The 46,493-nt window shown below is 49.7% G+C and carries 47 protein-coding genes, 1 tRNA gene and 2 pseudogenes (1 of these 50 cut by a window edge); 26 read left to right on the top strand and 24 right to left on the bottom strand.

Annotation, left to right across the window (positions count from 1 at the left end; translation table 11 throughout):
• A protein-coding gene (locus H6F88_RS23920) for a CBS domain-containing protein (protein WP_190645236.1) crosses the window boundary here: on the bottom strand, nt 1-1,877 show its 5' portion. The gene continues 901 nt to the left of window position 1, outside the view; only the first 1,877 of its 2,778 coding nucleotides appear in the window; the start codon lies at nt 1,875-1,877; its stop codon lies off the left edge, out of view.
• Nucleotides 1,878-2,092: 215 nt separating this feature from the next.
• On the opposite strand from H6F88_RS23920, the gene psbZ reads away from it, so the two are divergent.
• The 5 genes from psbZ to H6F88_RS23945 all read left to right on the top strand — a co-directional run bounded on the left by psbZ (nt 2,093) and on the right by H6F88_RS23945 (nt 5,101).
• Nucleotides 2,093-2,281: a photosystem II reaction center protein PsbZ gene (psbZ, locus tag H6F88_RS23925; RefSeq protein ID WP_190645237.1), complete on the top strand. Its 189-nt coding sequence runs from the start codon at nt 2,093-2,095 to the stop codon at nt 2,279-2,281.
• Nucleotides 2,282-2,320: 39 nt separating this feature from the next.
• On the top strand, nt 2,321-2,905 hold the full coding sequence (gene ribH / locus H6F88_RS23930) for a 6,7-dimethyl-8-ribityllumazine synthase (RefSeq protein ID WP_190645238.1): 585 nt from the start codon (nt 2,321-2,323) through the stop codon (nt 2,903-2,905).
• Nucleotides 2,906-3,065: 160 nt separating this feature from the next.
• Nucleotides 3,066-3,137: transfer RNA gene (locus tag H6F88_RS23935), tRNA-Gly, on the top strand.
• Nucleotides 3,138-3,427: 290 nt separating this feature from the next.
• Nucleotides 3,428-3,835 (top strand): hypothetical protein, encoded by a 408-nt coding sequence (locus H6F88_RS23940; protein ID WP_190645239.1) that lies wholly within the window; start codon nt 3,428-3,430, stop codon nt 3,833-3,835.
• 3 nt (nt 3,836-3,838) lie between these two features.
• Nucleotides 3,839-5,101, top strand: a complete 1,263-nt coding sequence (locus H6F88_RS23945; RefSeq protein ID WP_190645240.1) for a glutamate-5-semialdehyde dehydrogenase — start codon at nt 3,839-3,841, stop codon at nt 5,099-5,101.
• 57 nt (nt 5,102-5,158) lie between these two features.
• On the opposite strand, the gene H6F88_RS23950 is transcribed toward H6F88_RS23945, so the two are convergent.
• Both H6F88_RS23950 and H6F88_RS23955 read right to left on the bottom strand, forming a co-directional pair.
• Nucleotides 5,159-5,434 (bottom strand): hypothetical protein, encoded by a 276-nt coding sequence (locus tag H6F88_RS23950; RefSeq protein ID WP_190645241.1) that lies wholly within the window; start codon nt 5,432-5,434, stop codon nt 5,159-5,161.
• A gap of 504 nt (nt 5,435-5,938) precedes the next feature.
• Nucleotides 5,939-7,168 (bottom strand): methionine gamma-lyase family protein, encoded by a 1,230-nt coding sequence (locus H6F88_RS23955; RefSeq protein ID WP_190645242.1) that lies wholly within the window; start codon nt 7,166-7,168, stop codon nt 5,939-5,941.
• A 220-nt stretch (nt 7,169-7,388) separates the two neighbouring features.
• Here H6F88_RS23955 and H6F88_RS23960 point away from each other — a divergent pair, with 220 nt between their 5' ends.
• Nucleotides 7,389-8,204, top strand: coding sequence for an acyl-CoA desaturase (locus tag H6F88_RS23960; protein WP_190645243.1), 816 nt, complete (start codon nt 7,389-7,391; stop codon nt 8,202-8,204).
• A 72-nt stretch (nt 8,205-8,276) separates the two neighbouring features.
• On the opposite strand, the gene wecB is transcribed toward H6F88_RS23960, so the two are convergent.
• From wecB to H6F88_RS23975, 3 genes are read right to left on the bottom strand one after another with little or no spacing between them, the layout of a single operon-like run.
• The gene (gene wecB, locus H6F88_RS23965) at nt 8,277-9,425 is read right to left on the bottom strand and encodes a UDP-N-acetylglucosamine 2-epimerase (non-hydrolyzing) (RefSeq protein WP_190645244.1); all 1,149 of its coding nucleotides are present in this window, start codon (nt 9,423-9,425) and stop codon (nt 8,277-8,279) included.
• Between the two features lie 29 nt (nt 9,426-9,454).
• Complete coding sequence (gene purU / locus H6F88_RS23970) at nt 9,455-10,309, bottom strand: formyltetrahydrofolate deformylase (RefSeq protein WP_190645245.1); 855 nt, start codon at nt 10,307-10,309, stop codon at nt 9,455-9,457.
• Nucleotides 10,310-10,351: 42 nt separating this feature from the next.
• Entirely contained in the window at nt 10,352-12,127 is a 1,776-nt protein-coding gene (locus tag H6F88_RS23975; protein ID WP_190645246.1) for a DUF3352 domain-containing protein, read from the bottom strand.
• A 344-nt stretch (nt 12,128-12,471) separates the two neighbouring features.
• Between H6F88_RS23975 and H6F88_RS23980 the strand changes: the two genes are divergently transcribed.
• The 3 genes from H6F88_RS23980 to H6F88_RS23990 are packed head-to-tail and all read left to right on the top strand — an operon-like array spanning nt 12,472 to nt 15,697.
• Complete coding sequence (locus H6F88_RS23980; protein ID WP_190645247.1) at nt 12,472-13,161, top strand: glycosyltransferase family 2 protein; 690 nt, start codon at nt 12,472-12,474, stop codon at nt 13,159-13,161.
• A gap of 18 nt (nt 13,162-13,179) precedes the next feature.
• On the top strand, nt 13,180-14,595 hold the full coding sequence (locus H6F88_RS23985) for a hypothetical protein (protein ID WP_190645248.1): 1,416 nt from the start codon (nt 13,180-13,182) through the stop codon (nt 14,593-14,595).
• 19 nt (nt 14,596-14,614) lie between these two features.
• Nucleotides 14,615-15,697: a pentapeptide repeat-containing protein gene (locus H6F88_RS23990; RefSeq protein ID WP_190645249.1), complete on the top strand. Its 1,083-nt coding sequence runs from the start codon at nt 14,615-14,617 to the stop codon at nt 15,695-15,697.
• Nucleotides 15,698-15,719: 22 nt separating this feature from the next.
• On the opposite strand, the gene H6F88_RS23995 is transcribed toward H6F88_RS23990, so the two are convergent.
• From H6F88_RS23995 to cobJ, 5 genes are all read right to left on the bottom strand, one after another.
• Complete coding sequence (locus H6F88_RS23995) at nt 15,720-16,802, bottom strand: DUF3616 domain-containing protein (RefSeq protein WP_190645250.1); 1,083 nt, start codon at nt 16,800-16,802, stop codon at nt 15,720-15,722.
• Between the two features lie 101 nt (nt 16,803-16,903).
• Nucleotides 16,904-17,470 (bottom strand): hypothetical protein, encoded by a 567-nt coding sequence (locus H6F88_RS24000; RefSeq protein ID WP_190645251.1) that lies wholly within the window; start codon nt 17,468-17,470, stop codon nt 16,904-16,906.
• A gap of 135 nt (nt 17,471-17,605) precedes the next feature.
• Nucleotides 17,606-18,175: a DUF6658 family protein gene (locus tag H6F88_RS24005; protein WP_190645252.1), complete on the bottom strand. Its 570-nt coding sequence runs from the start codon at nt 18,173-18,175 to the stop codon at nt 17,606-17,608.
• Between the two features lie 743 nt (nt 18,176-18,918).
• The gene (locus H6F88_RS24010; RefSeq protein ID WP_190645253.1) at nt 18,919-19,284 is read right to left on the bottom strand and encodes a YtxH domain-containing protein; all 366 of its coding nucleotides are present in this window, start codon (nt 19,282-19,284) and stop codon (nt 18,919-18,921) included.
• Nucleotides 19,285-19,424: 140 nt separating this feature from the next.
• The gene (cobJ, locus tag H6F88_RS24015) at nt 19,425-21,314 is read right to left on the bottom strand and encodes a precorrin-3B C(17)-methyltransferase (RefSeq protein WP_190645288.1); all 1,890 of its coding nucleotides are present in this window, start codon (nt 21,312-21,314) and stop codon (nt 19,425-19,427) included.
• 44 nt (nt 21,315-21,358) lie between these two features.
• Between cobJ and H6F88_RS34625 the strand changes: the two are divergent.
• The 3 genes and pseudogenes from H6F88_RS34625 to arsS form a co-directional block, all read left to right on the top strand.
• Nucleotides 21,359-21,448, top strand: a pseudogene (locus tag H6F88_RS34625) (MinD/ParA family protein); the annotation flags it as partial.
• Between the two features lie 107 nt (nt 21,449-21,555).
• A complete protein-coding gene (locus tag H6F88_RS24025) occupies nt 21,556-21,888 on the top strand; it encodes an arsenosugar biosynthesis-associated peroxidase-like protein (RefSeq protein ID WP_190645254.1) in 333 nt (110 codons plus the stop codon).
• Nucleotides 21,889-21,954: 66 nt separating this feature from the next.
• Entirely contained in the window at nt 21,955-23,103 is a 1,149-nt protein-coding gene (gene arsS / locus H6F88_RS24030) for an arsenosugar biosynthesis radical SAM (seleno)protein ArsS (protein WP_242050687.1), read from the top strand.
• 59 nt (nt 23,104-23,162) lie between these two features.
• Here arsS and H6F88_RS24035 read toward each other — a convergent pair whose 3' ends face one another.
• From H6F88_RS24035 to H6F88_RS24045, 3 genes are all read right to left on the bottom strand, one after another.
• The gene (locus tag H6F88_RS24035) at nt 23,163-23,744 is read right to left on the bottom strand and encodes a DUF2808 domain-containing protein (protein WP_190645255.1); all 582 of its coding nucleotides are present in this window, start codon (nt 23,742-23,744) and stop codon (nt 23,163-23,165) included.
• Between the two features lie 313 nt (nt 23,745-24,057).
• Nucleotides 24,058-24,177 (bottom strand): photosystem II protein Y, encoded by a 120-nt coding sequence (locus H6F88_RS24040; protein WP_190645290.1) that lies wholly within the window; start codon nt 24,175-24,177, stop codon nt 24,058-24,060.
• Nucleotides 24,178-24,251: 74 nt separating this feature from the next.
• Complete coding sequence (locus H6F88_RS24045) at nt 24,252-24,809, bottom strand: gamma carbonic anhydrase family protein (RefSeq protein WP_190645256.1); 558 nt, start codon at nt 24,807-24,809, stop codon at nt 24,252-24,254.
• A 124-nt stretch (nt 24,810-24,933) separates the two neighbouring features.
• Here H6F88_RS24045 and H6F88_RS24050 point away from each other — a divergent pair, with 124 nt between their 5' ends.
• The 4 genes from H6F88_RS24050 to H6F88_RS24065 all read left to right on the top strand — a co-directional run bounded on the left by H6F88_RS24050 (nt 24,934) and on the right by H6F88_RS24065 (nt 30,843).
• Nucleotides 24,934-25,443: a TIGR02652 family protein gene (locus H6F88_RS24050; RefSeq protein ID WP_190645257.1), complete on the top strand. Its 510-nt coding sequence runs from the start codon at nt 24,934-24,936 to the stop codon at nt 25,441-25,443.
• The gene (locus H6F88_RS24055; RefSeq protein ID WP_190645258.1) at nt 25,444-25,884 is read left to right on the top strand and encodes a VOC family protein; all 441 of its coding nucleotides are present in this window, start codon (nt 25,444-25,446) and stop codon (nt 25,882-25,884) included.
• A 155-nt stretch (nt 25,885-26,039) separates the two neighbouring features.
• The gene (locus tag H6F88_RS24060) at nt 26,040-27,242 is read left to right on the top strand and encodes a toll/interleukin-1 receptor domain-containing protein (protein ID WP_190645259.1); all 1,203 of its coding nucleotides are present in this window, start codon (nt 26,040-26,042) and stop codon (nt 27,240-27,242) included.
• 367 nt (nt 27,243-27,609) lie between these two features.
• Nucleotides 27,610-30,843: a tetratricopeptide repeat protein gene (locus tag H6F88_RS24065; RefSeq protein ID WP_190645260.1), complete on the top strand. Its 3,234-nt coding sequence runs from the start codon at nt 27,610-27,612 to the stop codon at nt 30,841-30,843.
• 29 nt (nt 30,844-30,872) lie between these two features.
• Here the strand turns inward: H6F88_RS24065 and H6F88_RS24070 are convergent, their stop codons facing one another.
• Together H6F88_RS24070 and H6F88_RS24075 are read right to left on the bottom strand one after the other, a co-directional pair.
• Nucleotides 30,873-31,217, bottom strand: coding sequence for a hypothetical protein (locus tag H6F88_RS24070; protein ID WP_190645261.1), 345 nt, complete (start codon nt 31,215-31,217; stop codon nt 30,873-30,875).
• A gap of 84 nt (nt 31,218-31,301) precedes the next feature.
• On the bottom strand, nt 31,302-31,559 hold the full coding sequence (locus H6F88_RS24075; RefSeq protein ID WP_190645262.1) for a hypothetical protein: 258 nt from the start codon (nt 31,557-31,559) through the stop codon (nt 31,302-31,304).
• Nucleotides 31,560-32,040: 481 nt separating this feature from the next.
• Here H6F88_RS24075 and H6F88_RS24080 point away from each other — a divergent pair, with 481 nt between their 5' ends.
• Entirely contained in the window at nt 32,041-32,196 is a 156-nt protein-coding gene (locus H6F88_RS24080) for a hypothetical protein (protein ID WP_190645263.1), read from the top strand.
• Nucleotides 32,197-32,255: 59 nt separating this feature from the next.
• Here the strand turns inward: H6F88_RS24080 and H6F88_RS24085 are convergent, their stop codons facing one another.
• From H6F88_RS24085 to H6F88_RS24095, 3 genes are all read right to left on the bottom strand, one after another.
• Nucleotides 32,256-33,032, bottom strand: coding sequence for a DUF1350 family protein (locus H6F88_RS24085; protein ID WP_190645264.1), 777 nt, complete (start codon nt 33,030-33,032; stop codon nt 32,256-32,258).
• A gap of 84 nt (nt 33,033-33,116) precedes the next feature.
• Nucleotides 33,117-34,061: an ATP-binding cassette domain-containing protein gene (locus tag H6F88_RS24090; RefSeq protein ID WP_190645265.1), complete on the bottom strand. Its 945-nt coding sequence runs from the start codon at nt 34,059-34,061 to the stop codon at nt 33,117-33,119.
• A 5-nt stretch (nt 34,062-34,066) separates the two neighbouring features.
• On the bottom strand, nt 34,067-34,840 hold the full coding sequence (locus H6F88_RS24095; protein WP_190645266.1) for an ABC transporter permease: 774 nt from the start codon (nt 34,838-34,840) through the stop codon (nt 34,067-34,069).
• A gap of 313 nt (nt 34,841-35,153) precedes the next feature.
• Here H6F88_RS24095 and H6F88_RS24100 point away from each other — a divergent pair, with 313 nt between their 5' ends.
• Nucleotides 35,154-35,633: a DUF29 domain-containing protein gene (locus tag H6F88_RS24100; protein WP_190645267.1), complete on the top strand. Its 480-nt coding sequence runs from the start codon at nt 35,154-35,156 to the stop codon at nt 35,631-35,633.
• Nucleotides 35,634-35,660: 27 nt separating this feature from the next.
• Here the strand turns inward: H6F88_RS24100 and aroA are convergent, their stop codons facing one another.
• Nucleotides 35,661-37,004, bottom strand: coding sequence for a 3-phosphoshikimate 1-carboxyvinyltransferase (gene aroA / locus H6F88_RS24105; protein WP_190645268.1), 1,344 nt, complete (start codon nt 37,002-37,004; stop codon nt 35,661-35,663).
• A 58-nt stretch (nt 37,005-37,062) separates the two neighbouring features.
• Here aroA and H6F88_RS24110 point away from each other — a divergent pair, with 58 nt between their 5' ends.
• The 4 genes from H6F88_RS24110 (at nt 37,063) to H6F88_RS24125 (ending at nt 39,517) form a co-directional block, all read left to right on the top strand.
• Nucleotides 37,063-37,572: a hypothetical protein gene (locus tag H6F88_RS24110; RefSeq protein WP_190645269.1), complete on the top strand. Its 510-nt coding sequence runs from the start codon at nt 37,063-37,065 to the stop codon at nt 37,570-37,572.
• A gap of 215 nt (nt 37,573-37,787) precedes the next feature.
• Entirely contained in the window at nt 37,788-38,063 is a 276-nt protein-coding gene (locus H6F88_RS24115) for a hypothetical protein (protein ID WP_190645270.1), read from the top strand.
• Nucleotides 38,064-38,229: 166 nt separating this feature from the next.
• A complete protein-coding gene (locus tag H6F88_RS24120; protein WP_190645271.1) occupies nt 38,230-39,210 on the top strand; it encodes an FTR1 family protein in 981 nt (326 codons plus the stop codon).
• Between the two features lie 64 nt (nt 39,211-39,274).
• Nucleotides 39,275-39,517 (top strand): hypothetical protein, encoded by a 243-nt coding sequence (locus tag H6F88_RS24125; protein ID WP_206756464.1) that lies wholly within the window; start codon nt 39,275-39,277, stop codon nt 39,515-39,517.
• Nucleotides 39,518-39,892: 375 nt separating this feature from the next.
• On the opposite strand, the gene H6F88_RS24130 is transcribed toward H6F88_RS24125, so the two are convergent.
• Nucleotides 39,893-40,102: a chlorophyll a/b-binding protein gene (locus H6F88_RS24130; protein ID WP_190645273.1), complete on the bottom strand. Its 210-nt coding sequence runs from the start codon at nt 40,100-40,102 to the stop codon at nt 39,893-39,895.
• 299 nt (nt 40,103-40,401) lie between these two features.
• On the bottom strand, nt 40,402-41,211 hold the full coding sequence (locus tag H6F88_RS24135; RefSeq protein WP_199333768.1) for a pentapeptide repeat-containing protein: 810 nt from the start codon (nt 41,209-41,211) through the stop codon (nt 40,402-40,404).
• Between the two features lie 141 nt (nt 41,212-41,352).
• On the opposite strand from H6F88_RS24135, the gene fghA reads away from it, so the two are divergent.
• The 4 genes from fghA to H6F88_RS24155 all read left to right on the top strand — a co-directional run bounded on the left by fghA (nt 41,353) and on the right by H6F88_RS24155 (nt 44,027).
• Entirely contained in the window at nt 41,353-42,207 is an 855-nt protein-coding gene (fghA, locus tag H6F88_RS24140) for an S-formylglutathione hydrolase (RefSeq protein WP_190645274.1), read from the top strand.
• Between the two features lie 35 nt (nt 42,208-42,242).
• A complete protein-coding gene (gene grxC / locus H6F88_RS24145; protein ID WP_190645275.1) occupies nt 42,243-42,551 on the top strand; it encodes a glutaredoxin 3 in 309 nt (102 codons plus the stop codon).
• Nucleotides 42,552-43,043, top strand: coding sequence for a tRNA adenosine(34) deaminase TadA (gene tadA, locus H6F88_RS24150; RefSeq protein ID WP_190645276.1), 492 nt, complete (start codon nt 42,552-42,554; stop codon nt 43,041-43,043).
• Between the two features lie 81 nt (nt 43,044-43,124).
• Nucleotides 43,125-44,027, top strand: a complete 903-nt coding sequence (locus tag H6F88_RS24155) for a lysophospholipid acyltransferase family protein (RefSeq protein WP_347277737.1) — start codon at nt 43,125-43,127, stop codon at nt 44,025-44,027.
• 102 nt (nt 44,028-44,129) lie between these two features.
• Here the strand turns inward: H6F88_RS24155 and H6F88_RS24160 are convergent, their stop codons facing one another.
• Both H6F88_RS24160 and H6F88_RS24165 read right to left on the bottom strand, forming a co-directional pair.
• Nucleotides 44,130-46,247: a S8 family serine peptidase gene (locus tag H6F88_RS24160; RefSeq protein ID WP_190645277.1), complete on the bottom strand. Its 2,118-nt coding sequence runs from the start codon at nt 46,245-46,247 to the stop codon at nt 44,130-44,132.
• Between the two features lie 150 nt (nt 46,248-46,397).
• A pseudogene (locus H6F88_RS24165) lies at nt 46,398-46,493 on the bottom strand (IS5/IS1182 family transposase); the annotation flags it as partial.

Raw genomic sequence — 46,493 nt, forward strand, 5'->3', positions numbered from 1 at the left:
ATCGTGAAGTCTCGACGGTAGAGATCCTGGCGAATCGAACTGGCTTCGACCTCTGGATTTGCTGCCGGATAGGGGTAAAATTCCGTTCGAGCGGTAGCGATATCAATCCACAGAGAGTCAAGCTGGGAATCATCGTGCCACAGCAGCGCCGCTGTCTGAAACCGACCGTGAATTTGCAGTCGCGCTTCAGGGTACGTCTGCCGCAAATCCCGAGCCAACTCCACACCAGCCGCTTCATCTGCTGTCCGATGAAAACCATCGACGACCAGATCAATGTCTTGAATCAGCAGCCCCTTCTCAGGTGCCAACAACAGATCACGCACTGCACCGCCCACTAGATAAAGCTGCCACCCCCGCTGTTCCGCCAATCTGGCTGTTGCTGCTAACACTTCCCAGAGGGATGGAGTGAGGCGATCGCGCAGCCAACCTTTTACCACCTCCGGTAGCGGACAAGACCTGACCAAACGACGACCTCGTGCAGGGAACTCGGAGAGATCGCCCTTCCCCCTTTGCCCAATCCCCAACTCCCAATCCCCAACCCCTTGCTCCCCATCCTGCTGCAACTGCCGCAACACATCCGTGCGTGTCACAATGCCCACAAGCTGCTGGTGATCTAGAACGGGTAGCCGCCCTACGTCATAAGTCACCATGAGGGACTGAATTTCTGATAGAGGCGTGTCGGGGTCGATCGTTTTCAGGTTGGTCGCCATGTAGCCTTTCACGGGAGCATGACTAAAGCCGTGATGCAGGGCAAGGTCAATGTCACGACGAGAAATGACTCCAGCTAACTGGTCTTGCTCATCCACCACTGACAGCCCAGAATGCCCGTATCGCAGCAAAATTCGCTGAGCTTCAGCGATCGTCGTTTCCGGGCGAATCGTGCGAACGGGCGATGACATCAGTTCTCTGGCAGTGGGCGGATGGGGAATTTCTGCCTTGATCTGCTCTATTAGTTGTGCGAGAACCACTTCAGGCCCAGAAGTTCTCAAGGTTGCAGCCGCTGCTCTGGAATGTCCACCCCCACCCAAGGGCTCGAGCAGCTTGCCTAACTTGATCCCCTCAAGTTGAGACGCTGCTGAAGGGCTGCCGTGTAATCGAGCAATAATATTCAGTCGCTTCTCACCATCGGTAATGGGAAAGCAAACTGCCAGCAGCAAAATGTTAGTTTCAGTCAGGTCTACCAGGTGGGACGCCAGTTGAGACAAACCCTGTACATATCCTTCCTGAGGCAATAGCAGTGAGGCGATCGCAATTCCTCGAATTGTTTCAACCTGAATCTGGTCCAGAGCAATGGTGAGCAAATCTTGAAGCTGGGGGGATAGACCTGGCTCAACATATTCGGCGATCGCTCTCAGATTTGCCCCCTGACCCATCAGCCAGGTCAGCGCTGCCGCATCTCGCACGGTCGTATGGTCAAAGGTCAGCGATCCCGTATCGACATGAATTCCCAGCGCCATCACCGTTGCTTCTGCTGATGTCAGGCTGATTTGAGCTGCCTGAAGCTGCTCGGCGATTAGAGTTGCGGTTGCGCCAACTGCTTCGACGTAACGCTTCTTTGTAGCAATGTCCCCTACTGCATCTTGGTGATGGTCATAAACTGTAATGTCTACGTCTGGTAGGTCAAGCCATTCAGCCGCCTTGCCCAGGCGATCGCGCCATTGCGTATCCACTACAGTCAACGTTCGAACCTGGTCTTCCCGCACCGCTCGCCGCTCAATTAAGGCATATTCATCTCGGTGCAGTGCTAAAAACTCTCGCACTGTGGGATGAGCGCCTCCAGTCAGCACCACCCTGGCTCCCGCCAGCAAACGAGATAAACCGATCGCTGCCCCTAATGTGTCGAAGTCTGCGGTCGTGTGGCAGAGAATGAGATCCATAGAGGGGCTTGGGGCTAGGAATTGGGCATTAGGGGCGTTAGGAAGTAGAGACTCTGACCTTTCGCTACTCCCTTTCACTCCAATCTTGCCAGAGAACTGTTTCGGGGTGTCAATTTCTGATAGCTTACTACTCAGGGCTAGTTCAGCGCTGGGGGTGGGTTCACCTGAAATGCACATAGCCTCGCTTTTATTGGGAAAAAAGTTGGGAGAAAACGATGTCAATTTTATTTCAGATTGCACTAACAGCCCTAGTACTAATGTCTTTTGCAATGATTATTGGGGTTCCAGTTGCCTATGCATCCCCTCGCAACTGGGAGCAGTCTAAGCGGCTGATCTTGCTAGGTTCAATTGTCTGGGTAGTGCTGGTATTTTTGGTGGGTGGACTCAACTATCTAGTGGTTTAAGCTGGAGAAGAGTCGATTTATTCCCGTTAGCGAGAAAACATGGCAGTTTTTGAGGGTAGTTTTACCCAAGCAGAGTCTTGGCGATTTGCGATCGTCATTGGTCGCTTTAACGACTTGATCACTGGCAAATTGTTGTCGGGTTGTCAGGATTGTCTAAAGCGGCATGGCATTGACCCTGATCCGCAGGGGACGCAGGTTGATTACATTTGGGTTCCAGGTAGTTTTGAGGTGCCGTTGGTGGCACGTCAGCTTGCTTTAACTCACCGTTATGATGCTGTAATCTGCCTGGGAGCTGTGATTCGTGGGCAGACTCCTCATTTTGACTATGTTGCGGCAGAAGTGTCTAAAGGAATTGCGGCGGCTGGTTTCCAGACGGGGGTTCCGGTGATTTTTGGCATATTGACTGCTGACACGATGCAGCAAGCGCTAGAGCGCGCTGGAATCAAGAGCAACAAGGGCTGGGACTATGCCATGAATGCGATCGAGATGGCGAGTCTCATGCATCAGGTAAAAACCGTAAACCCTGACCTTTATAGCAATGGGCTTTCGGGTAGCGCCAATCCTCAAACTCTACCTGCTTCGCTGAAGAGTGCGATCGCCCCTGAAACAGCAGAGCAAGGGTAATAGGAATGGGCTAGGAGTTGGGGGCTAGGGCAAGAAAAGCATTTTTGTTTATCCTTTCTCATCTCTTCTAATTGCCTCAACCCCTAGCCCCCTAGCTTCTACTCCCTAAGTTGCTTGACAAACTGCTTGGATTCTGGGACTATACATAAAGTCTAATTTTGCGGGTATAGCTCAGTGGTAGAGCGTCACCTTGCCAAGGTGAATGTCGCGCGTTCGAATCGCGTTACCCGCTTCAAAGAACTTTCGAGTCTGTAAGCTGCTTCCAAACTTAGTTTGTGAAGAAGGACTTACTCGTATCGAAAGATTGTGCCTACTGCAAAGTCAGATGGGTTTTGAGCTAAATTCAGGAGTGTTAGAATCGAACTGACTGAACCCAATCAGCAGTTATTATCTCTGATGAGGTCAACTTCAAGTGCCCGACAGGTTTCTGTCCCAGCTGTCAAGGATAGGTAATTAGCTACTCCTGGCAATCGATCGCTTTAGTATTCCTAATTCTAAAAACACCTCGCGCCGCCGCTGCTTGTGCAATCTCAGAAGAATCACAAGATTGACCTGAACTCTGACTATCCTTGCCCCTGCCGCCGCCGTGGTCGGCTTACCCCGATCACCCTAACTGAGGCGTTTGGCTGCAATCGCTGTCAGCAAATATTTGTAGTACAGGAAGGTGGCTACGTAATTGAGCAGCTTTCCACCAATTACCCCTATAAACGAGCTTGGCGTTGGTCTGGACACCAGTGGAGCATGGCACACTCCAGTTTGGGCAGAGGCTATCTATCGCTGACTCTGGCGATTATTTTTGGATTGGTTTTCCTTCTGCTGATCACCACCTTGCAGTCACCCCTCAGTACAAGCATCACGTTTCGAGTCATTGCAGCCCTTTTTCTCTCTGTGCTGCTTGTATTTATGCTTTGGATAGCTTGCAGGCGTTAGTTGATGGTAGTGAATTCCTTGAATTCTTCATCTGACGTAGTGACGACCGCTCTTTCCGCTTACCAGTCTTCTCTGGTCTTAGCGACGAAGAGGGGAGCAGACCGTAGCCGTGCCCTTCAGGGAATGGCAAAGGCTTTTAATGAGCGGCAGGACGACATTCTAGAGGCAAACACGCTAGACCTAGAAGCCAGCCGGGAAATGGCTGTGCCAGAACTCATTTTGGATTGGTTAAAGCTGACTCCAGAGCGGCTTCAGACGGCAGTACAGATTTTGCAGCGGTTGGGAGAGCTATCTGACCCAATCCAGCAGGTGCTAAACACACCTTTTCAGGTCGATCAGTGCCAAACTTACTGTCAGCTTATGCCTTTGGGAGTGATTGCACTGATCTATGAGGCTTTTCCAGAATTGGCGGCGATCGCAGCGGGTTTGTGTATTCGCACGGGAAACAGTCTAATTCTCAAGGGTGGCAGTGAGGCAAGCCACTCCAATCAGGTGATTGCTGAGATTTTACAAGATGCGATCGAAGATGCGGGTTTGCCGCGAGACGCTTTGAAGCTACTTCCTGCTGATCAGGGCGATCCCCTTCGGGAATTGGTGACGCAAGATCAGTACATCAATTTGGTTATTCCCTACGGTCGGTCTAGCCTGGTGCAGCAGGTGATTCGGCAGGCAACGGCTCCTGTCCTAAAAACTGCAATCGGCAATTGCTGTCTCTACTGGTCGCCTTCAGGCGGCATAGATATGGCCCGTTGGATGATTCTAGACAGCCATCAAAGTGACCCCGACCCGGTGAATGCGATCGAGAAGGTGCTAATTCATCGGGGACATAAAGCCTCATCTCTAACCACGCTCTGGCATAGCCTGAAAGAAAAGGGTTTCAAAATCAAGGGTGACGCAGAACTGGCTGCCCATTTCCCAGAACTAGCTCTGGTGGAACCCGCCGAGTGGGGACGAGCTTATTTGAATAGAACGATCGCCTTTAAGGTGGTGGATGGTCTGGAGACGGCGATCGCCTGGATCAATCAGCACAGTAGTGGTCATGCTGACTGCCTAGCTACTGAGTCTTACCAAGAGAGCCGCCAGTTTGCTTTGGGTATCAACAGCGCCATGACTTACATCAATGCTTCACCGCGATTTAGGCGCAATCCAAAGCCCGGCAACCCGATCTCACTAGGAGTGTCTAACCAGAAGGGACATCGCCGAGGATTAATTAGCTTAGAAACCTTAACTACCGTTAAGTACGTAGTTCAGGGCAATGGACCCTGAGTTGAGTAGGCGATCGCTCATCATTTTTGCTTAAAGGCAAACCAATCAAAAAATGCTTTATTCCTCTGGCGGCAACTCGGGTTTGGGTGGCTTTGGCTCATCTAACAGACTGCCTTTAGATTTTTTTAGTTCTTGCCAAAGCTGCTTGATTTGATTGTATGCATCTTCTGGCGGCACCTTTCCTCCCGTTTCTAAGCCACAAATAAGAGCCACCCGTTGGGCAAATTCTTGCAAATTAGCATCGAATGCTAGATGCTCAGGAGAAAATTCTCCCCGAAAACGCGCCCGGGGATAAAGAAACTGCTCGACGTTATCTTCATTTTTATCTGCCATATCATATTCCCACTTGAAATTACTTACCCGTGACAACCTGCCCACATATTACAAGTAATACCACTTCCAAAATTTAGAGCTACAGATGGAAGGGCACCCCGCGAAGCGGGGTGCCCTTCCATCTGTAGCTTGTTTTTGTAGAAACGGTGTAACTACCTGAGGACAGCCTCAAGCTAGAGGAGCCTAGATTCTTCAGTTTAATTTGCTAGCCCTGGATGTAATTAACGTGAGTTCGGGTTAAGCTAAACGCTGCAAGGTTTGGTATAAAAGGCTTTAGGCAAAGGGTATTGCTGTAGGCTCTTCTCAATAAGGTTGTTTATTGAGAAAAATTGCATCTGTGGACCTTGCTGACAATAGCTTGATTCACTGCAACGAAATGAGGTACGAAAAATCAGGGGTTCTGACGATTTCTTATCCCGAACTCACGTTAGTTAGGGTTTACACCGTAGTTGCTCACTGGACGAGGAATTTACAAGCAATCAAAGCTTTGTTTGACCGAGAGTCTTAAGCAACTCCAACCGCTTCGATCGCAGCTTCTAGAGCGATCGCCACATGCGTCCAGTGCGTTCCGCCCTGACAAAAGACGGTGTAAGGTTCCCGCAACGGTCCATCTGCCGAGAATTCAGACGTGCTGCCGTCAATGAAGGTACCGCCTGCCATCACCAACTGGCTCTCGTAACCCGGCATCTCGGCAGGAACGGGGCTGAGATAGGAACCGATAGGGGAATGCTGCTGGATCGCTGCACAAAAAGCAATCAACTTCTCTGGAGAACCCAACTGCACTGCTTGAATTACATCACGGCGTGGTGCAAAGGGCAGAGGATTCACTGGATAGCCTAACTGGTCAAACACAAAGGCTGTTAGGTGATTGCCCTTCATTGCCTCTCCTACCATTTGCGGTGCTAGAAATAGCCCCTGAAACAGCAGTCGATTTTGATCGAAGGTGGCTCCCCCAGCGCTGCCGATGCCAGGAGCAGTGAGCCGACAAGTGGCAGCTTCTACCAGGTCTGCTCGTCCTGCTACGTAGCCTCCTGCGGTCACAATGGTGCCGCCTGGATTTTTAATTAGCGATCCAGCGATCAGGTCTGCCCCAACTGATGGTGGTTCGCAGTCTTCGATAAATTCGCCATAGCAGTTATCGACAAAGCAGACGGTGCTAGGATTTTGCTGCTTGACTAGGTGAACGATTTTTTCGATGTCGGCGATCGCTAAACTCTGCCGCCAGGAATAGCCGCACGAGCGTTGAATTAATACCAGACGGGTATTTTCCTGTACCGCATGTTCTAACTCCTGCCAGTTGAGCGTTCCCTCCGCTGTTAGCTCTAATTGACGGTAAGAGATGCCAAATTCCTTTAGAGAACCTTGACCTTGCCCCCTTAACCCAATGACTTCTTCTAAAGTGTCATAGGGGGCACCTGCTACGGCTAGCATCTCGTCTCTGGGACGGAGAACTCCATAAAGGGCAGAGGCGATCGCATGAGTGCCTGAAACAAACTGCACTCTCACAGCAGCAGCTTCAGCACCCATGACTTCGGCAAACACCTGATCCAGGATTTGCCGCCCCAGGTCGTCGTGTCCATAGCCCGTCACTCCGGCAAAGTGATGGACTCCAACCCGATGATGACGCAGGGCAGTTAGCACTCGCTTCAGGTTTTTCTTGACCTGAGCGTCAATTCCAGAAAAAATCTGGAATAGTGCCTGTTCTGCTCGTCGCAGCCGTTCAACGCTGTTCATGGTTAACCTCCTCGCAAAAATGGGTTGAATTCAGGAATTTTCTAAGCCTGCCATCTGATTTCTGCCGGAGGTTCAATGTCTTGTCCCCCCAATCTTGGGAGAAGATGTCCGTGTTCCACCTGAAGCAATGCTGGCATTACTGTTAGCACTTGCTTTCCCAAGGCTCACGGAAATTATTGTCGCGCAGATTGGGCTGCAAAATTCATACTGAGATTACTGCATGACTATTGCAACATCAACCGAACCTCGTATTACCTGGCCCGTTGTCTTTTTTATGGCAGTGATTCACTTTGGAGCGCTGTTTGCCTTCCTTCCCAGCAACTTTAGCTGGTCTGCTGTCGGTCTTGCAGTGTTTTTGCACTGGGTTACCGGCGGTTTAGGAATCACGCTGGGATGGCACCGCTTGGTGACACACCGCAGCTTCCAGACTCCTAAATGGCTAGAGTATTTGCTGGTTTTTTTTGGTAGCTTATCGCTTGAAGGTGGCCCAATTGAATGGATTGGGTTGCATCGCCACCACCACATTCACTCTGACCAGGAATTGGATCACCACAATTCTAGTAAAGGGTTTTGGTGGAGCCACATGAGCTGGATGCTGCATGAAATACCCGCAAAACAAGAAGTTGCTCGATATACAAAAGATATCGCTGATGATCCGGTTTACCAGTTTTTAGATAAGTATTTTCTGCCGATTCAGATCGTTTTTGGTGCGATTCTTTACTTGATTGGAGGCTGGCCTTTTGTCGTTTGGGGAGTCTTCTTGCGGCTGGTTGTGGTCTATCACTGCACCTGGTTTGTAAATAGTGCAACTCATAAGTTTGGCTATCGAACCTATGAGTCGGGCGATCGCTCTACCAACTGCTGGTGGGTCGCTCTACTTACCTACGGTGAAGGCTGGCACAACAACCACCACGCTTTTCAATACTCTGCCCGTCATGGCTTGAAGTGGTGGGAAATTGACATGACCTGGATGACGATCCGGTTTTTACAAGCAATTGGTTTGGCAACCAAAGTAAAGCTGGCAGAAGCGGAATAACTAGTCATGGGCAGTTAGCTAACTTTAAGTACCTAAGCTGGCTAATTGCCCTACTTCTGTTTCTAATTCTTATTAGTCAAAGCCTGTTCGTGCAGGCTTTTTTATTTGCTTGGCAAAGTAGTTTTCTACAATGTCTAAAATTCGCTCTGCTGCGTGACCGTCTCCGAAGGGGTTTACAGCGGTTGCCATCGTTTGGTAGGCATCGGAATCGCTGAGCAGTTTCATAGCAGTAGTGACGACTTGCTGGGGATCGGTGCCGACAAGTTGGGCAGTGCCAGCGGCGATCGCCTCTGGTCTTTCAGTCGTCTCCCGCAGCACCAGTACGGGCTTACCAAGGCTGGGCGCTTCCTCTTGCAGTCCACCAGAGTCAGTCAGCAGCAGATAGCAGCGCTGAATTGCTCCGACCAGTTCAGCATAGTCAAGCGGTTCGGTGAGGAACACTCTGGGGTGGTCGCCTAGCATTGCCTGTAGCGGCTCTCGCACGGTTGGGTTGCGATGCAAGGGCAAGAGCAATGCTGTATCGGGGAATTTATCTAGGATTTGCAAAAAGCTCTGAGCAATGTCTTTGAGTGGTTCGCCCCAGTTTTCGCGCCGATGTACGGTTGCAAGCAGCGTCCGGTATTGACTCCAGTCAAGGTTGGGAATGGGGCAGGCGGGCTGTCGTTCTGCCATTGTCAGCAGCGCATCGATTACGGTGTTGCCTGTATGGTGAATGTCACCCACCACACCAGAGCGTTTCAGGTGCTCGACCGAGAGCGTAGTCGGCGCAAAGTGAAGCTGGGTTACCTGAGAAATCAGGCGACGGTTTGCTTCCTCTGGGTATGGGTTGTATAGATCATCGGTACGCAGTCCGGCTTCGACGTGCCCTACTGGAATTTTTTGGTAGAAGGCGGCGATCGCCGCTGCAAAGGCTGTCGTCGTATCGCCCTGCACCAACACGATCTGAGGTTGAATCTGCTGAAACAAAGTTTCTAGTCCGCGCAAACTGCGACAGGTGATATCGGTAAGCGTTTGCTGATGCTGCATGATGTCTAGATCGTGATCGGCAGTCAGGTCAAACAACTGCATCACCTGCTGCACCATTTCTTTGTGCTGTCCGGTAAGGACGACCTGGGTGTCAAAGGCGGGCGATCGCCGAAACTGCTGAATTACCGGGGCAAGCTTGATCGCTTCCGGGCGAGTTCCAAGGATGATGCAGACGCGGATGGGTTTAGTTGGCATGAAAGGGATCGGGGATTAAGGGTTGGGGATTAGGCGAAGACGACAGTGCGGTTGCCGTAGACGAGGACGCGGTTTTGCAGGTGGAGTCGGACGGCTCTGGCGAGGACGATTCGTTCCAGGTCTTTGCCTTTGCGAATCAGGTCGGTGACTTCGTCACGGTGGCTGACTTGGACAACATCTTGCTCAATGATTGGTCCTTCGTCTAAATCTTGGGTGACGTAGTGGGCGGTGGCTCCGATAATTTTGACTCCGCGTTCGTAAGCTCTTTGATAAGGATTTGCTCCAGCAAAGGCAGGCAAAAAGGAATGGTGAATGTTAATTACTTTGGGAAATTGAGCAATGAAGTCTGGGCTAAGAATTTGCATATATTTTGCCAGCACCACGAGGTCAATTCGGTATTGGCGCAATAGTTCTAGCTGGCGGGCTTCTTGCTCGATTTTGGTTTCTTTGGTAATCGGAATGTGGTGATAGTCGATATCAAATTGCTGGGCGATCGCCTCCATCTGCGGGTGGTTGCTCATCACCAGCGGAATTTCGGCTGTTAGTTCTCCTGATCGCTGTCGCCAAATCAGGTCATACAGGCAATGATCTTGGCGGCTGACCCAAATCGCAATCCGGGGAACGGCATCGGAAAACTGAAGTTGCCAGTTTGCTTGTAACGGTTGGGCGATCGCGTTAAATGCTGGACCGATCAGGTCACGCGGCAAATTAAACCCTTCTAGCTGCCACTCGATCCGCGTCAGAAACAGCCCCGCTGCAAAATCGGTGTGCTGGTCAGCATGAATGATATTGCCACCGTTGGAATAAATGAAGTTTGCAATTTTTGCCACCAGTCCTTTTTGATCAGGACAGGAAATTAATAGGGTTGCAGTGGGGCTGCTCATGCCAGGAGAGTATGGGGTATTGGGTTAAGGGGTTTGAATTGTTTAAGGGCTTTCGGGACTGGGGGAAGCTGGCGGAACAGATGGGGCAGGCAATTCACTTGGGCGGTCTGTCTTGTCCAGTAGAACACGGACATCATAGCGGGTACTGTGTCGATCTTGAATTGCAGCAGTCACGCCGATCGCCCGAATTGCTTGAATAAACGCTTCGTTGGCTGGGGGCAAATTGGGCACGGGAACCGGGCTATCTTCGCTAAGCAGGCGATCGACATTCACAAAAAAGTGTCCGTTGTTGGGATCAAACTCCAGGTCAACCGATTGCTCAAAGGGTTGGCTCGCGACTAGGGAAGCGTCTGGCTGCGGCAAGATGGTCTGAGCCAAATTTGCTCCAAACGCCAGAAATGCCACATCTGCTTCGAGCCAACCACGGGTAATGGTCAACCCGCTCAGGGGAGAAGTCCACTGCACCACGGGCTGTCCCTCAATGTCTGTTTCCTGGACTTGAAAACGATAGCGATCGCCTACTACTTCGTCAAGTTCGGCTAGCGTTGCATCGGCAGCAGCGCGATCGCTCGCTTTCACCATGATTAGCACCCCTGCTCTAGTCCCCACGGTTCCGGGCTCAGCGGGCGGTTCTGTGCTATTTGGTATTTCTATCACGGACAGAGAAAATTCTCCCCCCATCCAGGAAATTAAGTCTTCTTCCAGATCTAACCCGGTCAGATTGTTTAACCCTGTCCGCAGATTTTCTGGACTGAGGGGGCTAATTGGATTCATCTCAGCCCGCTGGCTGTAGTCTTGCCAAAACCGCTGCAAATTTCCGCCTGATGCCATCAGCAGCGTTTCTGCTGGGAGCAAGTCCGGTAACTTGTCGTCTCCATTTTTCACCTCGTAGACCGTCTCACTGTCTGGATCTAACCAGGCAACTCCCTGAAAGCGCAGTCCTTCTGACTCAAGGGTGACGGTTGCGGCAATACCCCGATTGTTTTGTAGCGGGGTCAGGTTTTGAGGTGGCAATGCCTGCGGTGAACCCGCAGAGGCGATCGCCCTGGCAGCGGGTGCATTCACATAAATCCGTGCAAACGGCTGCGGGGCTACAATCTGCCGCAACGCCTGGTTAAATCCAGGAGTCTGAGCGACAGAGGCTCCTCCCTTTGAGGTGTCGATCACCTGCTCGATTGCGTCACCTGCTGTGGTAATCACCAGTAGCCGATTGTCTAATACAGCAGCAGAATAGGTTTCACCTGCGCTCTCAAACTCCCGAATCTGCACACCCTGATAATCCCGTTCACTCAGGGTTGCGCCTTGTTCAGATTTGGGTTCCGTGAGAATTTGCTGAGCCCGCGCCGGATCTTCGATCGGTAGAATCATTACAGCAGTTTGAGGATCTTCCTGGGGCTGTAGAATTGGCGGCTCCGATTCCTCCGACTCCTCCGACTCCTCCGACTCCTCCCCCTCAGCGACCGGACTTTGCGCTGACAAAAATGCGACGGTGATTTCGTCTCCTACCCAGGGTTGAATGTCGCGCTCATAGTCGTAACCGTTAGCGGTTAGCAGGCGATCGCGCAGGTCTGCCAGAGTTTGGTTGAGCGAAGTCTGAGTTTCGTCCGTGCCAAACTGTCGCAGGGTGCGCCACTGCGATTCATCTGTGGAAAAGGAAAGCGTCATTAAGGCAGTTTGTGGCAACACATCCATGCCCACGGGTAGCCCTCCCGCAGGTAAGCGACGAGCTAATAGCCAGTAGGCACCAATTCCTCCTGCAACCAGGGCGATCGCTGCTCCCGACAACAGCAGCAGGGTAGACTTTCTTTTCTTAGTCACGATCTAAAACTCCATTGAGAGGAAATGAGGAGAGGGCACCTAATTCAGGAACGAAATGTCCTTATCCTCAGCCTTCCAACCGTGAAGCTACCGGAAAAGGACTCAGGAGTAGCTAACAGCATCCTACCCCTACGATATGTTACCTGCTTCGCGCCCGGATGTAGCCAGAGCTTTGAACTTCAGCAATTGATAATCTGACCGTTTGGGAGTATATTTTCTAAGCGCTAGCACAATTCAAAAAGTGACCAAATCATCAAACATTTTTCTCGAAAAATAGTTCCAAATAAATTCTATTTGATGTCATCAAAATCCATTAAAACCATCAGCAAGCTCTGTTCAAATCCATGAAACTCAGTGTTGTTATTCCTTGCTTTAACGAAGTAAAAACAATTCAAACGGTTGTTAAAGCAGTCAAAGCATCTCCCATACAAAACTGCGAAATCATTATCGTTGATGATTATTCAACTGATGGCACGAGAGAACTGTTGATTTCTGAAATTGAATCCCAGATCAATAAAGTTATCTACCACCCAGCAAACTTTGGCAAAGGGGCTGCATTACGCAGCGGATTTAGCGTGGCAACAGGGGATATCGTTATCATTCAAGATGCAGACTTAGAGTACGATCCTCAAGAATATCCTCTGCTGATCAATCCTATTCTGGAAGATAAAGCAGATGTGGTGTATGGCTCTCGTTTCGCTGGAGGCGGTCCTCACCGGGTTCTCTACTATTGGCATATGGTCGGCAACAAATTTTTGACCACGCTGTCCAACATGTTTACCAATATCAACCTGACCGATATGGAAACGTGTTACAAGGCTTTTCGCCGTGAAATCATTCAATCTGTGAAAATTGAAGAAGATCGGTTTGGATTTGAGCCTGAGATTACAGCAAAAATTGCCAAAAAAGGATGCCGAATTTACGAAGTGGGAATTTCTTACTATGGTCGGATGTATAAAGACGGTAAGAAAATTGGCTGGCGGGATGGCTTTCGGGCAATCTACTGCATTCTTAAATACAATTTATTTCGTTAGCTTCTTTAATAGTGGTGATTGTCTTTTATTAGCAGCAACACAGTCAGGCATCAATTTAAGAAAACTAAGATGAAATCACAGCCCATCGACTCACTTAAAAGAATTTGCATTGTGGGTCTGACGCTATTGCTTCTAGTACTCTATATCTACAGTGCAGTAGAGCATTCAAGGCGAATCAATTTAGACATTACGCGTGTCGATCAGGAGGCTTATTTAAGCTATACCCGAAGTCTATATGAAACCAACTATAACTTTGTAGGTGGACGCAATCGAATGCCAGTCTACCCTTTTTTGCAGTCACTTGTTTACGACCCCAACCTCACAGAAAACGAAGCTTTTACCCGTGGTAAATATTTCAATATTGCCCTGTCTGTTGCAATTCTGCCGTGCCTTTTTCTGATCTTTCAGAGATTTTTTTCACCCTTACAAGCAATAAATTTGCTGTTGATCACCGCTTTCACAGTATTTCTGTTTAGAGCAGCCTACTTTCAGGCTGAAATTTTGTTTTATTTTCTTAGCTTTTGCGGATTCCTACTTATGGCTTGGATGCTAAAGAAGCCAAGCTGGAAATTGGGAATAGCAACCGGAGTTTTAATGGGCATTACCCACCTTACCAAAGCTTCGATTTTACCCGGACTGGCATTATTTGTATTGGCTTTTCTAGCGCAATCTATTTATTTGTTTTATAGCAATTTAAGAAATAAAACTTTTAGCTTTACTGAGGTCAAAAATAACTTCCTGCTACGTATTCTCAGTCTTGCCTTAGTAATTTTTTGTTTTTTACTGACTATTTATCCTTATATCAGCACCAGCCAAAGAGTTTTTGGACATTACTTTTATAACGTCAATTCGACTTTTTATATTTGGTACGATTCTTGGAATGAGGCAAAGCGGGGAACCAGAGCTTATGGAGATGGAAAAGGTTGGCCCGAAATGCCACCTGAGCAAATTCCTAGTCTAGAAAAGTATTTACAGGAACATACCGCTTCAGACATTTTTGAACGGCTTTTTGACGGTTTGAATAAAGTTATAGTAGTTGCTAAGGATTCCTACGGATACTTTAAGTATTTAGTCATTTATTTGGCGATCGCCCTACTTACCACTCTGGCAAATCTCCGCAGCCTAAAAATCACTAAAAGCCAAGTATTTCTTCTCTTCTTTTACTTTAGCTACTTCACTGCTTACACATTGCTCTATGCTTGGTATATTCCCATTGCTAGCGGCAATCGATTTACCCTGGCACTTTTCTTACCTTTAATGTTTTGCCTCACTGCAGCCATTAATGCTAACGCCTCAGAACGTCCTCAGATTCAATTAGCAGGCAAGCACTTTTCATGGTTCCATTTATTTAATTTATTTGTGTTAGGCATGATCTTATTTGAGCTATATCCTATCCTGACCAATCGAATTGTTACAACCTTTGCAGGCACTTAAGCCAGCCCTTCAAACCTCAATGAAAGCTCGAAATTGGTTTATGGAAATTTGGCGCAAATTAGATTTGAAGTATGACAGAAATCGATTTGTGCAATTATTGCTCCTTTTTCTACTTCTGATTGGCACTATATCCTACGCCAATCACCAGGTTAATCTCAGACGAGAACAATCAGTTTTAGCTGCGTATTTTGACCAAATTACAAATTTATTTACATCAGCAGAGCAGAACGCAGTAACCGCAAAGAACGCTCAAAACTTAGCTAGAGCTAGAGCGATCGCAACCTTGCATCAGCTTAGTGGTCAAAGCAAAGGACGACTTCTACAGTTTTTGGCTGAAGCCAATTTAATTGCTCGTAATCAAGCCTTGATTGACTTGGAAGGCATGGACTTCAGCAGAGTTGAATTAATTGCAGTCAACTTACCTAATATCGATTTAGATAGAGCTAATTTAACTGAGGCAAATCTGCAGGATTCTGTTTTAGCTAGAGCAAGTTTAGAAGAAGCAAATCTGCGACAAGCGGCCCTTTCCGAAACAAATTTGAGTAGGGCTAATTTGAGTCGTGCAGCGCTGATACGAGCTAATCTCTCAGCGGCCGTATTAAAAGCAACTAACCTGTCAGAAGCAAACCTGAGAGGCGCAAATTTAAGAGGCGCAAACTTGCAACAAGCAAATTTAACAGATGCTAGTCTTGAGGCTGCTCGAATGGAAAGCGCTTTTCTGGAGAATGCACAAGCAGATAGGGCAGATCTCAATAACACCATCTTGATTCGAGCAATTCTGAACCAAATTTCTCTAAGAGATGCAAATTTGAGGTACTCAAACCTGAAAGGTGCAGAACTAGAGCGAGCAATCCTAACGAATATTGATATGAGGGCTTCTATTCTAGAGGAAGCTAGCTTGACTGATGCAGATTTAAGTAATGCAAATCTGACTCGCACTGTTTTGATCAATGCAAATATGGATAACATTAACCTCAAAGGTACTAATCTAAATTACGCTAACTTACGCGGTGCAGATGTTAGCAAGAACTCCCTCAGGCAAGCCATTCTTTGTCACACCGTTATGCCGAATGGAGAAGAAGAGAATCGAGATTGTCCCTAATTAACTCTATTAACCTGCGCAGCTACTGTTTCTTCAGCCTAAAAATATCAACAAAGATAGAATCTGAAGTAGCTTTTCTCCTAGGGTCAGGTGAGTCATAAACAATTAACAGCCCGTTAGACTGACTAAAACAGGGGAGAAGTGACAGACCTTCAGCATGATCGGTTTCCAGGGTAAAAGGAAGATCAAACTCTACCTCTAGCTCTCCTGTGTCTAAGCTTGATAGGCTATCGCTGGAATGGTTCAATGCGTGTTTGAGGCGATAGACTCGCATCGCTCCTTCAATGCTCATTGTTGGGCCTGCCAAGATTAGTAAGTCTTTGCCCTGAAAGCACAGCTCTCGAATGCCTAACCCCTTGAGATTGATAAAGTGTTTCTTATAAAGCTGCTTATCTTTACCAATTTTTTTCAAAGTAAGGATTCCTGGTTCTGTTTCCTCAACTTCTATTTCTAAGATGATTGCCCATTGTTGCAGAACGGGGCCTCTTAATCCTAAAAAGATTTTGTGTCCATGAACTGCTAATCCTTCAATGTCAAACCCGTTTTCTTTTGAAGGGATACAGGGTGAGAAGAATGGTCCTAAATGGCTGTCTTCTTTCAACGCTTCAGTTAGGATATTGCCATCATCTGTTTTTTGAAGACAGGCAGCTGTATAGGTTTTCTTAGAATTAGTTGGGTGAGGACAAGATTTGTGTAGCTCTCCTTCTGAAAACGGAATGCGAGCAATCAAATAACGGTTTAGTTCAGTTTTAACTTTTGATAGTTTGCGGATATCTTTTTCAAGATTTTTTCCTTTCGCTTTCTTTCGCTTGGTGCTGTGGGAACCTGTGAACCAAAGGTAGGGTTCACTATAGTCTAAGCCTTCAATATCGATCTCACTATCCTGGTCAAATAGGTCAACAAAATTACTGATCGCCACTGACTGATGCTTACCAAACACATGGTGATCAATGGGAAACAACCGCTCAATCGTTGTCAGTTCATCAGAACCGACCCAAAGACTACCATCGGGTGTGAAGGCAACGGCTGACATCTGCCCCAGCAAGTTGCTGGAGTCATCTTCAAATTGCAGCAATACGCGGCTGAGCAAAAAAGGGCTAATCATTTTAGGCTCCTCCGACAAATTAAAGTAAGCGTAGGGACAATGTCCCTACGCTTAAGTCTACAGGCAGAAACAATGCCCGCGATCGCAACCTAAGCTGCTATCTATGCACGACTGTCGAGCTTGTTAGAAGCATCATCCAATGCACGCTGCGTACCTCTAACAGCTTCATCGGTTCTACTTTTTGCATCTTGAACAACATTGCCTGCCCCTTCACGGGCTTCAGCAGCATTGCGACGCAGGTTGCGGCTGCCTTCTCTAGCACCTTGTTGAAGCTCATTGGTCGTTTGTCTAGCCTGTTCGCCAAGGTTACGGCCTCCCTCTTTGACGTATCCACCCAGCACCTCAGGAGCTTCTCTAACGTCATCAAATCCGCGCTGAATGTTGCGCTCTGCATTATCGACCAGACCTTTAGCTTTTGCATCAGCTCGGGTGGTGTTAGCACGGGGATCAACGTTACTGTACTCGTTCATGCCGCCTTCATTGGGCTGAACTCGTTTGTAAATCTCCATTTGAGGAGCATTGCCGGTGTAGGAACCTTCACCAGATACCTTGGGTGTGTTGGGGCCACTGCTGCAAGCTGTGCTTAACAGCATAGAAACACCTGCTAAGACTACGACTAAAGCTCGCACCAATTGGTTACGCTTTAGCCAAGAAAATGCTTTATTCATGAAAATTGCTCCGTTCATATTTGGTTTGGGGATTTGAATTTTGATTCAAACAATTCGAACTTCAATTTGAATTGTTTGAATTGATAGTCATCGAACTTGTAAATTCGGGCTTATCGATCAGCTTATTGGTCGGATTTATCGATTAAAAGCAGGGTTGCGCTGCATTTCAGGATGTTCAGTTGCAGATTCACCCATGTCAGTTAGAAACTCAGAAGCATCCTTAAATGCTTCTTCCGTTCTTTCTAAAATCTTTGCGTTTGGATCACTGCGATCGATGCTGAGCTGACGACGAGCGGGCACCTGCTGAGCGTCTCTTTTCAAAATGTCTGAATCTACTGGCCCAATATCAGGACTCTTAGTTTCTGTTGCACCTGCACCGGGGTACAGCAAATCAGAAGCGTTGCTTCCAACGCCGTTGCTTGCTAGAAGCTGATCAAAGCTAAAAGGCAAGCTGGCGCGATCGCCCTGTCTGTTTTTCTGATTAACTGCGGGATCGTTACTCATGCGATAGTTTGTATAGCCGTCTCCGCCACCCTTATGAGGGTTGTTGTTTCCGCCTAGTTGAACTGGAGGATTTTGGGGACGCGCACCTTGCATATTGCCAGTGTTGCAGGCGGTAGTCAAAAATAACGCTGCTCCCACAATGAGAACGGATACAATCTGCCGCAACCTTAACTTTTTGAAAATTGAAAATAGTCTATTCACGAAATGCTCCTTATCGCGCTAACGACACACTGAGTGGATCAAACAAAGGGCATAATGCTTCTTTTCACAAGGTTTTCATGAGATAAAGAAGCGGTCGCTTGCTCGACTCAGAATGTCTATTGCTTTAGTCAATTACTTCAACTGACAATCGAGCCACTAACCGTTAGCTAGTAGCCTTGTTGACAGATGAAGCTGCTTTACAGTTTTCCTGCTACTTTTTCAGTGCAGGAAGAACAACTTTTCTGGTTACCTGATAAAGGTTACGAATATAAGAGCGGCTGTTCCCTCTAGCAAAGGTCACATTCATATCTTGTTTTCGGTTTAATTTTCTCTGACTCTAGAGAGACTCTGACAATAATTTGTATGCTCTGTTATACCAATTCCAAAAACTAGAACCGTAGATGGAAGGGCACCTCACTCTGCGGGGGTGCCCTTCCGTCTACAGTTCTTTTTGGAGAAATATTGTTAGCTGCTATTTATATATGTGGCAATATATGCAATTTCTTAAACAAAAAATAAAACAAGGGGACTAAAGCCCCTTGTTTAGTAAGAGTAGACGTAGTCTAATGTGAGGAAACTGGTAAGACTAATTTCGTTAAAGCAGCGATCGCACCATGCTTAAGCTAAATAGACTTACTGGTTAATGTGCTAGGGCAGAAATAACCAGTAAATGGGCTTAATGCTTGTACGACCCTGCTTAGCTGAGTTAGGTGCCTGATTGTGTAGAACTAGTCAATATCTACTTAGTCGCGGTTGGTCAGCTTCTCTAAGCCCCGCTTGAGTTTATCTTCTACCGTGTCAGCGTTCGCATTTTCAGGGGTGTACATATTTTCCTGATTCGCTGAACCCTGAACTTCGTTGATCCCCTCGTTTGCTTTCTCACGAGTTGCTTCCCCGGAAAGCACACCTCCCCGTAGGGCATCTTCTGAATCTCCGTAAATTTCATTTAGTGGCTCTTCGCCCTGGTCAGGTCGGCTTGAGCTATCTAATGTTAAAGGCTTACTGTAGGCAGGATAAGCATAGGAAAACATCATCAAAACACAAGCAAAAGCGATTACCAGAAAACGAACTGGACGCAATGCAGATAAGTTAAAACGAGTCAAACGCATATAAACTCCTCGTTAATTTCAGAAGTGATAGTGTAAGAGCCATTTGAGTTGGTGAACTGCAATGAATCTGCATTTCAACAGGCACAAATAGGTCTTAGACCATTGGCTCAAATTTGACCCGTTCCTACATCTACACTCAGTTAGATCTCTGTCTGCGAAAACCCCAAGTAACCCCGTGGGGTAATCATCCAGTCGGCGTAGACGCGGCTGCTTTGATTGCCAATGAGAACAGTGGTTAGCATATCGATGGAGGCTTCCAGGAAGTGGGCGAGCGTTGTTAATGTGATGTGTTCGTCTTGTCGGTACGCGGAACGGATAAGGGCGACGGGAGTATCGGGGTCTCGATGTTTTAAGAAGATTTGTTGAGCGATCGCAATTTGCTCTGTACGAGTTTGCGATCGCGGATTGTAAAGTGCTGTAACAAAGTCTGCCTGAGCCGCAGCCGTCAAACGCTGTTCAATCACTTCCCAGGGGGTGAGTAGATCACTGAGACTGATTGCACAAAAGTCATGCATGAGCGGTGCGCCGACTCGCGAAGCTGCTGCTTGTAGGGCTGTAATTCCTGGAAAAACTTGTACGGCGGGTGTTTTGCCGTCCCAAGAGAGCGATCGCAATTCCTCTAGCACCAGTCCTGCCATGCCATAGATGCCGCAGTCGCCCGACGAAATCACTGCAACCGTCAACCCCCAGTCTGCTAAAGCGATCGCCCGCTTAGCCCGCTGTCGCTCTTGCGTAATCGGCAGTGCTTCAATAATTTGTCCTGGTCGCAGCAAAGACGACACCAATTCCACATAGAGCGTGTAGCCAATCACCACGTCTGCTTGAGCGATCGCCATTTGCGCCGCTGGAGTGATTTGGTCAAGCTGACCTGGACCTGTACCAACTAGCCAGAGCTTTCCCGTGCGCCCAATATATTCCTGCTCGGACTGGGCGATCGCCACCGTCACCGCTCCAGGTTGGTTTTCAGCGCGAACAATTTGCTTGGAGACGCGGAGAGAGGGGGAAAGAGAGGGGCTAGCCCCTAAAACCGCCGCTGCTTCCGCTACGCTCGGAGTCCCCACTTCTGCCTCAACAACGGCTGAAGGAGTCGGGACTTGGACAGTGCGAAGTTGCTCGGCGGTGAAGCAACGGAGGGGGAAGTGGCGATCGCGGCAAAGTTCTACTAACCCTACCTCATCGGCTTTCAGGTCGATGGTGGCAATTCCGGCGATCGCCCCTTCTGCCAAGTGATTTGCTTGCAATACTTGCTGAATCGCGGTTTCGATCAGTTGGCGAGAGGTGCCTCGTTCGCAGCCGATACCCACCCACAGCACGCGGGGATGCCACTGCACTTTGGGCAAATCGGCTTCTGAGGAAAATTTGCGTTGAATGGGACTGATCCACACCCTGGCTTTGGGTGCGGGGACGTCTTCTTTTACTTCAGCCGTATGTTCAGGGAAGCCAAACTGGAAGGGATGAGGTTCGGGCAAATGGGACTGCCACAGGGTTGATCCAGCTTCCTGAATAACTTGAATCGGTTCCTGACGGGCGATCGCTGCACTTACCCCTGTCCAGTTACCCTCGCCCCGGTGCCAGCCCCAGGGAATTCCTAATACGTCGATTCCAGGTAAACCAGCCCCGTTTGCCGCACCAGTCAACACAGGCGTTGCACTGATTTGCAGAGCAATTAATCGGGTGAGGCGATCGGCACCACCCTGATGTCCACTGCACAGGCTAATGACAAATTTGCCCGTTTCGTCAACCACGACCACAGCCGGATCAGTCGATTTGTGCTGCAATAGCGGCGCAATCAGACGTACAACTGCCCCTGTCGCTAAACCAAAAACAAAGCTGCGATGCTGTGACCACAACGTTTCTAAATGAGCGCTGAGGGAACCGCTGTAAACCTGTACCGCTTCCAGATGTTGCAGAGAATCTGGCACCCAAAGGACTGTGTTGGTCGCCTGACAAATTGGGCGCAGTCGCTTAACCGAAGCAGGGGTGGTGGCGATCGCCACCAAAGGCTGAAAGTCTTGAAACAACAATGGCAAATCCACCTAATCTAATCAACAAGTCAAACTCTCAACAGGAAATTATTAGCATTTCTGATGTGCTGCTGATTGTTTTGCGCCCCGACCATCAAGATTATCAGGGAACGGCCGTCGCAGTTTGGGTGGCTCAACAGTAATAGAAAGAATGCTTAAGCGTTGGAGCTAAGTTTAGGGCAATGGGGAAGGGGACTTACACTAAAGAAGGATTTATCCAATACCCTGAGCGGCTTAGAACAAAACAATGGAGCAATATTACAAACCGGAGCATCTGCCCCACTTTGGTCAAATCGGCGAAGGCAGTCCAGAGCTAGCAGAAAAGTTTTTTGCCTACTATGGTGCCGTTTTTGCAGATGGGGCTTTGTCTGTTAGAGAGAAAGCGCTGATTGCCCTAGCGGTTGCTCATACGGTGCAATGTCCTTACTGCATTGACGCCTACAGCAAGGAATGCTTGCAGCAGGGGTCAGATTTGGAGCAAATGACCGAGGCGGTGCATGTTGCTACGGCAATTCGGGGCGGCGCATCTCTAATTCATGGGTTACAGATGCTTGACCATGTGAAGCAGGTGGCGATGTAAGGGTTAAGGGCTGGGGACTAGGGGCTAGGGTGGGCTTGCTAGTCACCGTAATTCCAGGGAATTTCGATGAAGTTGAAGTGGGAGCGGTTTTTGATGGTTGAGGTGCAATCTGAATCAGTAGAGGAGTTGGAAGGCGTAGAAGCGGGGGCTAAACCGACTACTTCGCTGTATCGGCGGCGATCGCCCCTCTCCAGTCCTCAATACCAGATCGAGCGGTTAGCAGCCGTTGACCTATCTCATACGCCGCATCAGGCAGATTTTGCAAAAACGCTAGCTAGTCAGGGAATTCAGACATTTCGTCCTGCTCGGCTGGAAAATTTTCAGATCAACGTCGGCAAGCTGTGCAACATGACCTGTCGCCACTGCCACGTTGATGCTGGGCCAGACCGAGTCCAGGAAAACATGGATCGAGCCACGGTAGACGCTTGCCTGCGGGCGCTTGACCAGACTGAGGCTCACACCGTTGACCTTACGGGCGGCGCACCGGAGCTAAATCCTCACTTTCGCTATCTGGTTGAGGAATGTGTTGCCCGTGGTAAGCACGTTATCGATCGCTGTAACCTCACGGTGCTACTTCTGCCCCGAATGCAGGACTTGCCGGAATGGTTTGCTGAGCGAGGCGTTGAAATTATTTGCTCGTTGCCGCACTACCGCAAGTTCAACACAGATGCTCAGCGAGGAGACGGCACGTTTGAGAAATCAATCGAAGCATTGCGGCGGCTCAATGCAGTTGGTTATGGCAATGGCGATCCACAGCGACGGCTGACTTTGATGTCTAACCCTGCAGGGGCATTTTTGGCAGGCAACCAGGCAAAGATGGAACAGGAGTGGAAAGCTGGACTAGAGAAAAATCACGGCGTTCGGTTCGATCGCTTGATTGCCCTCAACAATATGCCAATCTCCCGTTTCCTGGAATGGCTGGAGCAGTCCGGCAATTTGCAGCGCTATATGGAAGTGCTAGTGAATGCTTACAACCCCGCGACTGTTGCAGGTTTGATGTGCCGCAATACTCTCTCGGTTTCCTGGGATGGCAGGCTGTTTGACTGCGACTTTAACCAAATGCTGGATTTAGAGTGCCAGCTGCCCGGACAACGACCCCACATTCGCGATTTCGACCCCAAGCTTTTAGCCCAGCGCGAAATTGTCACGGGAACTCACTGCTTTGGTTGCACTGCCGGAGCCGGAAGTTCCTGTGGTGGGGCAATTGATGCCTGAGGTATTGCTCTATAGCCAGGGAGGCAGAGCTTTGCCCTGCCTCCCTGGCTATAGATGAATTAACGCCATGAAAACGGCAATGACCCACCGGCTTCGTAAAAGTTGAATCGTCCATAGCCCAGGAATTGTCCATAGGCAGCCTCACCTGACGGAAAGGCCGTTACACCAAATAGGTAAACGCCTTCACTGCGAGGATTTCTTTCTACCTTCAAACCAAGTGTGACTACAGTTCCAGGAGGCACAGGCGGGTCAAAGGTAATGGAGACTGTTTGGTTTTCCTCGTCTGCTGTTACATTGCCCAAGGTCAAGGCTTCGCCGCGATCGCCCCGTGTTCCAACAAAGGCGCGGCTGTCTTCCGGCTCAAATTCAACCCTGCGGACAAAGTTGCTGGCATTTTGTTGAGCAATTTCAATTCGTCCTAGAGGCTCACCCGCATCCTGGGGCACTTCCAACGTGAAGTAGTAGGTGGGGTTATAGGCAGAAACGCGATTTCGAGTCGTCCCTGAATCGACCAGGCTGGGGGGGCGCTCAAAATAAACTCTCCCATCTGAAAGTTGGACTGCCTGAGCAGTAGGGCTGAGGATTGCAGCGAACCCTATCGTTGCGGCGAGGGTTGCGCTTAACCAGGTTGGAGTACGCATTTTTAATTGAAACTATTTGTTATGGAGGGCTTCCTCCATTCTAATTTTGGTGATTAGGATTGAGGCGATCGCCAGCCTGAGCGAAGCTTCAAAAAAGAGGGAGGCGATCGCCAGGATCACCTCCCTCCCCTAAACTACTTACCTAAGCAACGTGCAACTTTTTCAAACTTCTTGTGAGATTGGATATCTTGCCGTCCAATTAAGCAGGCAAGATGCCCACTCCACAACAAGCTCTGGCTTCCAGTTTGGCTTCCAGAACGAGTTACACATCGCTTTACTTGCGACAGAGCGTCGTAAGGCAGATGCGTTAAGCTCAAGCCTGCTTATCAAAAAAGCCCTGAAACTGTTTGAGAGCCGCTTGCCCAATGTTAAAAACAGCCCAGCCAGCAGCTAGCAGAACTGGAGAAAAAACAACTAGAACGCGCCAGTCAATATCCATGTTCGAGATCCTCCCCTAAAGATTTATAAACAAATCTCATCTTTAACATTATTCTGCGCTGAATTGGCTCAATTTTCCAGTTCTTTTTTCATATTTGTTTGCAATACGAATCCCAGATTCGTTCCTTTGCCTGCGTGGACCAGTGCTAGCTGCTCGTATTTCTGGGCATGTTCGATTAAATCGGCAGCTTCCTCCTCTGAAACTGGGCGAAAGATTTTTGCAGGAACCCCGACGACGAGCGATCGCGGCGGCACATCCTTCGTCACTACTGAACCTGCCCCGATAATGCTACCTGCTCCCACTCGCACCCCATTCAGCAAGATTGCTCCAATGCCAATCAAACAGCCCTGCTCAATCTCAGCCCCATGAATCACTGCCCGATGTCCAACCGTCACATATTCGTGCAAAATCGTCGGTTGCCCCGGATCGTTATGCAAAATGGCTCCATCCTGCACATTTGTGCATCTGCCAATCACAATTCGTTCCACATCCCCACGCAGCACCGCCCCAAACCAAATACTTGCGCCAGCAGCTATCTCTACATTCCCCACAACCGTTGCAGTGGGGGCAACGAAAGCCGCTTGAGATAAATCAGGAGGTGCCCAAAAGGGTATCGATGAAGTCATATCATGCAGAAGGATTAGTAACTTTTGAGTCTAATGCCCCTAGAATGGGCATTGAGGGCGCAACCCCCCAGTTATAATAAGGCCACTGGCACTGGTACATAGCGAACATGCTGCCTACAATTTCATGATCAATCCGGCCCTACAGTACCCAATCTTCGGACCTGAAATTCAGTGCCCTCACTGTAGACAGACGATTCCGGCATTGACGTTGACCGATACCTACTTGTGTCAGCGACACGGCGCATTTGAGGCAGATCCTAAGACGACAGAGCTAGTTCATCTTCAGTCTGGACGGCACTGGCGACAGTGGAACAACGAATGGTATCGGCAACACACCCACCCCGATGGCATCCGCTTTGAAATTCACGAAGCGCTCGATCGCCTCTACACGCAGGGCTACCGAGCCACCAAAGTAATCATCGCCCAACGCTATCAAGACTTGATTAGCACCTACCTGGAGCGCAGCGCTCCCTGGCGGGGGCAGTCTGACTCGTCTCGTCCACGGCTCTATGGTCTGCCCGTAGAATTCAGTCCTGACCCTAAGGAAAACCCCTGCTGGGATGTGATCAACTTTGACCTGGAAAAAGAACCTGGCGCGCCTGTAAGGTATCCCTATTTCCGTTTGTTTGAGTGAATGCACCACGCTTCTATTCGCACGGCTGATATTTATAAAGCGATCGCCTTCTACGAACTATTAGGTTTCACCGTTTGCGAACGGTTCACGGCAGGTATTACGTTGGCTTGCTGGATGGAGGGGTTGAATGGTCGTGTTGAGCTATTGCAGGTGCCTCGTCCCCGTCCTGCTGCAGATGCGTTTGAGGACGAGCATTACACAGGCTACTATCACCTTTCGTTTGACCTGACCGAAACGGTTGAGGATTTGCCTCAGTGGTTAGAAAACTTGCAAACCAAATTTTCAGATGCAGCGCAGGAGTCTGAGCAGGTTCAGCCTTTGAAGGTTTTGCTCAAACCGACGCAGCAAATGATTGGCGATCGCGTCTATGAAGTAACTTTTATCGCAGATGCGGACGGGCTACCGCTAGAGTTCATCCGAAGGATGGGAAATGAAGGATAAAGACGTACCTCCTGCCCTGTCCCTCAACCCCTAGCTCCTAACCCCTCTCCACTAGTTGAAATTCCGCTTTTCGGGAAAATTTGTGAATTTTTCCGAATTCTAGGATAGCGTCCTCGTAGTTTCGTTCTAAGCCTCACGCTATTCTGGAGAGCAGTATGGCGGATATTTTTATTTCCTATTCCCGTAGAGACAAAGAATTCGTTCGCACGCTTCATCAGGCTTTGAGCCAGAGCCAGCGAGATACCTGGGTTGACTGGGAAGATATCCCTGTCACCGCTGAGTGGTGGAAGGAGATTGAAGCCGGAATTGAAGGAGCCGACACCTTTATTTTTGTGATCAGCCCTGATTCAGTTGCTTCTAAGATTTGCTATCAGGAAGTTGAACATGCTGCCAAGCTAAACAAACGTCTGTTTCCGATTGTGCGGCGAGAAGGATTTGCCATTGAGCGGGTACACGAAGCGCTACAGAAGCATAACTGGCTGTTTTTTCGAGAAGAAGATGACTTCGACTACGCCTTTGAGACCCTAATCAAGGCTGTAGACACAGATTTAGATCATGTGCGGACTCATACTCGCCTTTTGGTGAAAGCGATCGAGTGGGATGATGCAGGACGCAATGATGGATTGCTGTTGCGCGGCGGCGGTTTAGCGGCAGCAGAGCAGTGGTTGAAACAATCTGACGGCAAAGCACCACAACCGACTGAACAACACAAGAACTACATTACAAAAAGCCGTCAGGCTGAGAAGGCAATTCGCAGAACAAAGCTGATGGTAGGTGTAGGGGCTGGCGTGATGGGAGTGATGCTGGCGATCGCCACCACCACCGGAATCCGCGCCCAGCAACAGATGGAAACTACCCGCTCTGAAATTGCAGCCCTGCGACAAGAGAAAGCTGACCTGGAAACCGAAACCAATCGCGCAATCAGAAACCTCCGATTAGCAGAGGCAAAACAACAGCAAGCGGTTGATGCCGCAAATCAGGCAAACCAGGACTTGCAGGCTGCGGTAAAACGCGAAACCGAAGCACAAGAAAAGGCTAAAGCTGCTCAAACTTTGGCTGTCCAGGCTCAACAAACTCAGCAACAGGCTGAAACTGCCGCTGCCGAAGCTGAGCAAAAGCAACAAGCTGCTGAAACTGCCGCTGCCGAAGCACAGCAATCCAACGTGCAATCATCGACCGCCTACGAAAAAACGCTGGAAGACTTGAGAGAGCAGTGGCAACGAGGCGATCGCCAGGATGCCTTAATTCGACTAGCAATGGCTCGTATCTGCCAGCTAGAAGGTCGAGGCGAAGAAGCAGACTTGAGAGCCTGCATCCGAGAAACCCTAGATGTAACGCGATCGCAGATTAGCGAGTAAGAGGGGGCGATCGCCCTTTAACCTCGAAGCGTCTTGTTTAGGATAGGAGCAATTCTGTTTTAAACAGGACGTTTCTTGTTTCAAGTAGGAATAATCCTGTTTCAAGTAGAAACAATCCTGTTTCAAGCAGGACATTTCTTGTTTGAAGTAGGAATCATCCTATTTTGAACAGAAGCGATCGCTCTGTGAACTGAAAACTTGCAGTTCAAAACTAGAAACTTGCAGTTTAGAACTAGAAATGTCGCTCTTTGAGCTGAAAACTTGCAGCTTTAAATTAGAAACGTTGCCCATCCGTCCTAATTGCTGCTGTCTTTGAGTTGGATGTCGAGTTGAATATACTGATGGCAACCCCTCCGAAGTGCGACTCATGACCTCATCGGTGCCTCCGCCCCTTCAGGTGTTTATCTCTTACTCTCACAAAGATGAAGAGTTGCGAGAAGAACTGGACGTTCACCTGGCTAACTTAAAACGTCAGGGCAAGATTGGAGCGTGGCACGATCGCGCCATTGAAGCCGGAGCCGAGTGGGATGCTGAAATCAAACGCCAGCTCGAAACCGCAGAGATTATTCTGCTGCTGATTACGCCTCGATTCGTTGCCTCAGACTACTGCTATGACCTGGAGATGCAGCGGGCGGTGCAGCGCCACGATGAGGGCAGCGCACGAGTGATTCCGATCATTGTGAAGCCCTGCGATTGGCAAGACAGCCCGTTTAGTAAGCTGCAAGTGCTGCCCAAAGATGCCAAGCCCGTCACCAAGTGGGATGACCGGGATGAAGCCTTTCTCAATGTCGTGCAAGGAATTCGTCGAGCCGTGGAGACGCTTCAGGCAAAAAAGTCTGAGGGGGTGACTTTAGAAAAAGAGGCGATCGCCCCCACTCCTCCACTGCTCACGCCTGCCATCGGTACGGGCGAACGGGCATTGGGTACGAGCGAACGAGCATTGGGTAGGGGCGAACGGCCGTTCGCCCCTACGTTTTCTACCTATAAGGCGGAAACCTGGACGGGACGAGCGGAAATTGTCGCTGACCTCACCGACGCTCTAGTCGCCGGATGCCGTCTGTTAATCATTCATGGGATGACGGGCATCGGCAAAACTGCCCTGGCTGAAAAATTAGCGGCAGATCTGATGGTGAATGGGGCTGATGGCACGAGCGATCGCCTCTTCCTACCGCCCGAAATCAAGTTTCACCGAATTTCCTTTGACATTGGTACGCCGTCTACCGACTTTACACGAGGGGCGATCGCCATTTTGCAGGCGATCGGTGACGACACTGCCCAACAGTTGCCCGACGAACAAATTTTGCCCTACCTGCTCAAAGCGTTAGAGCAGCGTCCCTACTGGCTTCAGCTTGACTCGCTAGAATATCTGCTGCGCCAGTCTAGCGATGGCTCTTACCAGTTTGCCGATGCCGTCTGGGTCGAGTTTTTTGGGCAACTGCTCAACTCGCCCCGCAGCCAGAGCCGCCTGGTTCTCACTTCCCAGGCTCTCCCCACCGACCTGGTAGACCGAATCTACCGCTACGACCAGCTTTGGCACGAATATTCCCTGCGCGGACTGGAAGCTGACCACTGGCTTGACCTGCTCCGCAACTATGGCATTACGCCATCTACTGATACTGAGTGTGACTATGTTTGTGCGATCGCCCACTACTTTCAAGGACACCCGCTGATCCTCAAAATGATTGCGGGCGACATCCGCAGTCGCTTGTTTGGCGGCAGCATCACCAAATATTGGATGGAGTATTACAACTGCCAACCACACAACCCGCGCCAACCCTCCTCAACCCTGCGCCAAAGCCAGGAACAGCGAGCGCGTCAGTGGGTGAGTCAAACGATTCAACAACTGCCCGACCTGCCCCGCCAAATGCTTCAGCGCAGCGCCGTCTTTCGTCGCCCCGTTGCCGAATCGTTTTATCTGCAAATGCTGGAAGATGTCTCAGACTCCGACCGCACCGCTGCCCTCACCACCCTCAAATCGCGCAACTTAGTCGAAGACATCGACATCCAGGCTGGACAACTTCTGATTCAACAACACAACCTAATCCGCGACAGCGCCTACGCCCAACTCAAAGCCACCCCTTCCACCTGGGAAACGGCAGAACACAACGCTGCTCACCTCTGGCTCACTGCTTACACCTCACCATCCAACGCCGAACGCATCGAGACTGTGCGCGGTTACCTGGAAGCCTTTGCCCATTACTGCGAAGTAGAAGACTGGGAAACTGCTTGCAGGATTCTGGATATTCAAATTGATTCACCCACCCAAGAGCCTTTGCACTGGCAGCTAGAAACCTGGGGATACTACCGCGAGGAGATTGAGCTTTATCAACAAGTCATTCACAAAACGTCGCGTGAACGTGATATTCTTTGGCTCCGAGGACTGGGGCTTGTATCCAGAACTTTAGGAGCTCCTGTTCAAGCAATTCAGTATCACCAACAGAGTTTAGAATTGGCTCGTGAAATGGGTGATTGCCAAGGTCAGTGGAAAGCCTTGAATAACTTGAGCGGTGTTTACCAGATTTTAGGCGATTATCGTCAATCAATTGAATATCTTGAGCAGACACTAGCGCTTGCTCAAGATATTGGTGATAGGCGGGGCAAAGGCAATGCGTTAGGCAATCTAGGGATTGCGTACTGTTTTCTAGGGCAGTACGAGCAGGCGATCGCTCACCACCAGCAAAATCTCACCATCGCTAAGGAGATTGGCGACAGGCGGGGTGAAGGCAATGCGCTAGGCAATTTGGGGATTGCGTACGATGCTCTAGGTCAGTATGAGCAGGCAATCGCTCACCACCAGCAAAATCTCGCCATTGCTCAAGATATTGGTGACAGGCAGGGCGAAGGCAAGGCGCTAGGTAATCTTGGGAGCACGTACAAATCTCTGGGGCAGTATGAGCAGGCGATCACTCACCACCAGCGATCGCTCACCATCGCTAAGGAGATTGGCGACAAACAGAGCGAAGGTATTGCATTAGGTAGTGTGGGGATTGCGTACTATTCTCTAGGTCAGTATGAGCAGGCGATCGCCCACCACCAGCAAAATCTCACCATTGCTAGGGAAATTGGCGACAGGCGGAGCGAAGGCATTGCGTTAAACAATCTGGGAATTGCTTACAATGCTCTGGGTCAGTATGAGCAGGCGATCGCCCATCACCAGCAAAATCTCACCATTGTTAGGGAAATTGGCGACAGGCGGAACGAAGGCATTGCGTTAAACAATCTGGGGGTTGCCTACGATGCTCTGGGGCAGTGTGAGCAGGCGATCATCTACTATCAACAACGTCTGTCTATTGCACGGGAGATTGGCGATAGACGAGGCGAAGGTATTGCGTTGGTGAATTGGGGAGCAACGCAGATTGAATTAGAGCAGTGTCCAGAAGCAATGGAAAACTCTCTTGCAGCTTTGGCAATTCTTCGAGAAATTGGCGATCGAGCAAGTGAAGCCGAAGTCCTGAGGAATTTAGCAGAACTACATCAAAAACTGGGTGAGGCTGATGTGGCGCGAGAATATTGTGAGCAGGCGTCGGCGTTAGCAACAGAGCTAGGCATTCCGCTGGTGGAGGAGTGTCAAAAACTGTGGGAGGAGTTAGGTTTCCTCTGAGGTATTTTGCATCAAGACTCGCTCAATGCTCAAACACTAGAATGCAAGTTGCGATCGCACAGTCCAAAGAACATCCGCAACAGTCCGAGCAAAATTGACATTTCACCAATGCCATACAGCAACGATTCAGACACTTCACCCCTGGATGCTAGCTGGTAAAACTTCCACCCCTCACCATTGGTGACAATACCGTAGATATCCACATCCCGCTCCATCTGACGGTTCACCCATTGGCAAGTGTGCATTTCTACCAAGCATTGGGCAGCGCCTTGCTCAAAGTCATCCTTCTTAACGTGAGTTCGGGTTAAGCTAAACGCTGCAAGGTTTGGTATAAAAGGCTTTAGGCAAAGGGTATTGCTGTAGGCTCTTCTCAATAAGGTTGTTTATTGAGAAAAATTGCATCTGTGGACCTTGCTGACAATAGCTTGATTCACTGCAACGAAATGAGGTACGAAAAATCAGGGGTTCTGACGATTTCTTATCCCGAACTCACGTTTCTTAGCCTCAATGACGCATCCAAAAGGAGCTTCCAGATAGGCTCGCCGCTCAGCAATCAGGTAGTCCACATTGCCGCAAACTTTTTCCCCTTCCAGGTAAGCCCCCTTCCACACCTTCAAACGTTCATAGCCCTCCAATCCTTCTTCACAGATGGCATCAATGAGCAGCGTTTTGGATACTTCTAGGCTTTCAAGGTCAAACCGCTGTAGCCGCTCCAACCGCTTGCAAAAGAAGTCACTGATGGGGGCTGGTTCTGCTGTCAGTTCCTATCGCTTTAGCTCAGTTATTCCCAGATGCTTAAAAGCTTCTCGGTAAGTAAAGCTGGAAAAAGGCTTCTTTCCTTGCTGAGTCGCTTGAGTCATAGGTCAATAAGAGAGAACAGGAACCTTTGATAGTAAGGTACTAGCTCATTGAGGATTGAAGAGAACTACCCTTCATTTAATCCCAACTTCGTTGCGTCTGAAGTTAGAACTGGTTGTGGGGCAACCAGAACTCATTTACCGTGACTCGGCGATATAGCCTCGTTTGTTAACGAGGCGCGACATTGGTTTGTGGGACTGGCATAGCAGAGAGAGGAAAGAACTTTGGGCTATCGCTCTACTGTAAATAATGCTGGTCATGCTTTTCTAAACCTGGACGCGTTATTTCAATGGAGGTTAGAGTGAATTGAGAGATTGTTACAAAACTGAGAAATTTCCAATGGATAAGTTTCTACGTGGCTTTATCGCAGTTGAAAAAACTACTCAGATCGTTGCTTTAGCTGGTGTAATCCTATTCCTGGGTTATTTGGGGCTGACCAGCATTCAACATGACCAAATGCCCTCTATTCCTGATGTACCAACCACACAGCAATAAATTAGAAATGCGGCAGCATAAACGGGTTTCTGCATTAAATGCAAGGTTTTAACTACACTCTACTTCCTGACTGATAGAGGATTGAGCCAGAGCAAAATTGCATCTCTAAGCTGGTTCAAATCTCGGTAAACTTCCTGCTTAAAAAGCTGACCGATCGCATCTAGCGGTGTGAATATGGAGCCAGTTTGCCAGCCAACTTCTTGCCCCAGCGGAGTTAAGTGGCTGCCTTTAAGAATTTTTAGAGCGGTCATGTCAGGAAAGCGATTGAGCAAAGCTTCTGTCAAATCTTTGGTTTGATCAATGTCGTCGTTGTTGAACTTGATCAGTAAGTTGCGTCGCACCTGATATTGCCGCTCAATCAATTGGTTAGTTTCCTCAGGAGAAGGGACAAACTCAACCGCAAAGGCAGGTGAGAACTGAGTAAATTGCTCAACTAACGGGATCGATCGCCTTGCTGGAAAGTTGTTAAACGAGATCAAAATATTCCCAGCTCGTTCCTGCGGATAGAGGCTACCGATCAGCAAATGCAGCTTGCAGCCCATGCTGTGACCGATGCCATAGACGGGCTGATAACGCTTTTTGAAGACGTTGGTTTGTAGATAGTCCTGAGCGACGATGAAGTTTTGCAAGACCTGACGGGCGATCGCTGTGTGATCCATCGTGTTCACAAACGGAGTCGCAACAATGGCATAACCCTGGCGCGCCAAGTTTTCTAGCAGCCAGCGATAGGTGACTTGAGGAGCTGCTGCTACAAATGCGCCCCCCAGAAAATGCACAATCGCCGTCGGTCGAGAGGGCACCAGAATCCAATTTCCTGAAACTTCCTGCCAATCCATTGCCCTAATCATTCTCCAAGCCAATCAACCTTCTTTATCCTAAGTGCTTGGATTGGAGATGTGTAAAGGAGTGATGGGTTGAGGCTACACAACCCAAGGATCGGGAATCTCTTCAGGCACAAAAAATTCCTGGTTACGCTCAGGCTGGGTGATTTCGAGATAGATGTGTTCTAGCTTTACTGGATAGCGGGAAACGGATTCCAGCGGAATGCCGGCAAATCGATCGAGGATTTCTTTTAACTCCAGCGATTCTGGTAGCCAGAAGGCAAGATCGCTGCCATAACGTCGAGGGGTGAAGCCGGATTCACGGGCACGGGCGATCGCCTCTTCTTCCTGGTCTGTTTGCACCACCACAACTTCCTTAGCGGGAATAGACTGCTGCAACTCTTCCAGGGTGCCTTCTGCCATCAGTTGACCGCCTTTGAGAATGCCGATGCGCTGACACAGCCTTTCTGCTTCGTCTAACAGGTGTGTGGTTAGTAGGACGGTGATTCCCTGTCCCTTAAGCTGGCGAATCAGTTCCCAAATTTCGTAGCGGGCTTCAATGTCTAATCCAGTTGTGGGTTCGTCTAGAATGACCAGCTTGGGGCGGTGGACGAGGGCGATCGCCATACTCAGTCTTCGCTGCATTCCGCCGCTGAGTGTTTCTGCTGGACTGTTGGCGCGATCGCTCAAATTCACCGCTTCGAGGCAATCTTGCACCTGCTGTCGCCGCTGTGTGCGAGAGAGTCCATAAATCTGAGCAAAAAAGTTGAGATTTTCGGCACAGGTAAGACTGCGATAGAGCAGATTTTCCTGAGGCGCAACGCCAATCAGTTTCTTTGTTACTTCTGAAACTGTTCGTCCGCCAACTTTAACGACTCCGCTATCTGCCTGCAACAGATTACAGATGATGTTAATCGTGGTGGTTTTGCCTGCGCCATTGGGACCCAACAATCCATAGATTTCGCCTGCGTGGATTGATAGGTTCAGGTCTTGCAGAACGGGGCGATCGCCATAGCGTTTGTTGAGATGTTGAATTTGCAGCACAGATGCTAAAGTCTCCTTTCTCGCCAAACCATTCGCCGATAGGCTAGCCAACCACCAGCCACCATCAGCACTGCAAAAATCACCAAAAACCAGAAGTGGAAGGAAATTTCGCTTATGCCATCACCAATTGCAGAAACACCCGTCAAAGCCAAATTCATGTGGTAGATCGGATTAAATTCAGCAATTTCTAACAGTGTTTCTGGGAACAACTCCGGCGGCAAGAATGCCCCTCCCAAAATCAGCAGCGGCACGCCAAAGGTTGCAACCAGGGCATTCACATCTTCAGTGCGACGAGCAAATTGAGTACCAAGAATAAACCCGACTCCGACATAAGCGGCAATGCTAAGCAGAATGATAGCGATCGCCAATCCCCACGACCCGTTGAACTCTGCACCTAAGAGAGCGGCGATCGCGTACACCAGCAGACTTTGCCCAATTCCAATACAGCTATGAGCCAGAAAAATTCCTAGGAAATAAGACGTGCCGCTAAGAGGCGAGATGAATAGCCGCTTCAGCGTGTGTTGCTCTCGCTCAGAAACAACCGTGGCGACACTTCCACCCAAACAGCTAAAAAATAAAGCCGCTCCCACTAAAGTTGCCGGAGCTGCCCGCTCAAACGCATCCCCAGTTGAAAGCTGTGCCCGTTCTGCCAGAATGTAGCCGTTTAACAGCAGCACGGAGACTGGAAAGATTGCCCAGAAAATTAGCGATCGCCTCCGCCTGCCCAACTCAGTCAAAATTCGCTGCGCGACTGCCAGTGTTTCCCGCCAATACTTCAACGCCGTGTCCTTACTGCCAGAACAGATGAGATCATACCCTGAACAGTCAGTTTAGAACTCTACTGGATCAAGTTCTTGAGTTTTGCCTGCATGGATATTTAGCTATTGCTGTAGCAGCAAGTTGGGCAAATGTTATCTGGAGAGTAGGAAAAAGCTTTATTCCAACGCAATCGTCTTCCAATTCTTCTAGAACCATTGATGCGATCGCATCTTGTCCACTGGCAGACAAAAAATTCCTAGCATTTAGACCCTTTACAATAAGAAAGGTTGTAGTCGAAATAAGCTAATTCACAAGTTCGCAGCAACCTCAAAAATGGCACAACATCCTCTATCTGCACTTAGTCTTTACGAAGCTGATTTTCATGCTTGGACGCAAGAACAGGCAAAGCTTCTGCGTAAGCAAGAGTGGGATCAAATTGATTTGCCGAACTTAATCGAGGAGATTGAGTCCTTGGGTAAGCAGCAACGCCAGGAGTTGCGTAATCGCTTGAGTGTCCTAGTGGGGCACTTGCTGAAATGGCAGTATCAACCGCAATTTCGGAGCCGGAGCTGGTTAGCAACTCTTCGGATTCAACGCTTAGATATTACCGAACTGCTTGAAGAGAATCTCAGCCTAAAACCCTACCTGGAAGAAGCACTTCGTAAAGCCTACGTTAGAGGGGTTGAGTTGGCAGCTGGAGAAACTAATTTACCAAATCAAACTTTCCCTTTTGAATGTCCTTACAGTTTGGTGGAAATATTGGGCGATCGCTTCTACCCTGGCGAACCTAGCGAATTAGTAGATACAGAGTGACAGTTTTAGCCTGACAAAACTTCATTGCTAACCAACGACTCGCTGCAACGTTGTCGTGAAGTTAGGGTAGGAAATAGCGGCAGCTTCAGCGCGTTGGATGGTGGTGGTGCCTTTGGCGTTAAGGGCAGCGATCGCCAGACTCATTGCAATCCGGTGGTCAGTGTAGCTATCCACTTCAGCCCCAACTAAAGATGTTCCGCCTGTGATTTCTAAGCCGTCTGGTAACTCGGTGATTTTGGCTCCCATACGGCTGAGTTGGGTAGCCATGACGGAGAGGCGATCGCTTTCCTTCACCCGCAGCTCTGCGGCATCGCGGATCACAGTTGTGCCCTGAGCAAACACAGCCGCGACTGCCAGAATCGGAATTTCGTCAATCAGACGGGGGATTAGATCTCCTGCGATCGTGCAGGCTTTGAGGGAACTGTGGCGCACGCGCACGTCGGCAACGGGTTCACCTGTGACAGTACGCTGATTTTCCAGAGTGACATCGGCTTCCATCTGGCTCAGCGCTTCCAGGATTCCGGTACGGGTGGGATTGATTCCCACATTTTGAATCAGCAACTCAGAACCAGGGACGATCGCAGCAGCGACCATCCAGAAGGCAGCAGAGCTAATATCTCCCGGCACAACCACCGTCTGCCCTTGCAGTTTTGCCTGTCCTGTCACCGTTGCGCTACAGGTTTCTGGCTCAACCTTCACCGTTGCCCCAAATGCCCGCAGCATTCGTTCGCTGTGATCGCGAGATAGGGCAGGTTCGGTGACGGTTGTTTCCCCTTCTGCCATTAGTCCTGCTAGCAGAACGCAAGATTTCACCTGGGCTGAGGCGATCGGGGAATGGTAATGAATTGGCTTCAACGCCTGTCCTTGAATTGCCAGTGGTGCCAATCCGCCAGAGCGGTGCCAGATTTGTGCGCCCATTTGCTGCAAAGGCTGAATAACGCGAGACATGGGGCGCGATCGCAGCGACGCATCCCCCGTTACCGTAAAAAATCGCTTTGCATGGGATGCCAGAATGCCCATCATCAGTCGTATTGTCGTGCCGGAATTGCCTGCATCCAGTACATCCTTTGGCTCCTGAAGCTGTCCTAGACCAATTCCCTGAACCGTCACCAGTTCAGAATTAAGCTCTGAGATTTCCGCGCCCATTGCTCGAAAACAGGCAGCAGTGCTGTGCGGGTCTTCCCCCAAGAGCAAACCCCGGATTTGAGTTTCTCCCTGAGCGATCGCCCCCAGCATCAGCGATCGATGCGAAATGGACTTATCTCCTGGGATTTGAACCTGACCCTGGAGCGATAATCCAGAACTGGGTGGGGCGATCGTCAGAGAATGGTGATTTTCGTAATGATTCAACGTAATAGTCGCAGTTGCCATTAGATACACTGACATGGAGTGGCGCTAGCCATCCTACCGTTTTCTTGCCCCCAAAAACATGCTCAGCCACCATCCTAGACCTGTTTGTCTTTCGTTTACGGCTTTGGATTTGCCCCTCTGGTCAGTACTGGAAACGTCGGCAACCCTCTATCAGAGAGAAAACGAACAGTTTCACCTGCTGTTGACGGAGCCTTGGGTGCAGGAGCGGGCCGATATGCCACTTCCAAGAACTTCGTCTGAAATCACACCTGAAGTGGCAACTTTATCGGGCAACCAAACACCTCGGCTGCTCTGGCTAGAAATTTCTCCCTATCGCGTGATCATGACGATGCAGGGAAACGGTCAGTTTAGCTATCGCCACTTCTGGGAACAGGGGGTTTACGGCATCAGCCGCTACTGGCTGCAAGGTGACACGAGTGGCAATGAACAGTTGCGCCTGCGAAACTTTACCCGCAGTTTGAAGCTGATCGGTGGTGAACTGCCCCACCATTTGCGGGTGGAATATGAGCTGTGGTCGGGCAAGGTCCAGCTTGGACATTACGTGATGAATGTCGAAATTCGCCATTGAGAATCTCTTCTCATAATCCCGGCATTGGCGTAGAGATTCAGAAATAGCTATTCCCCGGTAGGGGCGTTTCGCGAAACGCCCGCTACGAGATTCGCGCTTCTAACCCACAGATTCTCTAAAGCAGTGATGTCTTTTCCCTGGAACTGCTCAGCCTCAAGCTAGCCCAGCAAAGCAAATAGTGAGGTGACCTGGGTGAGTAGCGAGGCTAGCTGGTGATGGGTGAGTCCAGCCTGGCGGGCAATGAAGCTAGTCCGGTGAGCAGTCAGGCTGACCTAGTGGGTGACGAAGCTAGCCTAGTAGGCAGCGAGGCTAGCCTAGTGGCGGGGGAAGTCCGTCTAGTAAGTAGTGAGGCCAGCTTAGCGACGGACGAGGACAGCCTAGCGAGTGACGAAGCTAGCCTAGTGAGCAGTGAGGTCAGCTTGCTGAGTAGTGAGGCCAGCTTAGCAACGGACGAGGCTAGCCTAACGAGTGACGAAGCTAGCCAGATGTAACGAGGGGACTCGGCTAGTCTAAGAAGTTAGCGTCCTTCCTACGAATGACTCATGTCAGTGAACAATAGGCTAGGCTTGAAAAGTGAGTGGCTAACCTCATTTAATGGATGACTTAACGCATCTCTATTACTAAATATCCAGATATAGATATCAATACAAATCAGTTATGAACTTTAGTGCTGCTCTGCCTACCTTTGTCATTACCTTACGCGAAGGGGTGGAAGCTGCCCTGGTAATTGGTATTGTCCTGGCTTATTTAAGGAAAGCAAACCAGGAGCGGCTCAATCCCTGGGTCTATAGCGGCGTGGGAGTTGGAATCGTCGCCAGCATCATAGTGGGTGTGCTGTTTACCGGACTGGTGCTGGCGGTTGAGTCTGCCAATCAATCCTATGCTCCAGTAGTGAAGCCGCTGCTAGAAGGCTTTTTTGGGCTGTGGGCGATCGCCCTCCTAAGCTGGATGCTAATCTGGATGACCCGCCAATCCGGTTCTCTGAAGGGAGAAGTCGAACAGTCGGTAACAAAAGCACTGCAAAAGACAGATCATGCAGGTTGGGCTGTCTTTGGGTTAACGACGATCGCCGTTGTGCAAGAAGGATTTGAAGTTGCGCTGTTTATTAATGCCCAGTTTCAGCAAGGTTGGATGGCAGTGCTGGGGGCGATCGGAGGGTTAGTCACCGCAGTGGCGATCGGCGTAATGCTATTTAGGCTGGGCATTAAAATCAACCTCCGCCGCTTCTTCCAAATTTTGGGCGTGATGTTGCTGTTAATCGTGTCTGGACTGGTTGTCTCTGTCCTCCGCCATTTAGATGCAGCAGTAGTGAATTTGGTTCAGGTCAATCCTAACTTTGCGCCACTTTGCTTTAGCCCCGGTCCATCTTGCATTCTAGGTCCACAGATTTGGGACGCTTCACACGTCTTGCCCGATCGCCAATTTCCGGGAGTACTGCTTAAAGCATTCCTGGGCTACACCCAAAAGCTTTATTTGGCACAAGCAGTAGGCTATGTGATGTTTTTCAGCATCATTGGCAGCAGTTACGTGAAGAGTGCTTTCAACTGGCAAGGTTTGTCATTCGCTAGCAGCCAGCCTCCGCAAAACTCCACGACCTCTCGCTCCAACCAAGAGGATCTAGAAAAATCCAAAGTTTAGGAACGCAGCATCCTGGCAACAAAGGTAGCTATATCTCAAAGATTAGTTGCAGACTGCTAACCCATTGCTTAAAAAAATTTGGGCAAAAGCGCTGGAATACAGCGTCTCTGCCCAAAAAGTTGACCGAAGGAAGTTAGTTTCAACTAAACAGAAGGCGCTGCTCGGTTCTTTAGACCAAGTTGTTGAACAAGGAAGCCCACAAAATTCCAGCGGCAGCGATCGCCAGCAACAGATTGGTGAAGAATTGACCTGCCTCGGTATTGAAGCCCAATACCTTGTCCTCTTGCCCGGCCGTAAAGAAACGTGAGTTCGGGATAAGAAATCGTCAGAACCCCTGATTTTTCGTACCTCATTTCGTTGCAGTGAATCAAGCTATTGTCAGCAAGGTCCACAGATGCAATTTTTCTCAATAAACAACCTTATTGAGAAGAGCCTACAGCAATACCCTTTGCCTAAAGCCTTTTATACCAAACCTTGCAGCGTTTAGCTTAACCCGAACTCACGTTAAAGAACAGTGACCATGCCTGGTTGATGTCCAATACTTCCGCTTGAGCATTGAAATCAGGTCTAAATACGACAGGTCCAACTAAATACTTGTTAGGAAAATCAAAATCGGTTTTCACAATAGTTCTCCGAAATAATACGGTTTACCTGCCTAGTCTCAAAAATATCAGCGGCTCAACTAGAAATTAGTTAGCCAGCTAAGGACACCATGTCCTGTGGTCGCTTCTATAATCAGCGCTGAGGTAAAACCAATCATGGCTAGTCGTCCATTGAGCTTCTCTGCATATTCGTTGAAGCCAAACCGCTGCGTGTCATCGACATACATTTTGGGTTCAACTGCGTAAACGTTTGCCCGTCCGCCTTCTTCAATCACTTGTCCAGGAGCCATGTCGTATTCCCCGTTTGCTTAACCTTATGTAAAGGAATGTAACATAATGCAAATAATTGTTGCAATAACCTTGACACTAAATTTTCTCATGGCAGCCCAAAAAGCAAATTAGGGCGCAAGAGCTATGTCTTGCGCCCTAATTTGCTTAAGTTGTCATCAGAAGGTTTTATAACAGCCGCTGTTACAAAGCATCTTTGGTGAATAGTTTCTCTGCCTATACCGTTGTGTTGGCAGTATCACTCCAGCGGTGTTGATAGAAACTCCGGCATAATCCCCTTTACCTAAGAGAGAAGGGTCAGCTATAAGCCAAATTGGAGGAGCATACTAGCCAGCCCTCCGATAAATCTGATGAAACCACCGCCACCGCCGCGACCGCGATTGTTTGCTTCTTCAAGGGCTTCTTGCGCTTCTACGATGCCTTCAGCTACTTGCACGGAGGCGAGTCTGCCGCTTTCGTTGCCTTCGGTGGCAAAAAGCTGTTCGGCTCGGTTGGCATCAGCGATCGCCCCTTCTTCATCACCTAACCGATAGCGAGCAAGGCTTCGCGCTAGATAAACTGCCGAGAAATCAGGTTCTTTGGTTAATGCCTGGTTGTAATAGTCGATCGCTCCGCTAAAGTTGCCCCGCTGAAATTCTGCAATGCCCCAGCTATAAAACTGCTGGGCCCCAATTAATTCCTCAGGCAACCCAATCGCTCCCTGCAAAATCGCGCCATCCAGATTGGCTCCTTCCAGGTTTGCTCCGTATAGGTAAGCTTCTCGCAGATCCGCGCCTGCCAAATTTGCCCCGCTCAGGTCAGCCCCGCTGAGATTTGCTCTGACCAAAACAGCCCCAGACAAATCTGTATTTGCCAGATTGGAGCCGCTCAAGTTTGCCTGATTTAAGTTAGCGAGACTCAGGTTCGCTTGGCTCAAATCTACTGCCGATAGGTTAGAAAACACCAATCCGGCTCGGCTCAGGTCACAGCTTTGACACTCGCGAGTAGACATCAACTGCTGGACGTGTTGCAGATTCTCGGCCTTGGCAGGTACAACCCAAAAAAGCGCGGCAAACAGCGTCAGAGAGGCAAAGTTGTGGAATTTCATGGCGATCGCCCGATGCGTTTGCACACAAAGTTAGCATCTAGCGCAACTTATGGCTAGTTTGCTGTAACGAGCGGTAAATTGACGAGTGAATTGATATTAGAATGCCAGTGCTGCGATCGCCCTCACCTTGGTTCTTGCAATCCCTTCTCAACTGCCTCTTAAGCTATGCCAGTTTCCACCCCTCCTCAGTTGCTTAGCCAGCACACCTGTTTTGGCGGCACCGTCGGCTTTTACAGCCACCCCTCCGAAGTATGTCAGGGGGAAATGAAATTTTCGGTCTATCAGCCGCCCCAGGCAAAAACTGAGTTTGTGCCGGTGCTGTATTTCCTGTCGGGACTTACCTGCACCGAGGAAAACTTTATGGTCAAGGCAGGCGCACAACAATTTGCCGCCAAACATGGACTGCTCCTCGTTGCTCCCGACACCAGCCCACGTGGGGCAAACATTCCTGGTGAAGATGACGATTGGGATTTTGGCACAGGCGCAGGCTTTTATGTAGACGCGACCACAGAACCCTGGCGATCGCACTACCGCATGTACAGCTATGTTGTAAACGAACTTCCAGCCTTAATTGCTGCTCATTTTCCTGTTCAGGAAGACCGACAGGGCATTTTCGGGCATTCAATGGGTGGTCATGGTGCGTTGGTTTGCGCGTTGAGGAATGGCGATCGCTACCGTTCTGTTTCCGCCTTTGCCCCAATTTCCGCGCCGATGCAGTGCCCCTGGGGACAAAAAGCATTCACCAACTACCTCGGTCCCGATCAGGAAAGCTGGCGGGCTTACGATGCCAGTGAACTTGTCCTTACTGCTGCGTCAAATCGGCCTATCCTAATCGATCAAGGCACAGCCGATCCGTTTTTGGAAAAGCAGCTTTTACCCCACGTCTTTGAGCAAGCCTGTGCCAAAGCCAGACAACCTCTAACTTTGCGGATGCAGGAAGGATACGATCACGGCTACTACTTCATCAGCACGTTTATGGAAGACCATATTTGCCACCATGCCGATATCCTATGGAAGTAAGCTAAATCTTTTTAACGTCCTTTAACGCCCTCAATATGCTGGATTCTTTAAACGCGCTTTTGGGTCGCCATCCTGAACGGGTCAAGGCTCACGTCGAAATCTACACCTGGCAGACCTGCCCCTACTGCATTCGCGCCAAAATGCTGCTCTGGTGGAAAGGAGTCAACTACACCGAATATAAAATTGACGGCAACGGAGCCGCCAGGGTCAAAATGGGGGAACGCGCTAACGGACGGCGCACCGTGCCCCAAATCTTTATCAACGACCAGCATATTGGCGGCTGTGATGACCTGTATGAGCTAGACACTCAGGGAAAGCTAGACCCGCTGCTAGTACAAAACTAAATGGCGCTTGAGATTCCGCCGCCGCTGATTGATCATCCCGAATATCAGGTTCACTATCGCTGGATGAGTCGGGCGATCGCCCTTGCTGCTGCTGCTGGAGATGCGGGTGAAGTACCCGTGGGGGCAGTGATTGTAGAGGGCGATCGCCTGATTGCCGAAGCGGAAAATCGTCGTGAACGCGATCATGACCCTACTGCCCACGCTGAAATTCTGGCTTTGCGAATTGCCGGACAGCAATTGCAAACCTGGCATCTGAACTGCTGTACTCTCTATGTCACTCTGGAGCCTTGCCCTATGTGTGCCGGGGCGATCGTGCAAGCCCGCTTAGGTAAGCTCGTTTATGGCGCAGACGATCCTAAAACGGGGGCAGTTCGCACCGTTGCAAACCTACCCGATAGTGCCTGCTCCAACCACCGATTGCCCGTACTAGGTGGAATTTTAGAATCGACCTGTCGGCAACAGCTTCAAGCCTGGTTTGCTCAACGTCGATAGAAACTGTTTAGAGAGAAAAGTACTTTTGTCATCCCTCTATAGGAGGGTATAGCCAAGATTTCTATATACTCAACGTGAGAGGTGTATTCTGCTCTGTCGGCGGTCTTATTCCAGGACAGCCTCAGAACTGTCCCTCAGCAAGAAGACAAGCCATTTTGGGCGGCTTATGGTGTAGATAACGACACTTCCAGTGCCCCTGATATCCTGTTAATCTCTATGGTTTTGTTCAACTCCTTCTTGGAATCCGTCAAAAGCTCTGTAGACACCGCCGTAGATACTGCAACGCCCCAAAATGCGATTGATTCGCGCTTCTCACCCTGGCTAACCCCCCTGGTCTACCCGCTGGCGCGTCGAATTGTGCTGCCCTTCTACTTCGGCAAAATCGAGGTGACTGGGCAAGAAAACTTGCCGATAACGGGCCCTGTGATTCTAGCTCCGACCCATCGGGCGCGGTGGGACGCAATTATGGTGCCCTACGCGACGGGTCGCACTGTAACCGGACGAGATCTACGATTCATGGTGACCGCTGACGAAGTTAAAGGCATTCAGGGTTGGTTTATCCGTCGGTTAGGGGGCTTTCCAGTTAATACAAAGCGTCCAACCGTCGCCAGCTTGCGTCATGGCGTAGAGGTTTTACAGAACGGCGAAATGCTGGTGATTTTTCCAGAGGGTGGCATTTTTAGAGACGGTCAGCTTCACCCGCTGAAGCCAGGTTTAGGGAGATTAGCAATTCAGGCAGAAATGAGTCAGCCTGGGCTGGGCGTACAGGTCGTTCCGATCGCCCTGGATTACGGGGAAGCCTTTCCCACCCGGGGCTGTAATGTGAAGATTCAGATTGGCAAGCCGCTGAAGGTCGCTAATTACGTCCAGGGTGCTGCAAAGCAAGGTGCCAAGCGTTTTACGGCTGATCTGGAAGCTGCACTCAGAGCCCTTGCTGGAGAAGCAACGGAAGCCGAGGCAGAGATGCTTTCAGCTTTTGGCTAGGAAGGTAAGTTTTGGGTTTGGGCCAAGTCTTTCAATAGCATGGGTTACGCTTTGCTAGCCCATCCTACAAGAGCCAATTGTCTAAACCCTTAGTCTCTCTTCCTAGACTCCCAGCGTGATTTGCCAACTGTTCAATCGACCTGTATTGAGTTGAGCATGATCGACTACTCGGAGCTGCCAGCGGCCCGTTGCTGAGCGGTTTAGGAGTTGGCTCAAAGCTGCGGTAGTTTGAAGTGAATAAGTGGCTTGAAGGCGGGTTCTACGCCCCAGGGTGCGGTTTTGCAGTAGCACCGTTTGACCGCTGGGAGCAATTAGGCTGATTTCTAGGTCGCCCAGGAAGGTGTGCTCGACATCCACATAAACTTGGACATCTCTAACCAGACCAGACTCAGAAACCTGAATGGGACTGGCAATGCCCTGTAGGTTAAAGTCAGGAATGTTGAAAGCGTTGGAATTTTGCTGCTGAATTCGACGGGAAGCGGTGAGCGGTGCTGCTGCGCGTCGTTGGGCTGCCTGTACTGCTTTGAAAGCATTCACTTTACCGTAGCCAAACCACTGTGAATGCCCGTTGGTGTCGTAGGTACCCTTCTGCAACCCAAGCTGTGGGTCTGGATCTGGATCAACTAATTTATCAGCCGTTTCCTGTAAGATTTGCCTCACTTCTCGTGCGGTCAGGTTAGGGTTTGCAGACAGTACCAGGGCCGCTACGCCAGCGACGACAGGACAAGCGCTGGAGGTGCCGCCAAAGGTTTGGGTGAAGCCAGTAGGGTCGTAACCTGCAGAGCCAAGGCGATCGCTGGTAAATACGCCTTTACCCAGCAAATTGCCTGAGACTGGAGGGGCAGTATTGACAAATCCGGCTTCCTGGAACCAAATCACGGGAGAAGCATTGTTGCTAGGCGCAGCTACTGAGATGTTGGTGCCCCAATTGCTGTAGACGGCTTTTTTGCCTGTGCTGGTGGTGGCTGCAACTGCAATCACATCGGGATGCACTGCGAAGCCGCTGAGCCAGGGTGTAACCCCGCGCAGCAAATTTCGCGTCCAGCCCTGCTCGTTGATTTCACCGGAAACGGGGCGGTTGGCATTTCCTGCCGCAAAGACGATGACACAGCCTTTACCGTCGCGCCCTTCTGTTGCAGCTCGTGTAATTGCCGCCCGCTGACGTAGAGAAAGGGGAAAGTAGACGGCACTGGAACCCCAGCTACAGGAAATTACCGAAGCTCCGTTGTTTAAGGCCCAGTTAAACAATTGTTCGACCGCGTCGTCATCCAAAAAGCCTGTTGTGCGAATGGGCATGAAGGCGCAGCCAGGAGCCACACCGACGATGCCTTCTCCGTTTTCTTCAGCGATCGCCACCCCCGCACAGGAAGTCCCATGATTTTCCTGCTGCTCTTCGGGCATAGGCAGGAAGTCTTTTCGCTTCAGGTCTCTCGGTGCAACGATTTTGCCCTTGCCCTGAAAGTCAGGATGGTTCAGGTCAAAGCCATCATCGGCAACAGCGACGACAATCGAGCGGACTCCGCGAGTGATGTCCCAGGCTGCTTCTGCTGCAATGTGGGAGCTGGCGGTGAGGTCACGGGAGCCACCGTTGTTCTGCAAGTACCACTGTTTGGGGTATTGGCTGTCGCTAGGGCGATATAGCTTTTGGGTCTTGATGACGACGTTAGGCTCTGCGGTCAGTACGTCGGCGCGGCGCATCAGTTGATTCGCTAGCTTTACCGGATTGGCTGGAGCCTGCTGCGTGACCTGAAAGACGTAAGTGTTGGGAATTCCGGCGACTGGCTGTTCTAGCTCAAGTCCTAAGGAGGTGGCGATCGCCCGTGCACCCGCCCCATCCATCTGGGTTGCAAACTGAATTGTGATTTGGTCGGTTAAATAAATTCTTGTGCTTGGGTTGTTTTGGACGTGATAGACGTGGCTGGCAAAGGAAACATCTTCTGAGGTTCGTGCGATTTGCATAGCTCGATCCAGCTGATCGGGTGCAATCTGAAGCTCAATCAGCCGACCAGATGGCACAGGTAAAGCTGCCACTGCCCCGACCTGACGCGCCAATTCTGTCAAAGAGCGGTTTGGGATGGGACGCACGGTGAAGCGATCGCCCACTTTTTCGAGCGCCAACTCTTCTCCGCCCCGCTGTAAAATCACTCCTTCACTCTCCGGCAAAACGCCACTGTCGTTAGGTAACTCAGGTGAACCTGGAGGATTGACAGAGCCAGTCATACAAGTCTTGTCCTTGGTAACGTAGGTCGATAGGTTGGGACTAAAGCCATCCTATAGCAACCCAACATACCTCAGATAGGCACTTGTGGGGCTTGTCCAGATCCAACAACCGAAAATTTCAAACAGGGTTCATTAGACTTCCTGCATGAATCAAGAGGCATGTGCCAATTCATAGTTGAGTAAGCCAGCAATCAGGTTCAAGCGCAAGCCAAACCGTTTTCTGCGGTTGCGATAACGTCCTGCAAA

Source organism: Oculatella sp. FACHB-28 (assembly GCF_014696015.1).
Classification (GTDB): Bacteria; Cyanobacteriota; Cyanobacteriia; order Elainellales; family Elainellaceae; genus JAAUTN01.

Bases quoted from the DNA above. Each gene is read 5' to 3' on its own strand.
- H6F88_RS23955 (WP_190645242.1), bottom strand. From the start codon at position 7,168: ATGAACAGCGTTGAACGGCTGCGACGAGCAGAACAGGCACTATTCCAG.
- H6F88_RS24130 (WP_190645273.1), bottom strand. From the start codon at position 40,102: ATGGCTCCTGGACAAGTGATTGAAGAAGGCGGACGGGCAAACGTTTAC.
- H6F88_RS24100 (WP_190645267.1), top strand. From the start codon at position 35,154: ATGGCACAACATCCTCTATCTGCACTTAGTCTTTACGAAGCTGATTTT.
- H6F88_RS24115 (WP_190645270.1), top strand. From the start codon at position 37,788: ATGGGTGAGTCCAGCCTGGCGGGCAATGAAGCTAGTCCGGTGAGCAGT.
- H6F88_RS24050 (WP_190645257.1), top strand. From the start codon at position 24,934: ATGATCAATCCGGCCCTACAGTACCCAATCTTCGGACCTGAAATTCAG.
- H6F88_RS24045 (WP_190645256.1), bottom strand. From the start codon at position 24,809: ATGACTTCATCGATACCCTTTTGGGCACCTCCTGATTTATCTCAAGCG.
- H6F88_RS24085 (WP_190645264.1), bottom strand. From the start codon at position 33,032: ATGGATTGGCAGGAAGTTTCAGGAAATTGGATTCTGGTGCCCTCTCGA.
- aroA (WP_190645268.1), bottom strand. From the start codon at position 37,004: ATGGCAACTGCGACTATTACGTTGAATCATTACGAAAATCACCATTCT.
- purU (WP_190645245.1), bottom strand. From the start codon at position 10,309: ATGAGCAGCCCCACTGCAACCCTATTAATTTCCTGTCCTGATCAAAAA.
- H6F88_RS23960 (WP_190645243.1), top strand. From the start codon at position 7,389: ATGACTATTGCAACATCAACCGAACCTCGTATTACCTGGCCCGTTGTC.
- H6F88_RS23980 (WP_190645247.1), top strand. From the start codon at position 12,472: ATGAAACTCAGTGTTGTTATTCCTTGCTTTAACGAAGTAAAAACAATT.
- H6F88_RS24065 (WP_190645260.1), top strand. From the start codon at position 27,610: ATGACCTCATCGGTGCCTCCGCCCCTTCAGGTGTTTATCTCTTACTCT.
- H6F88_RS24035 (WP_190645255.1), bottom strand. From the start codon at position 23,744: ATGCGTACTCCAACCTGGTTAAGCGCAACCCTCGCCGCAACGATAGGG.
- H6F88_RS24000 (WP_190645251.1), bottom strand. From the start codon at position 17,470: ATGAATAAAGCATTTTCTTGGCTAAAGCGTAACCAATTGGTGCGAGCT.
- H6F88_RS24055 (WP_190645258.1), top strand. From the start codon at position 25,444: ATGCACCACGCTTCTATTCGCACGGCTGATATTTATAAAGCGATCGCC.
- H6F88_RS24080 (WP_190645263.1), top strand. From the start codon at position 32,041: ATGGATAAGTTTCTACGTGGCTTTATCGCAGTTGAAAAAACTACTCAG.
- H6F88_RS23990 (WP_190645249.1), top strand. From the start codon at position 14,615: ATGAAAGCTCGAAATTGGTTTATGGAAATTTGGCGCAAATTAGATTTG.
- H6F88_RS23995 (WP_190645250.1), bottom strand. From the start codon at position 16,802: ATGATTAGCCCTTTTTTGCTCAGCCGCGTATTGCTGCAATTTGAAGAT.
- H6F88_RS23950 (WP_190645241.1), bottom strand. From the start codon at position 5,434: ATGGCAGATAAAAATGAAGATAACGTCGAGCAGTTTCTTTATCCCCGG.
- fghA (WP_190645274.1), top strand. From the start codon at position 41,353: ATGCCAGTTTCCACCCCTCCTCAGTTGCTTAGCCAGCACACCTGTTTT.
- H6F88_RS24110 (WP_190645269.1), top strand. From the start codon at position 37,063: ATGCTCAGCCACCATCCTAGACCTGTTTGTCTTTCGTTTACGGCTTTG.
- H6F88_RS24120 (WP_190645271.1), top strand. From the start codon at position 38,230: ATGAACTTTAGTGCTGCTCTGCCTACCTTTGTCATTACCTTACGCGAA.
- grxC (WP_190645275.1), top strand. From the start codon at position 42,243: ATGCTGGATTCTTTAAACGCGCTTTTGGGTCGCCATCCTGAACGGGTC.
- arsS (WP_242050687.1), top strand. From the start codon at position 21,955: ATGAAGTTGAAGTGGGAGCGGTTTTTGATGGTTGAGGTGCAATCTGAA.
- wecB (WP_190645244.1), bottom strand. From the start codon at position 9,425: ATGCCAACTAAACCCATCCGCGTCTGCATCATCCTTGGAACTCGCCCG.
- H6F88_RS24010 (WP_190645253.1), bottom strand. From the start codon at position 19,284: ATGCGTTTGACTCGTTTTAACTTATCTGCATTGCGTCCAGTTCGTTTT.
- H6F88_RS23945 (WP_190645240.1), top strand. From the start codon at position 3,839: ATGGTAGTGAATTCCTTGAATTCTTCATCTGACGTAGTGACGACCGCT.
- ribH (WP_190645238.1), top strand. From the start codon at position 2,321: ATGGCAGTTTTTGAGGGTAGTTTTACCCAAGCAGAGTCTTGGCGATTT.
- H6F88_RS24060 (WP_190645259.1), top strand. From the start codon at position 26,040: ATGGCGGATATTTTTATTTCCTATTCCCGTAGAGACAAAGAATTCGTT.
- H6F88_RS24160 (WP_190645277.1), bottom strand. From the start codon at position 46,247: ATGACTGGCTCTGTCAATCCTCCAGGTTCACCTGAGTTACCTAACGAC.
- tadA (WP_190645276.1), top strand. From the start codon at position 42,552: ATGGCGCTTGAGATTCCGCCGCCGCTGATTGATCATCCCGAATATCAG.
- H6F88_RS24025 (WP_190645254.1), top strand. From the start codon at position 21,556: ATGGAGCAATATTACAAACCGGAGCATCTGCCCCACTTTGGTCAAATC.
- psbZ (WP_190645237.1), top strand. From the start codon at position 2,093: ATGTCAATTTTATTTCAGATTGCACTAACAGCCCTAGTACTAATGTCT.